Origin of the sequence: Novosphingobium sp. BW1, from assembly GCF_008107685.1 — a bacterium.
Classification (GTDB): Bacteria; Pseudomonadota; Alphaproteobacteria; order Sphingomonadales; family Sphingomonadaceae; genus Novosphingobium.
On sequence record NZ_VIRF01000063.1, the window covers coordinates 1 to 53,270 of the forward strand.

Consider the following 53,270-nt stretch of genomic DNA (forward strand, 5'->3'; position numbering starts at 1 on the left):
TCGATCGCCATCTTCTTCATCAGGCTCGCGACATGGCAGCGGCCGATCGTGATGCCCTCCTGACGAAGAAAGTCGCGCATCATCCGGCTGCCTGCGAACGGAAACTCCAGATGCAGCGCGTCGATGCAACGCATGATCGCAAGATCTTCGGACGAAACCGGCCGCGGCAGATAATAGACACTACCCCGGCTGATCCCCAGTTCCTTCGCTTGGCGCTTCACGGGCAAGGTATGCGAGCGGTCGATCATCGCCTTGCGCTCGGCAACAGACCTGCCTTGCCGAGCGCGCCTTCCAAAAAATCATTGGCCAACGTCAGCTCGCCGATCTTGGCGTGAAGCGTCTTCACGTCGACGGCCGGTTCGTCAGATGCCTTCTCCGAGCCGAACACGCCCGCCGCCCCTTCGAGCAACTGCGTGCGCCACGTCGTGATCTGGTTGGGATGCAGATCATAGTCGTGCGCCAGCTCTGCCAGCGTCTTCTCACCCTTGATCGCGGCAAGCGCCACCTTCGCCTTGAATGCCGGGCTGTGGTTGCGCCGGGGTCGTCTGCTCATTCTCTGCTCCTGTCTCGCAGCCCATCTGGCTGCTCTCAGGCAGAAAATCCAATTATCTCAGTGTGCAGATTCTCCAGGCCACCTCTCTCTGAATGCGCGATGGGCGCTCCGTCTTGCGGTCCATGATAATGGCCAGCCCTCCATGTGCCGCGTAGGCGTGCTCCCCCGACACGGCTGACCAATCACGATAGTTGGGATCGCCATCAATTTGGAGGAACACGCGGTTGTGATCCAGCTCGCCGGTTGCGAACGCGCTGACCGAGACGGGACGGGGGCCGTGGACGTCACCCATCTGGCAGCAAAGCAACTTGGCGAAGTAGCGAAACACGTTAAGGTAGGGCGCGCCGCCCTCTGCATAGCGCTCATCCTCAAAGACGGTGATCGGGTCGCTTTCAACGGCATGGTGTGCTAAGGTCAGCTTGTGCAGCCGGTCGAACTCTCTGTCCGCTGGCTGCGTGCGCGCTCCGTTGCAATCGGCGCATAGCCCGGCGGAGTGGTGAAGCGCCTTGGCCTTCGGCCCTTGCGCGTTGCGATAAGCCTGCCCGCCGCCGAACTGGCCAATTACCATCTTGTCACTGCCGAACATGGCTCGGATGGCCGATGCTTTGACCTTGTGCTCACCGGTCAGCGGCGCGGCGACCCCGCATAGGCAACAGTGCCCATCCTGATACGGCTCGAACAAGAAACCCATGCACCTGATCCTATATAGTCGTTCAGTATAGGTAGGGGCGCGCCCGCCGCAGGCAAACGCGCTAGAGCGGGAGCGATGTGGTCTTTTGGACTGAACTCCGCGTCTGGACTGAACTCCGCGTCTGGACTGAACTCCGCGTCGGAAAAGTGGCCGATCTGCCGTAGCTAAAACTGCAACTTCAAACTGAAGTTTCTGCCTGAAAGCGGCGCAGCCGGAGAAAAAGCGGTCTGCTAGCGCTTCGTATGGGCGCATCCGACAGGTAGGCCCCGGAAAAATCTGGACTGCCAGCCGCGCCAAGATTGTCGGATTGCAAGCCCAGCAGGCCACGCAGAAGCAGGGGAAGCCAGACCCCATGTTTTCCATACTCGTTCCATACGGAACGAACGGCAATCGCCTAAGTCTTTGAAAAATTGGCGCACCCGACAGGATTCGAACCTGTGGCCTCTGCCTTCGGAGGGCAGCGCTCTATCCAGCTGAGCTACGGGTGCAGTAAAGCGCCGCCTAGCAGAGCCTTGGCAGGGATGCCAGCGCCAAATCCATCCGCGTGTGCAGGAACTTCATCGTCCTGAGCCCGCGAATTGGGCGCTTGAATGCGTGACAGTTAGGAAATTGGCAAGCGCGCCGCGCCTAAACAGGCTGACTATGGACGCGACTCCGCACAAGACGGGCAAATTTGCCTTCACAGGTACCGGACCTGGCCGGTCGGGGCGCGCCCAGTTCGGAAACGGGTCGGCGAGCGCGCTGTCGATGAAATGGTCGGCCCTGCATGATGCCGCGCAAGCCATTGCCAGCATCGCGGGAACGCCTTGCCCCCCGCTTACCCAGGCCATCCGTGCATTCCCTGCGCAGGTCCGCGATGCGGAAGAGGAGCGCCGCCTCCAGGCCGAACAGGAAATCGCGGATCTCTCTGCGGTCATGGAGGCGGGACTTTCCGCGTTGCTCTCCGCCCTCGCGCGCGGGAGCCATCCCCAGGCCGCCGCCCGCGCGCTGTGGAGCGAGTTCGTGCGCACCCGCGACGGGCTCCTCCATCTGGCCCTCCGTCCACAGGGAACCGCTCGCCGAATGGCCTGAACTGTCGGCTACACGTTGCAAGTTCACATTTTGTTCTTATCATGCCGGGCATGGCCGTCACCGATTCGATTCGCCCCGATCCCGCTGCCGCTCCCGGCGCCTCCATCGTTGCCGCCGACGTCGTGCGCGGCGTCTCGCGGCTCTTTGCCCGCAACGACATCTGGTGCCTGCCCGAGATGATGCTGCGTAATGGACGGCGCGCGGACCTGATGGGCGTTGATGCGCGCGGGCAGGTCATCCTCGTCGAGATCAAGGTCAGCCGGGCCGACCTGCTCGGCGATGGCAAGTGGACCGACTATCTTGATTTCTGTGACCGGTTCTACTGGGCGCTGCCCCCCTCGCTCGACCGCGCTCCGCTGGAGACCGAGGCGTTCCTGCCCGATACCTGCGGGGTAATCGTGGCGGACAGCTACGACGCCGAGATCCTGCGGCCCGCCCCCTTGCATCAGCTGGCCGCCGCACGCCGCAAGGTGGAGGTCGAGCGCCTCGCGCGCACCGCTCTGCGGCGGCTGGTGGTGAACGCGGATCCCGAAACGCAAAAGTGGGACCGGGACAGCTGACACCCGACCCGGTTTCCTAGGGCTGGCCCCCGCCGGCCTGGCTGCCAGGCCAACGCCGCCGAGGTTCCTGCAAGGCCAGCACGCGCGTTTCAGCATCGCCTCTGTCGATCGCGATTACGTGCCGCGCCCTGAACGGCAGTTCGCTCCCGCTCCACAGTTCCTCGTTCTCGCCGATCGAACTCGGATCGTTGTCGCGAACTCTCAGATAGCCGTCCGGGCGACGCTCGCGAACAAGGACCCACATGCGCTCGAACGCGACCGGGCCCTTGGCGCTGTCGACTTGGATCCGGAAGATCAGCTTCACCAGATCACCCGGCCACAGATTCTCCCGGTCGGCCCGGGACGGGATCGCAAATGTGTCCGGGGCGCTGGCGTGATAGGCCTCTCCATCTTCAAGGCACCAACCATCGGTGTGCAGATCGGCGTCACGCATCCCTCCACTCATCGTGTTTTCTCCAGATCGAGGGCTTCCAGCCGCGCCCAGACCGCGCGCTTGCCCGCCTCATCGAGGCGAGGCCAGGCCACGATTTCCTCGATCGTACGATGGCAGCTGCGGCAGACCCGCCGGGCGGAATCGAGCGCGCAGGTGTTGCGGCAGGGGGAGGGAACCTCAGGCATGGACTCCATGCTCAGCCGATTCGGATCGGACCGGCAAGCGCAATTATCTTGCGTTTTCCACAGAACCCCCCTATCTGCCATCCCGCAACCGGCGCGCAGGAGTGATTCCTGCGCTGCAGTCCGCGAGCGGCGTGAGGTCCAGGGATAGGCAAAAAGCCGAAAAATCCCGGACCGGCCCGGACGAGCGGTTGCGATAGAACCAAGCTTCCTTCTTCACGCAGGGTCGCCCGAACGACACCTTGCCGTGCGCGCGCTTGCTTCGATGTTTCCGGCGCGCACCAAGCATGACAACTTGAAAGTGACGTGCATGTCCTATTTTAACGACCTTGGTCTGGCCGAGCCCCTGCTGCGTGCGCTCGAGGCCAAGGGCTATACCGATCCCTCGCCGATCCAGCACAAGTCGATCCCCTCGCTGCTCGAGGGCCGCGACCTGCTCGGCATCGCGCAGACCGGGACCGGAAAGACGGCGGCCTTCTCGCTGCCCTCACTGCACCGCCTCGCCGCCGATCCCAAGCCGCGCCAGAACGCGGGCTGCCGCATGCTGGTGCTCTCGCCCACGCGTGAGCTTGCCGCACAGATCGCCGACAATATGCGTGGCTATGCCAAGTTCCTCAATCTCTCGATCCAGTGCGTCTTCGGCGGTGTTCCGGCGGGCAAGCAGGCCCGCGCGCTCGAGCGCGGCTGCGATGTCCTTGTCGCGACGCCCGGCCGTCTACTCGACCTTATCGACAGCCGCGCGCTGACCCTCAAGCACGTCGAGATCTTCGTGCTCGACGAAGCTGACCAGATGATGGACCTGGGCTTCATCGTGCCGCTCAAGCGCGTGGCGGCCCTGCTCCCCAAGCAGCGCCAGAGCCTGTTCTTCTCGGCCACCATGCCCCAGGCCATTGCCGAGCTGGGCAAGCAGTTCATCAACAACCCGATCAAGGTCGAGGTCGCGCCGCAGTCAACCACGGCCGAGCGCGTCGAGCAGTACGCGACCTTCATTAACCAGGCCGAGAAGCAGGCGCTTCTCACCATCCGCCTGCGTGAGGGCCTTGCCGAAGATGCCGCCGAGAAGGCCGAGCACGGCGCGATCGACCGCGCGCTTGTCTTCACCCGCACCAAGCACGGCGCGGACCGCGTGGTACGCCACCTGACGGCCGCAGGCATTCCCGCCGCTGCGATTCACGGCAACAAGAGCCAGGCCCAGCGCACCGCCGCGCTCGGCGGCTTCCGCCAGGGCACGATCCGCGTCCTTGTCGCGACCGACATCGCCGCGCGCGGCATCGACGTCTCGGGCGTGTCCCACGTCTACAACTTCGAGATCCCCAACGTGCCCGAACAGTACGTCCACCGCATCGGCCGCACCGCGCGTGCAGGTGCCGACGGCGTAGCCGTGAGCTTCGTCGCGCCGGACGAGAAGCCCTACATTCGTGACATCGAGCGCCTGACCCGCGTCAAGCTGACCGCGCTCGGCCTTCCTGAGGATTTCGTGGTCGAGGCGCGCCGTCTGCCCGCTCCCACCCGCCGCAGTCCTGAGCCCCAGGGCCAGGGCCGCTCAGGCGGTGGCCGCGGCGGCAACAACGCCAGGGGTGGCAACGGCGGCGGCCGTTCGAGCGGCGGGAAGCCGGGCCGCGATCGCCAGAGCGGTGACGGTGATCGCCAGGATCGCCGCGAAGCTCCGCGCGGCGAGCGCAACAACGGTGCGAATGCCGGTGGTACGGGCGAAGGCGAGCGCAAGCGCCGCTTCCGTCCCCGCGGCGGCAAGAGCGTGGGCACGCACAAGAACGCGGTGCGCCGCGCAGGCTGAGCCTTCCGCGCCTTCGCACGCAGACAGAACGATCCCGGGGGCCCTGCTCTCGGGATCGTTTCGTTTCGGATCCTGTCAAAAAGAAAAAAAGGGATTCAAGGGGCCATCGCCCCTTGCCCCGGAACGGGCAACCTCACCTTTCTTGGTCAAGGCTGCGCGCGGGAGGTGAGCCAGACATTATGGGGAGCCGGAGGGCGATCGCCCTCGGATTTCTCTTCTTGTTTTTCCAAACCCGGGTCGCACTGCATTCGGCGTATCTTTTCCCACCAAGGCTTTGCAGGCGTCCAGCACGCAGGCATAAGTGGGCTAATGGGATCACCTTCCGCCCCCGGCCTCTGGGCCCTTCTCGTCTCGGCTCTGGCCATGACGGCCATCGTGGGCGGGCGCTATCTGGCGACCTCCGGCCTCTTCGCGCTCATCACCCGGCGCGCCCGGCCCGGGCTCTATGCCGGGATGGACCGCCAGATCCGCCGCGAGATCTTCTGGTCGCTGCTCTCGGCCGGGATCTACGGCGTCCCTGCCGGGATTGTCGCATGGGGCTGGCAGGCCCATGGCTGGACGCGCATCTACACCGACTTTTCCGCCCACCCTGTGTGGTGGATGCCGCTTTCGGTCTTTCTCTTCCTCTTCGCGCACGACACCTGGTTCTACTGGACCCACCGCTGGATGCACCGCCCCCGCGTGTTCCGCATCGCCCACGCGGTCCATCATGCCAGCCGCCCGCCCACGGCCTGGGCGGCGATGAGCTTCCACCCCGTCGAGGCGGTGACAGGCGCGGTGGTGATCCCCGCGCTCGTCTTCCTGATCCCGATCCACGTGGCCATGCTCGGTCTCGTGCTCACCATCATGACCGTGATGGGCATCACCAACCACATGGGCTGGGAGATCTTCCCCCAGACCCTTGTCCGCTCGCGACTCGGCCACTGGCTGATCACCGCCTCGCACCACCACCGCCACCACGAGCAGTACCGATGCAACTACGGCCTCTATTTCCGGTTCTGGGACCATTTCTGCGGGACGGACCGGGGTATATCCACGCCCTGAGCCTGATCGCCCTCGCCCCGCTCGCCATGGCGGCGACAGGAGCTGGGGACGAGGGGGCTTCGGCGCCCGCGGCCAAGGTCGTCACCAGTGCGCTCGCTGTAAAGGGTGCGGTGCCCCACGTCACCGCCCGCATTACCAACCTGCGCTCCGCCAAGGGGCAGATCCTGGCCTGCCTGACCCGCGATCCCGACACCTTTCCAGACTGCGAAAAGGACCCCGAGGCGCACCGCCTGACCGTTCCGGCAAGCAAGGACGTGGAGCTCGACTTCGGGCCGGTGGCGCAAGGCCGATATGCCGTCGCGCTGATTCACGATGAAAACGCCAACGGCAAGCTCGACAAGGCCCTCATCGTCCCGCGCGAGGGCTTCGGCTTCTCGCGCGATGCACCCGTGCGCATGGGCCCGCCCGCTTTCGACAAGGCCGCCTTCGCCACCGGCGCGGAAAACACTCGCCTGACGATCCGCATGCGGTATTTACTCTAGGCATGCTATTTTCCGCCAGGACAGGCCCATGAGGCTTGCCGCCGCGCGCCCTGCCCCCTAACGCCGAAAGGGTGGAAGGATCGCAGCAAAGCCCCCGCCCGCCTTCGGCGACGGCGCAGACCTCGCCCGACGGTCCTGATGGCCCGTTTTCCCCGTTTCGCCACCCCGTCTTCCGCTCGATCTGGATCGCCAACCTGTTCTCGAACCTGGGCGCGACGATGCAGGGCGTGGCCGCGGCCTGGCTGATGACCGACCTGACGAGCTCACACCAGCTCGTCGCGCTGGTCCAGGCCTCGACCACTGTACCGATCATGCTCTTCGGCGTGTTTGCAGGCGCGATTGCCGACAACTACGACCGCCGCGTTGTCATGCTGATCGCGCAATCGGGCATGCTGCTTGTCTCCAGCCTTCTGGCAGGACTGACTTATGCCGGGCTCATCTCCCCAATCCTGCTGCTCGCCTTCACGCTGAGCGTGGGCATCGGCACCGCGCTCAACGCGCCCGCCTGGCAGGCATCGGTGCGCCAGGTCGTCGCCCCGCGCCAGATCTCTCAGGCGATCGCGCTGAACTCGATCTCCTTCAACATCGCGCGTTCGGTAGGACCAGCGCTCGGCGGCCTCATCATCTCGATCTGGGATGTCTCGTTCGCCTTCGCGATCAACGCGGTCAGCTATATCGGTCTCATCGGCGTGCTGCTGTGGTGGCGCCCGGAACACCGCAAGATCGCACCGACCCCGATCCTGCCCGCCGTCTGGGCCGGGCTCAGCTACTGTGCGAAGACCCGCCCCTTGCGCCGGATCCTCGCTCGCAGCTTCGCACTGGGCCTTGGGCTCTCGGCCTACCAGGCGCTGCTGCCAACGGTCGTCAGCGACCAGATCGGCGGCACCGAAATCGACTTCGGGATGATGCTGGGGCTGTTCGGAATCGGCTCGATCAGCGCGGCCCCGTTCGGTACCGCGATTCGCCGCAAGCTCGGCCTTGAGGGAATTCTCCTGCTCGGCACCGCAACTTTCGTGCTCTCGCTCTCGGTCATCGCCGAGGTGCGCACGATCCCGCTCGCCCTGCCTGCCGCCTTCATCTCGGGGATGGCCTGGGTGCTGATCCTCACCACCATCAACACCGCAGTCCAGCTGCGCTCGCCCGAATCGATCCTGGGCCGCTGCCTTTCGATCTACCAGGCGGTCACCTTCGGGGGCATGGCCATCGGCGCGTGGATCTGGGGCGCGCTGGCGGACTGGAAGGGGCTGCCCTTCGCGCTCCACGCCGGATCGGTCGCGCTCCTCGCCGGGTTCCTGCTGCTGCGCGTGGTCGCCCCGCTGCCGCGTCTGGGCGAAGGCCTCGTCGGCGACGATTGAAGCCTCACCGATTAATCTCCCAATTGATCCACTGGCGCGCGCATTTAAAGATTATTTTACCACGGCAAGGCATGACAATGGACCAGTCGGAGGCTTGGGAATTCCACATGGATACGTTGCGCAGTCAGTTTTCCGAGCCCGACGTGCCTTTCGAGGAGGCGGGCGACAGCGAATCGGACACGCCTGTTGCCGTGGGCCGCGACGAGCGGCGCATGCAGGTGCGCGCTTACAATTTCTGGGCGGGTCTGCTGGGCGAACGCGCCTTTCCCCATACCGACGACCTTGACCTCGAGACAATCTTCGACTTCGGCCCCAACAGCGTCCTTCTCGATTTTGCCGAGGGGATCGAGGCCCCCATCGTCCGGTTCGTGGGCGCCACGCTGGCGCAGGAATGCGACATCGAAACGCCGATCCGCACCCTTGCGGACGTGCCCAGCCGATCGCTTCTCTCGCGCATTACCGACCACTACATGCAGATCCTCGCGAACCAGGCCCCGAGCGGGTTCGAGGCCGAATTCGTCAATCAGCGCGGCAAGACCGTGCTTTACCGCGGGATCCTGCTCCCCTTCGCACGCGACGATGCGACCATCGATGCGATCCTGGGCGTCATCAACTGGAAGGCTCTGAGCCCGGCCGAAGCGCAGGGGCGCGCCGAGCGCTTGGGCGATGCGCCCTCGCAGGCGAACGAAAGCATGCCCGCCATGCTGCGCGAAACGGCTCCGATGACCGAATGGGCCGATGGCCCGGCCGATGACGCCTTAGATATCGCCCCCGGCCTCGAACTTCTCGCGCTCGAGCTTCCGACCGCGCAGTTCGGCCTCGTCGATCCGGACGACCTGGCCGCCAGCGCTCCGACCGGCTTTGCGCCGCCCGCCCCGCGCGACCTTACCGACTGGCTGGGCGCGGCACGTGAGGAAGCGCGCCTGGCGCGCGGCTGCGAAAGCCGCTCGCGCGAGGCGCTCTACGCGGCCATCGGAAGGGCCTATGACTTCGCGCTGGCCTGCGAGGAGGCTCCGGACGCTTACGCCGAATTGCTCGCTCAGGCCGAGATCACCGTGCAGGAGCGCGCCCCGCTGCTGCCCGTGGCCAAGCTCGTCTTCGGGACCGATTACGACAAGACACGCCTCACCGAGTTTGCCACCGCCATGGCCCATGGCCAGCGCCTGGGCCTTGCCCGCGGGGGCCTCAAGGATCTGCTCGCCACGACGCCCGGAGGCCTCAAGGCCGTTATCCGCGCCGAGCGTGACCTGCGCCGCGCCGAGGCCGGGGACGCCAGCGCCCTGATCGCCCGCCACGAGGAACTCCTCGCCGCGCTGCGCCAGATGCCGCCCAAGCCCTTCGAACAGAGCGCGCAGAGCAGCGAATTTGCCGTCCTTGTCGCGCGCCGTACACCCGAAGGGCGGCTCATCCTGCTGGGCGAGATCGACGATGATGCGCGCCTGCTCGACCGCGCGGCGCGCCATCTGCTCGATTGAGCAATTCTGCCAGGGCCAGGCAGAAGAAGAGATATCCGAGGGCCATCGCCCTCAGGCTCCCCAAATTGCCTGCCTCACCTTTCGCTCGCCTCATTGGCCGAGAAAGGTGAGGTCGCCGATTCCGGGGTCAAGGGGCGAGGGCCCCTTGGTCATTATCCTTCCTTGTTCCCCACTTCCCACCGCCCATCGCGCTCGCTAGGCTCCCCACCGTTCCCGGCGCCCTTCCTGCGGGCGCTTCAGCACCGGTTAAGGCCCGAAAGGCCCTAGAGGCACCATGCCGTTGATGCGTTTCGCCGCTGCCCTGATTTGCGTTCTGGCCCTGCTCGGCTGGTCGGCCACCCCGGCCGCCGCGCAATCGATCCTGCGCGACGCCGAGACTGAGGCACTGCTCCACGACATGGCCCAGCCTCTGATCGCGGCCTCCGGGCTGGAGCCCGAGAACGTCGACATCGTTCTCGTCAACGACATGTCGGTCAACGCCTTCGTCGCGGGCGGCCAGGCGGTCTACGTCAATGCGGGCCTCATCAACGAGGCGGACACCGCCGAGGAAGTCCAGGGCGTGATCGCGCACGAACTGGGTCACGTCACCGGGGGCCACGCCGTGCTGCGCCCGGGCGCCTCGGCGGCGAGCAATATCTCGATCCTCTCGCTGCTGCTGGGCGCGGCGGCGGCCGCCGCAGGCAGCGCGGAAGCGGGCCTTGGCGTGATGATGGCCGGGCAGCAAGCCGCGATGGGCAAGTTCCTCGCCTACACCCGCTCGCAGGAAGCCTCGGCCGACGCGGCGGGCGCAGAGTATCTCTCCAAGGCCGGGATCAGCGGGCGCGGCTCGATCGAGTTCTTCAAGAAGCTGCAGAACCTCGAATTTCGCCATGGCTATCGCCCGCAGGAGGGCGACGAGTTCTTCTCCACCCACCCGCTCACCGGGGACCGCATCCAGACGCTCCAGGACACCTACCAGAAGGACCCAGCCTGGGATAAACCGGCCGATGCGGCGATGCAGAAGCGCTTCGTGCGCATGAAGGCCAAGCTGTTCGGCTACCTGGCCGAGCCACGCCTCGTGTTTCGCGAGTATCCCACAACCGTCAACACGGTGCCTGCACGCTACGCCCGCGCCTACGCCTACCACCGTGAAAACCAGTTCGAGAAGGCGAGCGCCGAAGTCGCCGCCCTGGTCGAGAGCGACCCCGACGATCCCTATTTCCTGGAAATGCAGGGGCAGATTCTGCTGGAAAGCGGGCAGCCGAAAAAGGCGCTCGAGCCCTTGCGCAGGGCCACGCAGGAAACAGGTAACCAGCCTCTCATCGCCACCCTCTTCGGCCACGCGCTGATCGCGACCGAGGACCGCGCCAACCACGACGAGGCGCGCCGCGTGCTCAAAGCCGCCGTGGTGCGCGACCGCGAGAACCCCTTTGCCTGGTACCAGCTGGGCGTCATCTACGCGCAGGACAACGACATGCCTCGCGCCTACCTCGCCAGCGCCGAACAGCAAGCGCTCTCGGGCCGCATGGCGGAGGCCCTGCGCAGCGCCCAGGCCGCCGAGGCGGGCCTGCCCGAATACTCTGCCGACTGGCTTCGTGCCCAGGATATCGAGATGCAGGCGCGCGCCGAACTGGAACGCCGCGCCGAGCGCCGCTAGGGCGCCTGCACATAACCACCGACCAACCTCGACAGACCAGACAGGACGCCAGGATACACATGGGAATGGGAACGAAGCTTGCTGCCGGGATTGCCGCCATCGCCGTGATTGGCGCAGGCGGCTGGTTCGGAGGCCGCATGGCGGTGGAACGCGTGGTCCACGACTACATCCTCGAACACCCCGAGATCTTGCCCCAGGCAATGGAAAACCTGCAGAAGCGCGAATCGCAGGCGCAGCTCGCAGGGGTGCGCCAAAGCGTGGAAACCCCCTTCCCCGGTGCGGTCCTGGGCAACCCCGATGGCACCACGACGCTGGTCGAGTTCAGCGATTTTGCGTGTGGCTACTGCCGCCAGAGCCTGCCCGACGTGCAGGCGCTGATCGCGAAGAACCCGGACCTGCGCATCATCGTGCGCGAACTGCCCGTCATCAGCCCGGCAAGCCCGGCCGCCGCGCGCATGGCGCTCGCCGCAGCCGAGCAGGGCAAGTACCCCGCGTTCCACGACGCGATGTACGCAGCCGGCCAGGTCGATGAAGCCACCATCGAGGCAGTCGCGCAGAAAGTCGGCCTCGACATGGAACGCGCGCGCCGCGTGGCCCAGAGCCCGACGGTCGAGGAGGAAATCCAGCGCAACCTCAAGATGGCAAGCCAGCTGGGCTTCACCGGCACACCGAGCTGGATTGCGGGCGACAACCTGATCGCAGGCGCGGTCGGCATCGACCAGCTGTCACGCGCGCTTGACGAGGCGCGGGCCGCACGCTCCGCACAGGACAGCTGAGCCCACTGCTTTTCAGGGGCCCCGGTTTCGGGTCGCCCCCAATCTAGGCTAGACCATGGTCATGCGTGTACTGCCCATCCAGCCGATTCCGTTCTTCGCGAACAAGGACAAGGCCTTCTGGCGCTTGCAGACCGCCGGCTGGGCCGGTGCGATGCTGCTGCGCACGATGTCGATGATCGCCAACAACCAGCCGCTGACCTCGCTGGTCCTGGTGCTGATCCAGACGATCACCGGCTTCTCGATCTCGCTCGTCCTCTCGGTAATCTACCGGGGCCTCATCGCGCGCCGCCCGATCATCACCTGGGGCCTGACCGCGGTGATCCTGACCTTCGCGGTCTCGCTCCACGCCTTCATCGACGCCTGGGTCTGGTCGCTGTGGCGCACCGACAGTGACGCCAGCTTCACCCAGCTGTTTCTTGGCGTCCTCTACATCGACGCGACATTGCTGGGCGCCTGGTCCGCACTTTACTACGCGATCAACTTCTACCTCCAGGTGGAAGAGCAGAATGACCAGCTGATCCGGCTCGAAAGCCAGGCGACGAGCGCGCAGCTGGCCATGTTGCGCTACCAGCTCAACCCGCACTTCCTGTTCAACACGCTGAACTCGATCTCGACGCTGGTGCTGCTCAAGCAGACCGAGCCGGCAAACGCGATGCTGAGTCGCCTCTCCTCGTTCCTGCGCTACACGCTCGTCAACAAGCCCTCGGCGCGGGTGACGGTGGCGCAGGAGGTCGAGACGCTGAAACTCTACCTCGACATCGAGCGCATGCGCTTCGAGGAACGGCTGCGCACCACCTTCACCATCGATCCCGCGACCGAGAAGTGCCTTCTGCCCTCGCTGCTGCTCCAGCCGCTGGTCGAAAACGCCATAAAATATGCCGTGAGCCCGCAGGAATCCGGGGCAGAGATCACCATCGCCACGCAGCTCATCGGCCCTACGCTTCGCATTACCGTCTCCGATACCGGGCCGGGCTTGCAAAGCGCCACCACCGACAACAGGTTGTCGGGCATGACCTACGATGGAGGGGAGCCGGTATCCACCGGCGTTGGCCTTTCGAACATTCGTGACAGGCTTGACCAGGCGTACGGCGAGGATCACCGTTTCGAGACGCTCGAACCGGTCGAGGGCGGCTTTGCCGTCCTTATCGAGATGCCCGCCGAACGCCGGGACGAAGCCGAGGAAGACCTGCCCGGTCGGCCCCCCCAGGCCGCCCTGGCGGGACGCTGAGCACACCTCCCGCAATTACCAAAGGGGGCGGGAACAAAGGGGGATGGCGCGCATTGCGCTTTTTTCCGGAGAAGTAAAAAGATGACAATTCGCACGATCCTTGTCGACGACGAGAAGCTGGCCATCCAGGGCCTGCAGCTGCGCCTCGAGAAATACGCCGATGTCGAGATCATCGACACGTGCTCGAACGGGCGCGAGGCGATCCGCAAGATCAAGACCGAGAAGCCCGACCTTGTCTTCCTCGACATCCAGATGCCCGGCTTCGACGGCTTCTCGGTGGTCAAGGGCGTGATGGAAATCGAACCCCCGCTCTTCGTTTTCGTGACCGCCTACCAGGAGCACGCTGTGCGCGCCTTCGAGGCCAACGCGGTGAACTACCTGATGAAACCTGTCGACGAGAGCAAGCTCGACGACACGCTGGCCCGCGTGCGTCAGCGCATCGCGGAAAAGAAGTCCGCCGAAGAGGCCGAGAAGCTGAAATCGGTACTTGCCGAAGTCGCCCCCGATGCGGTCGAGCATATTCCGGAAGACCCCGAACAGGCCGCCTCCGAGCGCTACGAGAAGCTCATCAACATCAAGGATCGCGGCCAGATCTTCCGCATTGATGTCGACACGATCGAGCATATCGAGGCGGCGGGTGACTACATGTGCATCCGCACCGCCGACAATTCGCTGATCCTGCGTGAGACGATGAAGGACCTGGAGCGCCGGCTCGACCCGCGCGTGTTCCAGCGCGTTCACCGCTCGACCATCGTCAACCTCAACCAGGTCCGCCAGGTCAAGCCGCACACCAACGGCGAATGCTTCCTCGTGCTCGATTCGGGCGCGCAGGTGAAGGTTTCGCGCAGCTACCGCGACGTGATCGCCCGCTTCGTGCACTGACGCACGAGCCATCGCCGGAGAACGAATCGAAAAGGGCCTTGCCGATCACCCTTCCCAGGGGACAGGCAGGGCCCTTCATCGCACGAGGCAACGGCCATTCAGGTGCAAGGGATGGCCGGTGTCCGGCCGGGCGTTTTCCGGACCTTACTTGGTCGCGTACTCACCGGCTTCGGCGTTGAAGTTCTTGCGGGCAAAGGCCTTGGCCGCCGACTGCGTCTCGAAGATCTCATCCTGCAGCTTGGACGAGACGATCGGGTAACCGATCGAGTTGTAGCGCGTGGTACGCACGGTCAGACGGAAATTGCCGCTCTCGTCCTTCTGGATGAGGAAAGGCTTAATGGGGCCCTGGGCCATGAAACTGCTCCTATATCGTGTACCGGCGACCCGGCGTTGCTGTTGAACGGGAGGAGCCTGCGCCCCTTTGCGGGTGCGCACGCAATCCGATCCCGGGCACGAGCGAGGTGGGCCAGAACGGCAGCCGAAAAACGCCCGTCAGACGCGAGGGGCGTCCGGGCATCGGCAGGGGTGGGCTGAACAGCGATCCGGGGGGACCTCGGGCACCTGGAGCGGGGGCTCTTGGCCGTGGGTCCTGGGTCATGCAGCCACGAGCGCCTTGTGGCCTGTGAGCTCGTGTTGGAGCCCCTATGCGCTCCTTTTGCGTATTTTGCAAATCCGCGATGCAACGCCTCCTCGACAGGCGGGCAATCGCTTGGCAAGGACACACACATGACTGAGCCGACCCTGTCCGGCCTCGCATGCGAGGCCTTCGCCATCGACACATTCGTTGCCGCCACCCTCGCCGAGGACCTGGGCGAAGGACTTCCCGGAGGCGGACGCGACGTCACCAGCGAAAGCGTGATCGATGCCGACGTGCGCTTCTCGGGCGTCATGGATTCGCGCGATGCGATCACGGTTGCAGGCCTGCCGCTCGCCGCCGCCTTCTTCCGCGCGCTCGATCCCGAAATGGAGATCGAGATTCTCGTCGAGGAAGGCACGCAGGTACAGCCGGGCGCCGACCTCATGCGCCTCACCGGCAACGCGCGCGCCATGCTGACGGCCGAGCGCAGCGCGCTCAACACCGTGCAGCATCTGTCCGGCATTGCCACGATGACCCGCGCCTACGTTGATGCGATGGAGGGCCAGGCGACCCTTCTCGACACGCGCAAGACCATCCCGGGCCTGCGGCACCTCGAGAAGTACGCGACCCGCATGGGCGGCGCGCAGAACCACCGCATGGGCCTGTGGGATGCCGCCATGATCAAGGACAACCATGTCCTTGTGGCAGGCGGGGTCGGTCCGGCCGTGGCGCGCGCGCGCGACGCGGGCGTTGTGCAGATCATCTGCGAGGTCGATCACCTCGAACAGATCGAACCGGCCATCGAGGCGGGCGCCCACCACCTCCTGCTCGACAACATGGGACCCGACATGCTGCGCGAAGCCGTGGCCCGCGTCGCCGGGCGCGTGCCCACCGAAGCCTCGGGCGGCGTCAACCTCGCCACCATCGGTGCGATCGCAGCCTCGGGCGTCACTTATGTCTCGGTCGGGCGCCTCACCCAGAGTGCGCCGGCAGCCGACATCGGGCTCGACTTCACCCCGCTCTGAAACGGGAGGAGCGCGCACGAATGTCTTCCCGGCCAACCTCGATACGCCTCTTCGGTGCCCTGATGCTGGCGCAGGGCCTCACGGCCCTCGCCACCGTGCCACTGACATATGCGCAGGAGCCCGGCAGCCTGCCGATGGTGCTGATGGCGATGTACGCCGTCGGCTACTACCTGTGCTTCTGGTACATGATCGCCCGGCGCGCCAACGCCATCGCGCTGTGGTTCTATCTTGGCCTTTCCCTGCTGGACCTGCCGATGACCATCGTCTTCTGGGAAGAGTACGCGGCCCTTGGCACGCTCCATCTGGTGCTGAGCCTTGGGAACCTCGCGCTCGAAATGGCCTCGATGGCGCTGCTGCTGTGCACCGACGCGCTCGCCTGGGTGCGCGCCAGAGGCCAGTTTCCCGATCACCGGGACATCTTCAGTTAGGATGGCGCGCGTGGGCATCTGCATCGGCCTCGCACTCCTGGCGGCGCCCCTTGGCCCCCTGCAAGCCCTCGCACAAGCCTACCAGTGCCGCATGCCGCGCCAACTGGCACCGCCAAAGCCGGTCACCCGCGATGGCCCTGCCCGCCCGCGTCCCATCGCGGGCTACACGCTGGCCGCCAGCTGGTCGCCCGACTGGTGCAAGACTCATGGCAACCCCAAGGCGATGCAGTGCGACACCCGCTTCGGTCGCTTTGGATTCATCCTCCACGGGCTCTGGCCCGAGGCCGCCCGGGGCCTCTCCCCGCAGTGGTGCGCGGCCACGCAGCTGCCCCGCCCGCAGATGCTGCACAAACACCTGTGCATGACACCCTCCCCCTCGCTGCTGGTCCGCGAATGGGCCAAGCACGGCAGCTGCATGACGAAGGACCCGGCTAAGTACTACCGCGTGAGTGCGATCCTGTGGCGCTCGGTCCACTGGCCCGACGCCGACCGCCTCTCACGCAAGGAGGACCTGACCGCCGGAGACTTTCGCAACGCCTTCCTCGCGCGCAACCGCGACTGGCCGCGCAAGGCCATCGGCATCCACCTCAGCCGCCGGGGTTGGCTGAGGGAGGTGCGCCTGTGCTACGGCGCGGACTTCCGCCCCCTCGCCTGCGATACCCGGCGCCTGGGGACACGCGACGATACCGCCATGAAGATCTGGCGTGGGCTCTGAGCCGGACCATCAGGAACGTAATTCCGAGAGCCATTGCCCTCGGGCTCCCCGAACGGTCTGGCTCACCTTGCGCCCGCCACCTTGGTTGAGAATGGGGAGGTCGCCGATTCCGGGATCAAGGGGCAATGGCCACCCGGCCCGATCAACGCCGCTTGCGAAAGAAGGTACGAAGGAGGTCCGCCGCCTCGGCCTCGCCCATGCCCGAATAGACCTCAGGACGGTGGAGACACTGGGGATGATCGAAAACCCGGGCCCCATGCTCGACAGCCCCGCCCTTGGGATCGCTGGCGGCATAGTACAGCCTGGCAATACGGGCATGGGCGATCGCGCCGGCGCACATCGCGCAAGGTTCGAGCGTCACCCACAGCTCGCATCCGGTCAGCCGGTCGTCACCAAGAATTCGCGCAGCCTCGCGAATCGCCTCGATTTCGGCGTGACTCGTGGGGTCGTGGCGGGCTCTGGGCGCGTTGCGCGCCGCGGCGATGACCTTTTTATCCTTTACCACCACGGCGCCGATGGGCACCTCCCCCGAATCGGCGGCTTCGCGCGCTTGCGCGAGGGCGAGAGCCATGTATTGGGGAAGCGGCCAGCGGGTCATGCACCCTGAGCTAGCCTGCGAAATCCGCCCATGCAACTTGACCTTTGCACAGGGAATCAGTAAGGGCGCGCCTTCCCGTACTTACGGCAACCGTTTTTTTCGAGCGAGAGTAAACATGTCCCGCATCTGCGAACTGACCGGCAAGGGCCGTCAGGTCGGCTGCAACGTCAGCCACGCCAACAACAAGACCAAGCGCGTCTTCCTGCCCAACCTCCAGAACGTCACGCTGATGTCGGAACGTCTGGACCGCAGCTTCAAGTTCCGTGTCTCAACGCACGGCCTGCGCTCGGTCGAGCACAATGGCGGCCTCGACAACTGGCTTCTCAAGACCTCGGATGGCAAGCTCAGCCCGCGCGCCCTCAAGGTGAAGCGCGAGCTCAAGAAGCAGCAGGCCGCCTGATTGCCCTCACCCCGCAAGGGGTGAACGGCCAATTCGGCTTCTCGCAAAGGCGTGCGGTTCCACCGCGCGCTTTTTGCGTGCCCTTTGCTACCTGAACCAGCGCTCAGCGGATATGTTTCGACGTATCCCTGCCGGGTAGCTGTGCGGGATCGACCGACAGCTTCCACAAAAGCGTGCGCTGCCAGTGGCGCATGAAGTTGTCGTCCGAGATCAGCCAGATCTCGACGCCGCCTTGCGCGCCCTCACGCACCGCCATTCCCTCGAAATTGTCGAGCGGCATGTCCGAGGCCAGCACCGCGACCTCCTGCGAGGTCCAGGTTTCGCCCTGCGCGATGTCATGCGGATCGGCAATCACGATGCGCCCCGCAAAGGTCAGCGGCGCTGGCCAGACCAGCCGCCGCATGAGCACCAGCACGCGCCCATCAGGCAGCGTGGCGGCATCGACCGCGGAAAAGTTGCGCGGCCCTGCAAACTGCAGCCGCCGGGCTTTCCCACCTTCGACCGGATCGCCTGCAAACAGCACCGCCTCGTGCAAGCGCCCACCCGTGCCGGGCGTCGGCGTCTCGCGCAGCACGAGAAAACGTCCGTCAAGCAGCCGCGTCATCGCCTCGGGCCCGGAATTAACGGCCCAATCGCGCATCGCGGCAGGCTGTACGCGTTGTTCTTCATGTAACTGTGCATCCGTGCGCACGATCGCGTTGACGCCCTCCATTCCGAGCCAGATCGCGCCGCTTCGCGGGTCCCGAAACGCCGATTCGACGTCGCGGTCCTGTTTCTCGTTGCTGCGCGTCGCCAGACCCACCTTGTCGTAGGCATGGCGAAACGGCGCGCCTGTGCGCATGTCGAGATGGAGCCACATGCCCCCGTCACTGATCGCCAGAAGCTGGCCATCCCCCACCGGCACCAGCGCCGAATAGCCGCCCGCACGCGCACCGGTCAGTTGCCAGGCACCCTCCAGGTGCAAGGGACCAAGATCGCGCGCCAGCCGCCCCCCATCGGGCAGGCGCTGACGCGCCAGTGCAAGGCCGTTGCCCTCGGGCTCCGGCAGCTGCGGCGAGCGCACCCAGATCGGCAGTACAAGCCCTGCCAGCAGGATCAGCGAAGCGATACGAGCGCGCACAGGACCTCGTTGGGAAGGCAAGAAAAGGCGGATATCGCCACGTTAGGGTATATTGAGCAGGAAGTAAGGAGATTTCCGAGGGCTTACGGACCTGTCCAGATCACCTTACGCCAGCCTCCCTGGTTGAGAAAGGTGAGGTCGCCGATTCTGGGGTCAAAGGGCGATGGCTCCTTGAAAAACACCTGTCTTACAAATCTATCGGACTGGCGGGATCAGTTCATCGGCCCAGTGAACAGGATGGGATCTACCCGCGCGTCCTTCCACTTGATCGACCAGTGCAGGTGCGGCCCAGTAGCGCGGCCCGAGCTGCCGATCTTGCCGATCACCTGCCCCTGGCGCACCGTATCACCCACCTTCACGTCGATCTGCGAGCAGTGCAGGAAGGCGCTATTGAGGCCATTGCCATGGTCGATCATCAGAAGGTGGCCTTCGAGCGAGAAGGGCTTGGAATCGGCCGCCAGGATCACCGTGCCATCAGCCGGTGCGACAAAGGGCGTACCGCTGGTGCCGGTCGCGATGTCAAGGCCCGAATGGTAGCTGCCCGGCTCGCCGCGATAAATGCGCTGCGAACCAAAGCGCCCGGAGATGCGCCCCTTCACCGGCCAGATGAAGTCCTGCGTCCAGCCCATAGCGCCAGTGCGCTTGGCGCGCGCGGCCACGATCTGGGCAAGTTCAGGACGACGGATCTTCATGAAGGCTTCGGACGGCCCGCCCTTGCGGCGCGCGATGTTCACCCGCTCGATGTTCCACTTGCGCGGCGAGACCGAGATGGTGCGTTCCAACACCGAACCATCGGCGAGCTTGGCAACGAGCCGGGCGCTGTCCTTGGCATCGCGGTCGAACGCGGCAAACCACTGGCCCGACCCTTCCGCCACGCCAACATCCTCACCATCGAGCGTCATGGAAACGGTACCCTTGGGCGCCACGCCACGAATCCAGCCCCCTTGCGTGACCTCGCCGGTAACGGAGAGGCCCTGCCCGCGCGCTGCATCATCGGCCGCGTAGGCCGGGCGCTCGGCGGCCAAGAAGGTGCCTGCAGTGAGAACCGCGCAGCCAAGAGCGCTCCCCAAGGCCAGCCGGCCAAGAAGGGACGTACGTGCAATCTTCATCATGGGATGGTTCCCTGGGTCAGGTGTCCGAGAGCATACGGCGCGTCGCGATCTCCGCGCTCGCGTAGGCTTCCTGCCGCTCCGCGCTCCAGTACCGCAGCTCCTCGAGCGCGATGGGCTCGCCGGTCACGGCGCAATTCACGTAGTTGCCCGGGCTTAGCATACGGTAGCTGCTGGGCCCGTAGGCGAGCTTGGCGGGACGGTCGGCAGAAGACATTAGCATGACCTTGGATCTAGCAGAGGCCCCGCCTCAAAACAAATCGCCCTGTCGCGGTTCCTCGGCCTTCGGTCGCGGGGCGGACGAGAGCTTGGGATCGGGCTTGAGGCTGGCCTTGGGTGCCAGGGCCGGAGCCGGGCCTGAAGAACCAGAAGGAACCGCGCCCTCGCCCACCGCGACCGCAAGTTCGCCATCGCGGAACTCCAGGACGAGGCCGGTCTCAGTGGCCGCCTTTTCGCGCGAGGTCAGCGCCTTGCCGTCCACGCTCTTGACCAGCGCATAGCCACGTTCGAGCGGCAGGCGCGGGTTGAGCTGGGGCAACACGCGCGCAAAGGGGGCCAACCGGTCACGGTCCTGCGCCCCGCGGCGGGTAAGGAGGCGCGGTTCGAGGCCCGTACCGGCCAGGTCCTTGCCTGCCTGCACCACCTGACGCTGCAGCAGGGGCAGCGAAAGCCGCGCGGCGACAACCCCCAGGCGCTCACGCTTGCGTCCCGCCCGGTCCTTGAGCCCCCGCCGCAGCCGGTCGGTAAGATCGTCGAGCGCCTGCGCCTTCATGGCAAGGATCGCATCGGGCCTGGGCAGGCGCTGCACGCGCGCCTCCAGCCGCTCGCGCCCCAGCGTCACCGGGCGCAGCGCGCAGCGGCGCATGCGAAAGCCCATCTCGTCGAGCTGTCCCAGCAGTTCGCGGCGCACCGGCACCGCGATTTCGGCCGCAGCCGTCGGCGTGGGCGCGCGCCGGTCGGCGGCGTAGTCACACAAGGTAGTGTCGGTCTCGTGCCCAACGGCCGAGATCACCGGGATCGAACACTCGGCCACCGCGCGCACGACCACTTCCTCGTTGAAGCTCCATAGGTCCTCGATCGAGCCGCCGCCGCGCGCGACGATAACGAGATCGGGGCGCGGCACCGGACCGCCGGGCGCGATCGCGGAAAAGCCGCGCACCGCGTTCGCGACCTGCTGGGCGGCGCCCTCGCCCTGGACCAGCACCGGCCAGACCAGGACCTCGCTCGGGAAACGGTCAGCCAGGCGGTGAAGGATGTCGCGAATGACCGCACCCGTGGGCGAAGTCACGACACCGATGGTACGCGGCAGGAAGGGCAACGCGCGCTTCCTCTCGGGCGCGAAAAGGCCTTCCGCAGCAAGCCGCGCGCGCAGCTTTTCCAGGAGCGCCAGCAGCGCGCCCTCGCCCGCGATCTCCATCGATTCGATCACGATCTGGTACTTGGAGCGCCCGGGATATGTCGTCAGCTTGCCCGCCGCGACGACCTCGATCCCGTCCTCGGGACGAAAGGCGAGGCGCTGCGCGTTGCCGCGCCACATCACCCCGTCGATCACCGCCTTGTCGTCCTTCAAGGCACAATAGAGGTGCCCGGACGCTGCGCGCTTGACGCCCGAAAGCTCCCCGCGAAGGCGTACATAGCCGAACCGATCCTCGACCGTGCGCTTCAATCGGGTCGAAATCTCGGTGATCGAAAGCGGCGCGGCGTTGTCCCCTGCGCCCTCCTTCGCTACCAGCCCCTCCAAGCGACCGTATTCGGTTTTGTCATCGTCAGTGGATCGATTGAAAGGCACGGGGTTATGAACATCCTTCTTCTGGGCTCGGGCGGGCGCGAACATGCGCTGGCATGGAAGATGGCGCAATCCCCGCTGTGCGACACGCTCTACGCTGCCCCCGGAAATCCCGGTATCGCGCAGGATGCGACCTGCGTGGAGCTGGATGCGACCGACCACGGCGCCGTGCTCGCCTTCTGCGAGGACAAGCGCATCGGGCTCGTCGTGATCGGCCCCGAGGCCCCGCTCGTCGATGGGCTTGCCGATTCGCTACGCGAGGTGGGCGTTCCGGTGTTCGGTCCCAACAAGGCCGCCGCCCAGCTTGAGGGCTCCAAGGGCTTTACCAAGGACCTGTGCGCCAAGGCCGACATTCCCACCGGCCGCTATGTACGCGTCACCAGTGAATCCGCAGGGCTTGCCGCTCTGGCCGAATTTGGCGCGCCGGTGGTGGTGAAGGCCGACGGCCTTGCCGCGGGCAAGGGCGTGACGGTCGCGATGACCGAGGCCGAAGCCGAAATGGCGGTCATGGAAATCTTCTCGGGCCGTTTTGGCGAGGCAGGCGCCGAAGCGGTGATCGAGGAATACCTCGATGGCGAGGAAGCCAGCTTCTTCGCGCTGACCGACGGCTCGACCATCGTGCCCTTCGCCAGCGCGCAGGACCACAAGCGCGTGGGTGACGGCGATATCGGCCCCAACACCGGCGGCATGGGTGCCTACAGCCCGGCCAAGGTGCTCACCCCCGAGCTCACCGCCGAGACGATGACCCGCATCATCGCGCCCACCGTACGCACGCTGGCCGACGAGGGCATGCCCTATAACGGCGTCCTGTTCCTGGGCCTCATGCTCACCAAGGACGGCCCCAAGCTGATCGAGTACAACTGCCGCTTCGGCGATCCGGAATGCCAGGTAATGATGATGCGCCTGCAGAGCGATCTCGTCGAACTGCTCCATGCCTGCGCGGAGAATCGTCTCGGCTCGGTCGCGCCGCCGCGCTTCTCCGACGAGCCCGCGCTCACCGTGGTGATGGCCGCGCACGGCTATCCCGGAACGCCCGAGAAGGGCGGCGCGATCAAGGGAATCGAAGGCAACGAGAACGACCACGTGAAGGTCTTCCACGCGGGCACGGCGATCAAGGACGATACGCTGGTGGCGAGCGGGGGCCGCGTGCTCAACGTGACCGGCATGGGTTCTTCGGTCAGCGAAGCGCAGGGGCGTGCCTACGCTGCGCTCGACGCGATCGACTTCCCGACCGGCTTTGCCCGCCGCGACATCGGCTGGCGCGAGGTGGCGCGCGAGAAGAGCGCCCACTAAGCCCATGATCAAGCACGCCGACGCCATCCTCAAGCTGTGCCTTGCGGCCGGTGCCCTCATGGGCGGGGCGGGCGTCGGCTTCTACTATGGCATCTACCTGCCCTCGCAGGACATCCGCGAGCAGAGCCAGGCGATGGCCCGGCGCCAGGAGAACGCGGTCCAGCAGACCGACGCACTGGCCCAGCAGGCCCGGCGCGAAAAGGCCGCCCAGACCGCCTTCGAGGACTGCGTGAGCCGCGCACAGCTTTCCTACAAGAACCACTGGAGCGCGGCCTGCCGGGCCCAGCACGCCGCCGACGTTGCCGAGTTCGAGGACTGCGCGGACAACTTCTTCGCCACCGAAAGCGGATGCCGCCGCAAGCATCCGATCCGGCCCGAACGCGGCTGCGCGCTCACCACCCAGCTTGCCGACCGGCTCGTCGAGGAACGCCGCGAGGCGCGCCGCGAATGCCAAGTGGATCTGGAAGAGGCTCGGCGCAGGGCATCTGCCGAAGTCTGAGTTTTGCGAGTTTTTTCCAAGGGGCCATAGCCCCTTGACCCCGGGACGGGCGACCTCGCCTCCTTCAGCCAAGTGGGCGCGCGAAAGGTGAGCCAGACAGTTCGGGGAGCCCGAGTGCGATGGCCCTCGGATGTCTCTTCTCTTGACTAATCACACCGCTGCGCGGCTGAGCCCTCCGGGCGGCTCGTCGAGCAGGAGCTTCACCATCATCGCCAGGCGCTTGGCGTCCTCGCGAGCGAGGTGCTCCTTGGGAAGCTTGGCCCGCGCGGCGTCCAGCGCGCGCACGACCTGTTCGCGCGTGTAGCCGCGCCGGCCGATGAATTCACCCAGGTACCGGATCGGGAAGGGAAGGGGTTTGCCGATGGCGTGGCACAGGACCTCGAACCAGTATTCGTCGAGGTCGGCATCGGCATAGAGGTCGCAATCCTCGGTGAAGGCGACCATCTCGGCGTAGACCTGTTCAGGCGGCAGGCCTTGGGTTTCCAGCAATTCGCGGCTGATGCCATGGAGGCTCTCGGCCTCATCGGACCAGTCCCAGTAGGTCCAGAGGGGCGAGGGCTTGATGAGCCAGGCCCGGCTGCGCCCGTCCACCCGCGCGATGGCAACCTCAATGGGAAAGGATTGCCCGTATTCGGGCAGGCAGCTTGCCTCGAAGTCGATCAGCGCCGGACAGGTCAATCGGCCAACTCCCCAGTTCCGGGCGGTCCGTCGGTCGGCACAGCATGGCGCTGCCCGACGGACCGGAACCGGAAACCTGCCCCCTGTCGGGTCAGACGCCCGCAAGCGCCTTGAGATCGGCTTCCGGACGGGCCCCCATGTGCGAAATGATCTCGGCTGCACAGACTGCCCCAAGCTTGAGGCACTTGGCAACCTCCATACCGCGCACGTGGCCGTAGAGGAAACCGGCCGCGAACAAGTCACCCGCGCCCGTCGTGTCGACGACCTTGGCGATGGGCTCGGCCGGAACCTGGGTCACCTCGCCGCCGGTTGCGGCCACCGCGCCCTTTTCGCTGCGGGTCACGACCAGCGTTCCGATCTTGGGCGCGAGCGCAGCGATCCCGGCGTCGAAATCGTCCTCGCCGGTCAGGGCGGCCAGTTCGACCTCGTTGGCAAAGAGGATGTCGATCAGACCGTCTGCGATAAGCGCGCGGAAGTCATCGCCATGACGGCTGATGACAAAGGCATCGGACAGCGTGAAGGCGACCTTCGCGCCCGCGCCGCGCGCAGCATCGATCGCCTTGCGCATGGCGGCGCGCGGCTCTTCGGGGTCCCACAGGTAGCCTTCGAGGTAGAGCACCTTGGCGCGTGCGATCATGTCGAGATCGAGCGCCTCGGCGGGCAGGTACTGGGAAGCGCCGAGGAAGGTGTTCATCGTGCGCTGGCCGTCAGGCGAGACAAAGATCAGGCAGCGCGCCGTCGGCGGGTCGCCCGCCCGCGGCGCGGTGGTGTAGGCGATGCCGCCCGAACGGATGTCGTGCGCGAAGATCTCGCCCAGCTGGTCGTCGGCAACCTGGCCGATGAAGCCGCAGCCGGCACCCAGCGCGGCAAGGCCAGCCAGCGTGTTCGCCGCCGAACCGCCCGAGATCTCGGTTGCCTGACCCATGCGCGCATAGAGCGAGGTCGCCCCCTCGGTGTCGATCAGGGTCATGCCGCCACGTACCATGCCCAGCTCTTCGATCAGCGAATCCTCGCAGGGGGCCATGACATCGACAATGGCGTTACCGATGGCAACGACGTCCAGGGTAGTCTCGCTCATGCAGCTTGTTTCCTCAGCCTAAGGGGTTGTTCGGCAGTGAACTACACGCAGCACACAGGTTTTTGCACCGCATCATGGCGCGAGTAGCCTGCCGTCTGTCGCGGTGCAACCTTCCCCGCCCCCGCGGCCCGTTGACACGGGCGCGGCGGCGGGCGATGCGCTGGAGCCATAATGACGACGATCCGCCCCGCACATTCGCGCCTTCGCCGCCGCCTTTCCACGCCCGCCCGCACGCCGCTCCCGGGGAGGGGAGCCGTGCTCCTGCTGGCCGGGGCCCTGGCGCTGGCGGGGTGTGTCTCGAGCACCGGCACCGGCGGGGGATCGCGCACCAGCCCACCGCCGCGTGCCACCAACATCCGTCCCGCAACACCGTCCGGCGCCCGTGACCCGCGTTTGCTGAACATTCCGGGCCTTGAAGGCGTGATCGGCGTGACCGAGCGTGAACTGGTGCGCCAGTTCGGCCAGCCCCGGCTCGAAGTCTGGGAAGGCGATGCGCGCAAGCTCCAGTTCACCGGGCGCGCCTGCCTGCTCGACGTCTACCTCTATCCGACCTCGAACTCGAAGGCGCCGGTCGCGACCTACGTCGATGCGCGGCGCCAGTCGGATGGGCAGGACGTGGACCGCGCGGCCTGCGTCGCGGCGCTGCGCCAGCGCTAGGTCGTGCGCACAGGGGCCTCGGCGGCTCCTGCATTAACGCGTAATTAGGGCTATTCGGCCTAGTCTCGCGCCTGCAACCAGGGCGGGGACCAGCACGACCGATGACCATGCATTTCAGCGCCATTGCCGAGAAGGCCCTTGCCGACGGGACGATCTGCGCCAAGGACGTTCTCGCGCTGCGCCGCACCGGCTGGGCAGACGGCACCATCACCGCCGAAGAAGCCGCGACGATCTTCGCGGTCAATCGCCGCCTTGCCTCGCCCGCGCCCGAATGGGCGGAGTTCTTCCGCGAGGCCATCACCCACTTCATCGTCGAGATCGAGGAACCGCGCGGTTACGTGAGCGAGGCCAATGCCCGCTGGCTGATCGACCAGATCGAGGCCGACGGCGCGGTCTGCTCGCTGACCGAACTGGAAACCCTCATCCGCGTGTTCGAGACTGCGTTGTCCACGCCCGAGACCCTGCGGGTCTGGGCGATCGAGTGCCTCGAGCGCGAAGTGCTCACGGGCGAAGGCCCCACGCGCTGCGGCGGCGAACTGGAAAAAGGCCGGGTCACGCAAGCCGAGGCCGCGCTGCTGCGCCGTGTGCTCTTCTCCAGCGGATCGGACCGTCCTGCCGGGATCGGCCGGCGCGAAGCTGAACTGCTGTTTCGCCTGAAGGATGAAACACTCGACGCCGACAATGCGCCGGAATGGAAGGCGCTGTTCGTGCAAGGGGTCGGCAACTACCTGCAGGGCTTTACCAGCCACACCCCGCTCGACACCGCACGCGCGGCCGAGCTCGAGCGGTTCATGAACGACACGAGCTCGTCGGTCGGCCGGTTCCTGGGCCGAACCGGGCGTGCGGCGCTCAATCCCAACCATCTTGGCAAGGTCTTCGGCAAGAAGCCCCCGCGCCGCGAGTTCAACGCGCTGGTGGAAGCCGCCACCGACATCACCCGCGACGAGCAGATCTGGCTCGACGAACGGATCGAAGCCAACGGCATGGTCGACGATTACGACCAGGCCCTGCTGCGTTTCCTCGCAGAAGGTGGATAAGGGCCGCAGGCCTCTCCAAATCTAGAAGAAGGACAATTCCGAGGACCATCGCCCCCGAGCTCACCGAACGGTTGAGCTCACCTTGCGCACGCCACGTTGGCGGAGAAAAGCGAGGTAGCCGGTTCCGGGGTCAAGGGGCGATCGCCCCTTGAGAAAATGTCCTGTTTTCTACTGCCTGCCTGTGACTGGACGGCTCAGACTGTAAAGCTCTCACCGCAGCCGCAGGCCCCCTTGGCGTTGGGATTGTTGAACACGAAGCCGGCGGTAAAGTCATCTTCCTGCCAGTCCATGGTCGAACCGATCAGGTAGAGCACCGAGGCGGCGTCGATGTAGAACACGCCGCCGGGGGTCTCGATCTTCTCGTCCATGGGGCTTTCCTCGGTCACGTAGTCGACCGAGTAAGCCAGCCCCGAACAGCCCCGGCGCGGGGTCGAGAGCTTGACGCCGATCGCGTCCTCGGGAGCCTGGGCCATGAGCTTGGCGACCCGCTCCTCGGCGCTGGGGGTCAGCACGACGGCGGCCGGACGCGGACGGGAGGTTGTCGTGGTGGTCATAGCTTCTTTTCCCAGAATTGAGCGGTTCCCGCATCGGGATCGAGCGCATAGGTGGCAAACCCCTGCGCGGCGTAGAGCGCCTTGGCGGGCGCGTTGCCCGAGAGCACCTCGAGCGTGACCTTGCAGGCCCCGCGCGTGCGGGCCTCAACCTCGACCGCATTCATCAGCGCGCGGCCGATACCCTTCCCGCGATGCGCTGAGAGTACCACGAGGTCATGGATATTGACCAGCGGGCGCGCGGCGAAGGTCGAAAAGCCGGTAAAGCAGTTGGCGAGCCCGACCGGCTCGGCGCCGGCGAAGGCGAGGACCGAAAAAGCCCCCGGAAAGGCATCGAGGGCGATGGCGAGCCGTTGTTGCACCGCCGGGGCAAGGCCCTCGCCGCCGCCCATCGGGTCGCGCGCATAGGCATCGAGCAGCGCGACGATGGCCTTGCCGTCCGCCTCGTAGCCATAGTTGGCAAGGCGCACGTTGAGGCCATCGACATGGCCGTGCTCGGCAAGGTCCGCCGCTTCGCTCACAGCATGCCCAGTTCGAGCTTCGCCTCGTCGGACATCTTGGCCATGTCCCACGGCGGATCCCAGACCAGGTTCACTTCGGCATCGCGCACGCCCGGAACGGCGGCGACGCGCAGTTCCACTTCGCCCGGCATCGATTCGGCGACCGGGCAGTGCGGGGTTGTCAGGGTCATGGTGACCGCCACCGAGGCCTCGGGCGAGACATCGACCGCGTAGATGAGCCCCAGATCGTAGATGTTGACCGGAATCTCGGGGTCGAAGATTTCCTTCAGCGCATCGACCACGCCGTCGTAGATCGCGCCGCCTGGTTCACCCGGATTTTCGCTCTGCGGCTTCTCGGCCAGGAACCCTTCGAGGTAGTCACGCTTGCGCTCGCCGTCGGTTTCGGCCGTGGCCTGGGGAGCCTCGGCCTCGTCAACCCGCGCGCGGCGGGGGGCGGGGGCTTCATCGACACTTTCGACGGTGAAGTTGGGCTTCTCGTCGTTGCTCATCCAAAAATTCTCCTGGTGCGCTCGATCCCTTTCAGGAGCGCCTCGATATCGCTTTCGTCGCTGTAGAGGCCGAAGCTGGCCCGGGCCGTGGCGGACACCCCAAGGTGGTCCATCAGCGGCTGCGCGCAGTGGTGCCCGGCGCGGATCGCGACGCGGCTGCCATCTGTACCTTCCTCGTCCAATATGGTGCCCAGATCGTGCGGGTGAACCCCATCGAGCGCAAAACTGACGATGCCAAGGCCATCCTCGGGCCCGAACAGGGTGACGTCGTTGCGCGCGGACAGTTCGCGGCGCAGCGTGGCGGTAAGCTCCCGCTCGTGCGCCTCGGCCCGGTCGAGGCCGACCTCGTCGAGCCAGTCAATGGCCGCAGCCATGCCAAGCGCCTCGACGATCATCGGCGTCCCCGCCTCGAAGCGCTGCGGCGCAGGGGCGTAGGTAGTCTTTTCAAAGGTCACGCGGTCGATCATCGCCCCGCCGCCGTGCCAGGGCGGCATGGCATCGAGAATGTCCTTCTTCGCCCAGAGCACGCCCACCCCGGTCGGCCCGTAGAGCTTGTGCGCCGAGAAGGCGTAGAAATCGCAGTCCAGCGCCTTCATGTCGAGCGCAAGGCGCGGGGTGGCCTGACAACCATCGACCAGAAGCTTCGCGCCGACATCGTGCGCGAGCCGGGCGGCGCGCGCCACATCGAGCACCGAGCCCAGCACGTTCGAGACATGCGCCAGCGCCACCAGCTTGTGCGCCGGGGTCAGCATGGCTTGCGCTGCATCGAGATCGATCCGGCCATCCGCCGTCAGCGGGCAGACGTCGATGGCAACGCCGGTACGTTCGGCGAGGAGCTGCCAGGGCACGATGTTCGCGTGGTGCTCAAGCACGGAGAGCAGAATGCGGTCGCCCGCCTTCAGGTTCGTCAGGCCCCAGCTCTGCGCAACGAGGTTTATCGCCTCGGTCGCGCCGCGGGTGAAGACGATCTCGTCCTCTTTACCGCCAATGAACTGCGCGGTCGTGCGCCGCGCCGCCTCGAAAGCCAGTGTCATCTCGGCCGAGCGCGCATAGACCCCGCGGTGCACGGTCGCGTAGTCGCGGCCCAGCGCATTCACGGTGGCATCGATCACCGCCTGCGGCTTCTGCGCGGTCGCGGCGGTGTCGAGGTAGTGCCAGTTCCCGGCAAGCCCGGGAAACTGGTCCTTCAAGGTCAGCGTCGCAGTGCTCATCCCAGGATGGCCTCCAGCCGAGCCTGCGCGGCCGCGTTCAGCTCGTCGCTCTCGGGCGCGCCCGAGAATGCCTCGGCGATGAAGGCCTGGAGCATCAGGCGCTTGGCGTCGGCCGGAGGAAGCCCGCGTGACATGAGGTAGAACAGCCCTTCGGCATCGAGTTCACCTACCGCGCAGCCGTGCGCGGCCTTCACGTCGTCGGCGAAGATTTCGAGTTCCGGCTTCGCGTTGGCCGTCGCCGTGCGATCCAGCAGCATCGCGCGCACCGACTGCTCGGCGTCGGTGCCGTCCGCGCCGCGCTCCACGCCGATGCAGCCCAGGTAGGTGCCCACGGCCTTTTCGGAGAGAACGGTGCGCACGATCTGCGCCGAAGTCGCGTTCTCTTCGGCATGGACCACTTTGGTCACGATCTCGAGATTCTCCGAGCCCGTCGCCAGCTGCGCGGCGCCAAAGGTGAAGTCCGCGCCTTCGCCCAGACGCACGTCGAGCGCGAAGCGGCCATAGACCGGGCCCGCCGAGAGGACGCGCAGGTCGTACTTCGCGCCCTTTTCCAGCGTGATGACAAGATGGCGCGCAACCGGAGCCTCGCCGTCCAGAACGACCTGGAGCGATGCCTCGCTGCCTGCCGCGACATGGATCTCCTCGGGTGCGATCGGCCAGAGCGTTTCCAGCGCCGCGAGATCGGAATACCGGTAGTCCTCGTCCCGGCGCGTCGGAAGAGTCAGGGTATCGCTCATGCTGCCGTCTCGTGCACCACGGCTTCGTACCCCTCGTCCTCGAGGCGCAGGGCCAGCTCGGGACCGCCCGACTTGACGATGCGGCCCGCCGAGAGAATGTGGACATAGTCCGGCTTCACGTAGTCGAGCAGGCGCTGGTAGTGGGTAATGAGAAGGACGGCCTTGTCCTTGTGGCGCATGATAGAGTTGATGCCCTCGCCGCAGATGCGCAGCGCGTCGATGTCGAGACCGGAATCGGTCTCGTCGAGGATCGCCAGCTTGGGATCGAGGACGCCCATCTGCACCATCTCGGCGCGCTTCTTCTCACCGCCCGAGAAGCCCACGTTCACGGGGCGCTTGAGCATGTCCATGTCCATCTTGAGAAGGCCGGCCTTCTCCTTGGCGAGCTTGAGGAACTCCCCGCCCGAATAAGGTTCCTCGCCACGGCCCTTGCGCTGGGCGTTGGCCGCCTCGCGCAGGAACTGGACGAAGGAGACGCCGGGAATCTCGACCGGGTACTGGAAACCGAGGAAAAGGCCTGCGGCCGCACGCTCGTGCGGTTCCAGCTCGAGCAGGTCCGCGCCGTTGAAGGTCGCCGAGCCGCCGGTCACCTTGTACCCGGGACGGCCACCCAGCGTGTAGCCCAGCGTCGACTTGCCCGCGCCGTTGGGGCCCATGATGGCGTGGATTTCGCCCGGGTTGATCTCGAGGCTGAGCCCCTTGAGGATCGGCTTGTCGGCCACCTTGGCCTGGAGGTTTTCAATCTTGAGCATGGCGTTGTTCAGTTCCGCTTGGATTCGTGTGGCGCTTGGGGGTGCAGGAGGGCTCAGCCCTTCGGGCACCGGAAGCGCTGGAATGTGAATTTCTCGTTGGTCGTCGTCAGCGTGCTGCCGTCGCTCGAAAGCTCGTAGCGGTCGCTCGAAGTCCAGGTCTGGCCCTCGCCGTCGAACGTCGCGGTGATGACGATGGCGCGTGGCCCGACATCTTCCACCTCGGTTACGGCGCCCGTCGCTTCCCAGCCCTTGAGCGCGCTGGCGCTCAGGGTCAGGGTCGCATCAGTGGGCGAGGCGCAGAAGCGGCGCTCCTCCTCCCAATGACCCTGGAAAGCCTCGGGAATGGTCGGCGCGCCAGCCTCGGCGAGGCCCGGAGCCACCACGGCGCCGAGCGCGCCCAGCAGCGGCAGGAGAAAGGCGCTTGCGCGCAGCCTCATGCCTCGGTGTCCTCCATCCGCACGCCGGCTCCGCCGCGGCGCGCGGCGCGCTTGTCGAAGGGGCGGTTGACCTCGACGCTGATTGCCTTGATCACGCTGTCGATGTCCGAGAGCACTTCGCTCTCGGCAAAGCGCAGCACGCGCACGCCGACCTGGCGCAACTTGGCGTCCTGAAGCGTAGCGACCTCGACGTTGGCGCCTTCAGGGCTCAGCAGCACCGCGATCCAGCGCGAGGGGCAGGCGAAATCGACAATCGCCGAGCCGACGATGGCCTGGCGGATGAACTTCACCCCGCCCAGCTTCGAGCACGACAGCTCGGCCCACAGCGCGGCCTGCGCCTCGCTGGGGTGGTGGCGCTGCTCGCGCGCACGTTCCTTGAGCTTTTCGTAGCGCGCGCCGGTCAGCGCGAACGTCGCACGTACATCGCCGGCGCCGCTGGCGCCGCCCTGGCTGACGCCCAGCGTCTTGCGTTCCACGGTCATTATCCGACACTCCCTTCGAGCGAAATGCCGAGCAGCTTCTGCGCCTCGACCGCAAATTCCATCGGCAATTGCTGGAGAACCTCCTTGGCAAAGCCATTGACGATGAGGCCGACCGCCTCTTCGGTATCGAGCCCGCGCTGCTGCGCGTAGAACAGCTGGTCGTCGCTGATCTTGGAGGTGGTCGCCTCGTGCTCGATCTGCGCGGTGGGATTCTTCACCTCGATATAGGGGACGGTGTGCGCGCCGCAGTCCTTGCCCAGCAGCAGCGAATCGCACTGGGTGAAGTTGCGCACGTTCTCCGCCGAAGCGCCCACGCGCACGAGCCCACGATAGGTATTGTTCGAGCGGCCCGCCGAGATGCCCTTGGAGATAATCGTCGAGCGCGAACCTGCGCCGTTGTGGATCATCTTGGTGCCCGTGTCGGCCTGCTGGTAGTTGTTGGTGACCGCTACCGAGTAGAACTCACCCACCGAGTCCTTGCCGTTGAGCACGCACGAGGGGTACTTCCAAGTCACGGCCGAACCTGTCTCGACCTGGGTCCAGGAGACCTTCGAACGGTCGCCCTGACACAGCGCGCGCTTGGTCACGAAGTTGTAGATGCCGCCCTTGCCCTCGGCGTTGCCGGGGTACCAGTTCTGCACCGTCGAATACTTGATCTCTGCATCTTCCAGCGCGACCAGTTCCACGACGGCCGCGTGCAGCTGGTTCTCGTCGCGCTGGGGCGCGGTGCAGCCTTCGAGGTACGAGACGTAGGCGCCCTTGTCGGCAACGATCAGCGTGCGCTCGAACTGGCCGGTATTTTCCGCATTGATGCGGAAATAGGTGGACAGCTCCATGGGGCACCGCACGCCTTCCGGAACGTAGACGAAGGTGCCGTCCGAGAAGACCGCGCAATTGAGCGCGGCAAAGTAGTTGTCATGCTGGGGCACGACCTTGCCTAGCCACTTCCTGACCAGCTCGGGATACTCGCGGATCGCCTCGGAGATCGAGCGGAAGATCACGCCCGCCGCTTCCAGCTCCTTGCGGAAGGTGGTGGCGACCGAAACCGAATCGAAGACCGCATCGACCGCGACCTTGCGCGCGCCCTCGACACCGGCGAGCACCTTCTGCTCTTCCAGCGGAATGCCCAGCTTCTCGTAGACGCGCAGAATTTCCGGATCGACCTCGTCGAGCGACTTGGGGCCGTCCTTGGCCTTGGGCGCGGCCCAATAATAGGCTTCCTGGTAGTCTATCGGCGGCACGTCGAGCTTCGCCCAGTCGGGCGGTGTCATTTCAAGCCAGCGACGGTAGGCCTTGAGGCGCCACTCGAGCATCCACTCGGGCTCATCCTTCTTGGCCGAGATGTACCGCACGGTCTCTTCGGACAGACCCTTGGGACCGTATTCCTGTTCGATGTCCGAGGACCAGCCGTGCTCGTAGTCGGCAACGCGCGCGGCGGCCTCGCGGGCGGCCTGATCGCGCTCGGGAGCCTCCGGCGTGAGAGGGGCGGAACCTTGTGTCATTTATGCTTCCTCGACGAACTGGGTGAGGGGCACCTGTGCCAATGCCCCGCGCAGGGCCGCATTGACCTGCGGCCAGTGGGGGCGAACCGTGCATTGCCCCTCCAGCGTGCAGTCATGCTTGCCCTCTTCGATGCAGGCGGTGAGCGCGATCGGCCCCTCCACCGCTTCGACAATGTCGGCTATTGTTATTGCGGCGGGCGGGCGCGCCAGCTTGAGACCGCCACCGGCCCCGCGCGAGGAGCGCATGAGCCCCGCCGCACTGAGCTTGCTTACCAGTTTCTGCACCGTGGGTCCGGGCAGGCCGGTTTCCTCGGCCAGTTGCCCCGCGCTGATGCGCACGCCGCCGCAATGCCGCGCCGCGGCGGACATGATAACAACAGCGTAGTCGGCCATACTGGACAAGCGCATCGCTAAAGGACTTCTCGCACCCGAGGGGTTAAACTGGATTAAATCTCTCCAATTCAACTAGCGCAGGGCGCCTTGGTTTTCAATGGGGCGCAGACCTTCGCGCCCTCTACATGAATGCAAAATACGCACAATAGGTCATAAAAAAGGGCGGCTTTCCGCCGATGCAGAAAGCCGCCTCAAGGTATAAAGAACTCGTGCGCATCCCGCTACGAGCCCTTCGGGTCGCGCACTCCATGTAGGCTGAGGCGCCGTTCAGGAATTGTAGATTTGCGACATGGGGTTGCTGGGGGGTGTCGGCTAAGAGCGCTTTTTTGCTGACAATTGTTGTTAGACGAAAGATTTGTGGCCTTCGCGCAACGCAGCTATGAGCGCGGCTGTGACTTACAAAGCCCTCCGCCCCGCCCTATTTCGATTCGACGCCGAATCGGCACATGGCATCGCGCTGCGCACGCTCGCGATGGCCCGCTTCCTGCCCGCCCCTGCGCCCAGTCCGGCGCTGACGAGCGAAGTGGCCGGCATTGCCTTTCCCAATCCGGTCGGCATGGCCGCCGGGTTCGACAAGGACGGCGAGATGCCCGACGCGCTGCTCAAGCTCGGCTTCGGGTTTGCCGAGGTCGGCTCGATCACCCCGCTGCCCCAGCCGGGCAACCCCAAGCCGCGCCTGTTCCGCCTCGAAGAGGACCGCGCGGTGATCAACCGCATGGGCTTCAACAATGGCGGTGGCCAGGCGGCCCGCAAGCGCCTTGCCGCCCGTGCCGCGCGCCCGGGCGTAATCGGAATCAACATCGGCGCGAACAAGGATTCGACCGACCGCGTCGCCGACTATGCGACGATGGCGCGCATGATGGCGCCTTACGCCACCTACCTTGCGGTCAACATCTCCAGCCCGAACACTCCGGGCCTGCGCGCGCTGCAGGACGAATCGGCACTGACCGGCCTTCTCGACGGCGTGATCGCCGCGCGCGACGAGGTCTGCCCGGTGAAGGCCCCGCCGGTCTTCCTCAAGGTCGCTCCTGACCTTGAACCCGCCGACATCGACGCGATCGCCCGCATCGCCATCGAACGCAAGCTGGGCGCGCTGATCGTCTCGAACACCACCATCTCACGCCCACCGCTGTCCTCTGGGCACGCGGGCGAAGGTGGCGGCCTGTCGGGCGCACCGCTCAAGGAACTGGCCCAGCAGCGCCTGCGGGATTTCCGCAAGGCAACCGGCGGCGCGCTGCCGCTGATCGGCGTGGGCGGCATCGCCACCGCCGAGGACGCCTGGGCCCGGATCCGCGCGGGCGCCAGCCTGGTCCAGCTCTACAGTGCGATGGTCTACGAGGGCCCGTATATCGCGAGGCATATCTGCAAGGGACTGGAAAGGCTGATGAAGCGCGATGGCTTCAACTCCATTGCCGAGGCGGTCGGAAGCGAATAGCCTTGCGCGCAATGCTTCGAAATTCCCTCGCCGTCCTGCGCACGCCCTTCGCCCTTTCCGCCTCGCTTGCCCTTCTTATGGGCATCGCTGGCTGCACCGCCACCGCGCCTGCCGAGATGCAGACGCTGCCTCCGGCCGCACAGAATCGCGACGCAACCGGGATCGGGGTGGTCAGCGCGGCTGACCCGCGCGCGGCCGCCGCGGGCGTCGAGATCCTCAAACGCGGCGGCAGTGCGACGGATGCGGCCATAGCGACGATGCTCGCGCTCAACGTCGTCGAGCCCCAGAATTCCGGTATCGGCGGCGGCCTGTTCTGGGTCCGCCATGGCGCAGCTGATGGCTCGCTTGCCACCATCGACGGCCGCGAAACCGCGCCCGGCTCGGCGGACGAGAGCTGGTTCCTCGATGCCAACGGCGAACGCCGCCCGGGCCGCGAGATCTACCAGGGCGCGCTCAGCTCGGGCGTGCCAGGTGCGCTCGCCGCCATGGCCAAGGCCCACGCGCAGTGGGGCACGCTGCCCTGGGCCGATCTCTTTGCACCGGCGATCGCGCTCGCCCGCGACGGGTTTGTGGTGACCGACCGCCTCCACAACGGCCTTGAACTCTACAGCCGCCACGTGACCGGCTGGGCCAAAGAGACCTATTTTCCGGGAGGTGATGCGGTGGCCATCGGCTCCACGCTGAGGACCCCCGCGCTCGCCAAGACGCTTGAACGCCTCGCCGCCGAGGGACCTGCGCCCTTCTACAAGGGCGATATTGCGCAGAACATCGTCACCGCGCTCACCTCCGCCGAGCCCGTCTCCTCGCCGATCACCACCGCTGACCTCGCCGGATACGAAGCGAAGGAACGCCCCTCGGTTTGCGACGATTACCGGGGCTACAAGGTCTGCTCAATGGGCCCACCGTCTTCGGGTGGCCTGACCGTGCTGATGATCCTGAAGCAACTCGAACGCTTCGACATGAAGGCGCTGGGCAAGGACAATCCGGTGTCCTGGCATCTCCTCGCCGAATCCGAGCGCCTCGCCTACGCCGACCGCAACCTCTACATGGCCGACCCCGACTTTGTCGGCGTCCCGGTCAAGGGCCTGCTCGACCCGGCCTACCTCGCCCGCCGCTCGGCTCGGATCGATCCCGCGCACACCATGCAGGTGATCGAGCCCGGCACGCCCGAAGGCGCGCCCGAGCGCCAGCGCGTCCCCTTCCGCGACGATCCGGGGACGAGCGACCTTGCCGTCGTCGACAAGGAGGGCAACGTCGCGCAGGTCACCACCACCATCAACGGCTACTTCGGTTCGGGCATCGCCGCCTCGGGCTTCCTCCTCAACAACGAACTGCCCGATTTCGACCCCGTGCCAAGCCAGGACGGATACCTCGTCGCCAACCGCGTGGAAGGCGGCAAGCGACCCCGCAGTTCGATGTCGCCGACCATCGTCTATGCGCCCGACGGCTCGGTGCGCCTGGCCATTGGAGCGGCGGGCGGTGCCACAATCATCTGCCAGATTGCCAAGGCCATCATTGGCGTGATCGACTGGGACCTCTCCGCGCAGGACGCCATCGCGATGGGTCTCGTCTACGCGCCGGGCTCGAAGACAGCGACACTCGAACAGGGGACCGAGCTTGAAGCCATGCTCCCCGCGCTCCAGGCACTGGGCGAGAACGTCAAGATCGCCCCCCTCGGTCTCAAGGCCAACGCGGTCGAGAAGGTCAATGGCCGGTGGCTGGGCGCGGCCGATCCGCGCAGCGAAGGCGTCGGCATGGACACGCTGGGCAACGTCACCGTGATCAAGCGCCGCAAGAACAGCCTCAACGGCGCGCACGAGTAAGAAGAGAAAAATGATTCAAGGGGCCATCGCCCCTTGACCCCAGAATGAGCGACCTCACCTCCCGCTGCTCAGGCCACGCGCGTAAGGTGAGACCAAAAGTTTGGGAAGCCCGAGGGCAATGGCCCTCGGGAATCCTTCTTCTACCCCTTTAAACGGCGGCCCGTGCTCGCCTTGCGACCTTTCTGACAATCCCCCTGCCCGCTTGCCGCAACCGATTGCGCGGCCTAAGCGTTCGAACCGAGAAGCACGCCCCGCGTCGTTCGCACGCGCGGGCGCGGTACAAGGCAGAGAGGATTTCCGAGCCCATGGATCTTGTCGAATTCGACAGGTGCGCCAACGTCGTATCGCTGTTCCTGGCCCGCGCCGATGCGCTGGGCGAGGCGCCCATGCTCTGGGCCAAGCGCGAGGGCGAATGGAGCTCGATCAGCTGGGCCGAGGCCGCGCGGCGGGTCTGCCTGCTCGCCGAAGGGCTGCGGGCGCGCGGGCTCCGCGATGGTGACCGGGTCCTGATCGTCTCGGAGAACCGGCCCGAGTGGTGCCTCGCCGATCTTGCGATCATGGCCGCGGGCTGCGTGACGGTGCCCACCTACACCACCAACACCACCCGCGATCACACGCATATTCTTGAAAATTCAGGGGCCTGCGCGGCCATCGTGTCGAGCGCAAAGCTCGCCAAGCCGCTGCTTTCCGCCATCGTCCAGACCGACTTATGCCGCCATGTCGTCGGCATGGAGGCACTCCCCAGCCTGCAGGGCGGCAACTTCGGGACCTCCTTGTGGGACGACATGCTGACTGGCGATACGCAGGCCGCGCGCGCGGCGGTGGAGGCGCGTCTCGTCTCCATCGGGCGCGACAGCCTCGCCTGCATCATCTACACCAGCGGCACGGGCGGGGCACCGCGCGGGGTCCGCCAGCATCACGGCATGCTGCTCACCAACATCGCGGGCACCACGCAGGTCATACTCGACGACTTCCACCTCGATCGGCCCGAGGTGTTCCTCTCATTCCTGCCCCTCAGCCACGCCTATGAGCACACCGCAGGAGAGATCTTCCCGATCGGCCTCGGCGGCCAGATCTACTACGCCGAAGGGCTGGAAAAGCTCGCCGCCAACATCGAGGAGGTCAGCCCCACGATCATGGTCGTCGTGCCGCGCCTGTTCGAGGTTCTGCGCACCAAGATCATAAAGCAGATCGAGAAGCAGGGCGGCGCGGCCAAGTGGATGATGGACCAGGCCATCGCGGTCGCCATGCGCAAGGCCGCCGGCAAACGGCGCCTGACCGACTACCCGCTCGACGCACTGCTGGAACGCACGCTGCGCCCCAAGATCCGCGCCAGGTTCGGCGGGCGCATGAAGGCGCTCGTCTCGGGCGGCGCGCCGCTCAACCCCGAGATCGGCATATTCTTCGAGGCGATGGGCCTTACCCTCCTGCAAGGCTACGGCCAGACCGAAAGCGGTCCCGTCATCTCGGTCAACCGCCCGCGCGCGGGTATCAAGATGGACACCGTGGGCCCGCCGATGCGCGGCGCCGAAGTGCAGATCGCCGAGGATGGCGAGATCCTGGTGCGCGGCGAACTGGTCATGCACGGCTACTGGCAGAACGCGGCCGCGAGCGAAGCCGCGCTTCAAAACGGCTGGCTCCACACCGGCGACATCGGCCACATCGACGACAAGGGGCGCATCTGCATCACCGACCGCAAGAAGGACATGATCGTCAACGACAAGGGCGACAATGTCTCGCCCCAGCGGATCGAATCGATGCTCACGCTCCAGAACGAGATCGCGCAGGCCATGGTCGCGGGCGACCGGCGCCCTTACGTGGTAGGCCTAATCGTGCCCGATGCCGACTGGGCGCGCGAATGGGCGCAGGAGAACGGCGAGGAGGGCGATCTGGCCACCCTTCAGGCCCTGCCAGCCTTCCGCGCGGCCATCCGCGAAGCCATCGATCGGGTCAACCGGGAGATGTCGGTGATCGAGAAGGTGCGCCAGTTCGCCTTTGCCGACGGGCCCTTCGCGATCGAGAACGAAGAACTGACCCCCAGCCTCAAGATTCGCCGTCACAAGCTCAAGGAACGCTACGGCGCGCGACTGGACGCCCTCTACCGCAGCTGACAGTATGGGCGCTCACGGCCGCCGCTGCGGCCCATAACGGAGTGCCCATGCCGCGCCTGCCAGTGAATAGACCGCCTGCCCTGCTTTTCCTTTTCGGGGTATTCCTGGCACTTGCCTCTTGCTTCTCCGTCCTGCCTGTGCGCGCGCAGGAGAGTGGGCAGAGCCTGACCGTCGCAACGCGCGAAGCCCCGCCGTTCGTGATGAAGGACGAAAATGGCACCTGGTCGGGCCTTGCCATCGACATGTGGCGCGAAATCGCCGAGGAACGGGGCTACGACTATGCCTTTGTCGAGAGTGACCTTGCCGGCATGGTCGCAGGAGTGGCCGATGGGCGTTATGACGCCAGCGTGGGCGCGCTCACGGTTACGGCCGCGCGCGAGGAGCAGGTCGACTTCACCCACCCCTTCTACGCCACCGGCTTCGGTATTGCCGTGCCCAGGGCGCCGCCTGCCTGGCTCTCGCTGCTGCGCAACTTCTTCACGCTGCAGTTCCTCCAGGCGATCCTGGCGCTGTGCGCGCTGCTTTTGGTAGTGGGGTTCCTGTTCTGGCTGGTCGAGCGGCGCCACAACTCGGAGGAATTCGCGCAAGGCCCGCGCGGCCTGTTTGCCGGTTTCTGGTTTTCCGCCGTGACGATGACCACGGTGGGCTATGGCGACAAGGCGCCCAAGACGGCCGCGGGCAAAGCCATCGCGCTGGTGTGGATGTTCGCCGCGATCCTGATTATTTCGACCTTTACCGGCATGATCGCCTCCTCGCTGACGAGCGGGCGCCTGACCGGCGCGATCGGCGGGCCCGAAGACCTTGCCGTGGCCTCGGTCGGCTCGATCCGCGCGTCTGCAAGCGATGAATGGCTCTCCAGCGAGGGCATCGCCTTTACCGGCTATCCCAATATCGAGAGCGGTCTTGCGGCCCTGCGCGAGGGCCGGATCGAGGCGTTCGTCTACGACGAACCGCTGCTGCGCTACCGTGTGCGCAACGACACCACGAATACGTTGCGCGTCCTCCCCGGCACGTTCGGACGACAGGACTATGCCATCGCCACCGGCCCGGACAGCGCCTTGCGCGAGCCGGTCGACATCTCGTTGCTCCAAATCGTGGAAGGGGCGAAATGGCGAAATGACCTCACCCGGATGCTGGGCAAGGTGAAGTAGCGCGCGGTCGACATCGGCCACGAAAAAGGGGCGCTCTTCCGGTCCGGAAAAGAGCGCCCCTTTTTCATTTCAGGCCCTGACGACCCGGTCTTACTTGCGGCCCGAAGTCACAAACCAGGACAGGAAGACGCCCTTCGATTCCTCGCCGAACTTGCTCGCCGACATGTCTGGGCCCAGGACGGCGTCCTGGAAGCCGACCTTCACGTCCTCGAACCCGGCCGCCGTCATCAGCGCGCCGTAGTCAGCCGACGTGGCCTCCTGCCAGGCAGGCTCGTTGTTGTAATCACGCTCCACGCCCGCGATCACCTGGCTCCACAGATCGAGCGTCTCGTACTTGACGGGCACTTCGAGGTGGACCGCGATGCCCCCCTTGCGCAGCAGCCGGTGGCTTTCCTTGAGGATGTTCTGGATCGCCTCGGGCGAGGTCTCGTGCATGACCGCCGCGGTGAAGAGGAGATCGAAGCTCTCATCCTCGAAGCGGGTCTTCTCGGCATCATCCTGCACGAAGTGGATCGCCGCGCCCAGGTGCGCGGCGCGGGCGTGCGCGTAGCGCAGCACCGAGGCGCCGACGTCGACCGCATAGGCCTCGGCCTTGGGGTAAGCTTCGGCGACGGGAATCACGCTCGAGCCCACGCCGCAGCCCAGTTCGACCAGCTTCTCGGGCTGGAAATCGGGATAGCACGAGGCCAGATGCGCCGCGACGGCCTTGCCTCGACCGTCGTTGAGGAAACCGCCGTTGCGGCCCAGCATGTAGACCGCACCGCCGCGGTCCATCAGTGCGCCCTGGCGCACGCCGTCGGTGTCCGAACCGTAGCCGCCGGGCATGAGGTGAACGTGGGCGTCTTCCAGGTAATCGGGGACCTGGAAGTCCTCAGCCAGGGTCAGCGAGCCGATCTCGGCGGCCTCGGAGGCCTTGGCATCAAGCTCACCGGCCTGACGATCGACGCAGTTCCACACCGAATCCCAGAGCAGTTCCTGCGTCGTGCGGCGCATGTTCGACCAGCCCAGGAACGCAGGCTCCTTGTGCAGCTTGTCAAAGACCTCTTCCGCGCGCGCGTTGTGGCTGAGGCCCGGATCGAGCTCCTCGGCGATCTGGCGCTCATGCGGCTCGACTTCGGTGTAGAGCCAGTACTGCAGGTCGCGCACGAAGAGCTGTTCGGTGGTCTCGTCGTGGTTGGCACTGGCAAGCATCGGATGCGACATGGTTCAGGCTCCCTGGTTCGAAGTGTTCTTGGCCGCGCGGCGCATAGCCGCCTCGCGGATCGGGCGGAATACCTTGCCGATCAGGCGCTGGCGCAGAGCGCCGCGCGCCTTGGCGGCATCCTCGTCGGGAACATAGGCCTCGACCGCGCCCGCGTCGAGCGTGCCGGCCTTGGCCAGCAGGCGCTCGAGCGTGTCGATGCGCTCGCGCGCCATGGCCAGTTCGCTGGCCAGCGCGGTGATCATTGCGAAGGTCTGGTCATCGCCTTCGTCCAGGCCGGGCATGTCCCGGCGACCGGCGGTCTGGGGTTTCGCCATGTGCGGCTTGTTGGTCACGCGTTACACCTCTTGTTCCAGTCCGGTTGCTTCAGATACCGGATCTCTCGGGAGTACAAGATGCCATAACCGTCTTCGGGTGCAGGCCCGCTTTCGATTTGTCCGAACGGCGACAACCTGCGCCGGATTTTCCGGTCGCAGGTTGCGGTCTGGGCCTTGCGCTATGCGGTAGAGGGGCCCGGTGCAGGGAAAGCGGTGCGACCCGAGGGCCCTGCGGTAAAGGGAAGGTGCGTCAGGCGGCTTCGAGCTCGATCCACTCGGGGTAGAAGCCGGGTTCGCGCGCGGACCAGCCCGGCGCCGTCGCGGCGGCCTCGCTGATCGAGTGCAGCAGGGTCTTGCGCCAGTCAGGCCGGATCTGTGGGAGCGCAGCCGCGCCGCAGAAGGCCCCGGGAAGCCAGGGCCGAGCCCAAGCGCCCAGCAGGCGTTCGTAGAGGAAGCGGAAGGCGGAGAAGCTGGCCAGCCCGCCTTGCGCCAGATCGTAGGCGGCCATGCGCACTAGCTTGCCCATGAAGGGATCGAGATCGGCAAAGCCGTATTCGTCCGGGCGCTGCCCACGCAGGGCCTGCAGGTCACGGTAACTCTCGTACTGACCTCGGATCGAGGCCATTTCCCCGGCATTGCGGCCCCAGAGCTTAAAAGCGTCCTGGCGCCCCAAGCCAACATCAAGACTGCGCCGGATATAGCGCTGTTCCGAAGGAGTGAAGCTCGCGAATTCCCGAAGCTCGCTGATTGTGAGACTTGCCGTGCCTGCGTATTCCATGTGCCGTGTCCGTTGCTTGTTATGTGTCGTTGTTCAGCTTTCGCCTTTCCCGTGATGAACACACTTTAAGCCCCGCGAGCTTACCCGCACGTTAATCATGCAATCGTTTGAACACCTCACTGACCGAAAGTATTAGGCAATAAAATCGTTAACTATCAGATCATGCCGGAAAGCGGGCTTGAGGGGTCTGCATAGCGCCGCTTCTGCATGCGTCCGCTAAGATATGCGTGGCGTCCAGCTTCCACCGCGAGGCGCATCGCCCTCGCCATCCTTACCGGATCCTTCGCCTCGGCAATGGCGGTATTCATGAGCACGCCGTCGCAGCCCAGCTCCATCGCGACCGCCGCTTCCGACGCGGTGCCCACGCCCGCATCGACCAGCACCGGCACCTTGGCGCCCTCGACGATGAGGCGAACGGTGACCTGGTTCTGGATGCCAAGGCCCGAACCGATCGGCGCGCCCAGCGGCATAACCGCCACCGCGCCCGCCTCTTCGAGCTGCTTGGCCGCAATCGGGTCATCAACGCAGTAGACCATCGGCAGGAAGCCTTCCTTGGCGAGGATCTCAGTGGCCTTCAGCGTCTCACGCATGTCGGGATAGAGCGTGCGCGCCTCGCCCAGCACCTCGAGCTTGACGAGGTCCCAGCCGCCCGCCTCGCGCGCCAGGCGCAGTGTGCGGATCGCATCCTCGGCCGTGAAGCAGCCTGCGGTGTTGGGCAGGTAGGTGATCTTCTTCGGGTCGATGTAGTCGGTCAGCATCGGCGCCTTGGGGTCCGACACGTTGACGCGGCGCACCGCGACCGTAACGATCTCGGCGCCCGACGCCTCGACCGCGGCCGCGTTCTGCTCGAAGTCCTTGTACTTGCCCGTGCCCACGATCAGGCGCGAGGTGAAGGTGCGCCCCGCGACCGTCCAGGTGTCAGCATCGGTCGCGGGAGTGGTGGGGGCAGAGGAAGTATCGGTCACAGGTCGCATCCTTTCAAGAGGCGGGAAGCGCGAGGAAATCTCGGAAGAAAGAAGTGGGAAATGGCGGCCCCATCGGCGCAATGGCCGAACGGGACGCCGGGCGCGTCAACCGCCGCCCACGAAGTGGACGATCTCGAGCGTGTCGCCCTCCCCCAGAGTGACGTCGGCCAGCGTCGAGCGCGGCGCGATCTCGGCGTTGCGCTCGACCGCGACCTTGGCGGGATCGAGTCCGATTTCGGCGACAAGGTCGGCAATCGTCGAGCCGGCCGCAATCCGGTGCGGCTCCCCGTTGACGGTGAGCGAGATGAGGGCGTTCGGCGTATCGTTCTGGGCCATGTGGGTGCAGATAGCGCGCCCTGCGCCGAGCGCAAGGTTTCCCGCCGCCAAGCAAAAACGCGCACGGCGCTTTTCACCGCCCTGCGCGCCCGACACGACGCGGAACATCGCCCGCGCGGCGACCCGCCGCGACCAAGCGCGGGTCAGTGAGCCGCGTGGCCGCGCAAGTTGAAGAGATGCGCGCCCGCAACCAGGGTCACGCCGCAGATCGTGAGCAGCGCCTCGGACAGGCCGTGCCCCACGAACAGCGCCAGCGCCATCAGCACGATGCCCGCGCCACCGATCACTAGCGGCATCATCCGGCCGTGGCGAATGACGCCGACCCCCAGCGAGACGCCGCCGAACACGACGGCAAGCGCCAGACCGACCTCATGGATGGCGGGGGACAGCAGCAATTCGCCGCCCAGCCCCAGCACGCCCACCAGCACGATGCCTGCCACGCAGTGCACCGCGCAAAGCCCGCTGAGCAGGATTCCGGCCCGGTCGAGCCGTCCACGAATCGAAGAAGGGTTGCTGCGCATCGCCCGGCAAATATGTAACGTTGTAACATTAATCAAGAGCGGGACCGAAATTTGCCGCGAACCGAGCCCTTACCGCGCCCGGAGGCTGCGGGCTCTTGCGTAACCTGCGGCAAGGGCTCAGGAAGAGTCCCCATGAAGAACATGGACGGCCGCCCTCTCATCGGAACTCACGACGACATCGGCGCGATGGTGCGCTGGCTGTTCACCGTCGCCGTGTTGGTCGTGCTCATCGTAGCCATCGGTGGGATTACGCGCCTCACCGAATCCGGGCTTTCGATCACGCAGTGGAAGCCGGTGACCGGCGCCCTGCCCCCGCTGACCGACGCGCAGTGGCAGGCCGAGTTCGCCGAGTACCGGCAGATCCCGCAGTACCTCGATGTCAACGGCCCGGCGGGCATGAGGCTTGCCGACTACAAGTTCATCTACTTCTGGGAATGGGCGCACCGGCTGATCGCGCGCATCATCGGGCTGGTCTTTGCGCTGCCGCTGATCTGGTTCTGGGTGCGCCGCACGATCCCGCTTGGCTACAAGCCGCGCCTGCTCGCGCTCTTGGCGCTGGGCGGCCTTCAGGGCGCGGTGGGCTGGTGGATGGTCTCCTCCGGGCTCTCTCCCGATGCACTCGACCGGGTGAGCCACTTCCGCTTGGCCGCCCACCTCCTGACCGCGCTCCTGACATTGGGCGGGCTCGTGTGGACCGCACTCGACCTCCGGCAACTCGAACAGGGCACGCCGCGCTCCTCGCTTGGGCGCTTCACCTTCGTGGCGCTGGCCGCGCTGGCGCTCCAGCTGTTCTATGGCGCGCTTGTCGCGGGTATGCGCGCGGGCTACGTGGCGGGCGCGGGCTGGTTCCACCTCGACGCCTGGCCCCTTATGCAGGGCCATCTCTTCCCTGAGGGCGTCGATGCGTCGGGCGGGCTTCTCCTTGCGCTCTTCAACGATCCCTTCCTCGTCCACTTCCTCCACCGCTGGTGGGCCTGGGTGGTCGTGGCGATCCTGATCGTCATGGGGCGGCGCCTGCGCGCGATCCGCCAGCGCCCGGCCTCGGTGGCGATCCACATGGCCTTCGGCCTGCAGATCCTGCTCGGCATTGCAACAATCTGGTCGGGCGTGAACTTGTGGCTGGCGGTCGCCCACCAGGTCTGCGCCGCGCTCTTGGTGATGAGCGTGGTCTGGGGCGCACATGCGCTGGGCCGCCGCGATCCGGTCAACCTGCTGAGCGCGGCCTGATATGGCGGATGCGCCCCTTTCAGGCGCCCTTGTCTGGTGTCCCTGCCCCGATGAAGCCGCCGCACTCGCGGCCGCGCGCACGCTGGTCGAAGAGAAGCTCGCCGGTTGCGGCAACGTGATCCCTGGGGTCACCAGCGTGTTCGAATGGGAGGGCCAGATCGACACCGCGCGCGAAGTCGGTCTGCTTCTCAAGACCCGCGCCGACCTGCTCGACGCCGCCGTCGCGCGCCTTGGCGAGATCCACCCTTACGACACGCCCGCCGTGCTGGGCTGGGTCTGCGACACGGGCGCACCGGCCACACTGGGCTGGCTGGGCGCGCTCTGACACCCCGGCTTGCCAGCCCGCCTGACGGACGCACAGGTCAACCTGCCAGCCCGCTCAGTCCGGGCTGAGGCGCAAGCTGCCGGGTGAAGCGAACGATGCGTTCGCGCAGCCCGCCCTGGGCCAGATCACCGCAGCCGCGCAAGGCACAGGCGAGACCTTCGGGCTCAACGCCATCATCGTCACCGCACAGCGTCGCGCCGAAACCCAGCAGGACGCGGCCATCGCGATCAACGCGGCCAGCGGCAACCAGCTGGTCCAGAGCGGCATCGCCGACGCGACGACAATGGCAACAACGCCTTTGACACCCGCAACGTCGCCAAGTCCTTGGTCAAAGGTGTGGAGATGGGCTTCCAGTGGCTGGCGGGCGCCACCACGCTCGTCCATGGCGGTGCGCAGTACCTCGACTCTACCTGCGACAGTTTCCAATACCACCAGATCGACCTTTCCGACGAACGCGACCCGCCCTACGTCCTCGCCCTTAGCAAGGGCTGCGGCGACACCCAGGTTTCCGACCCGGTGCACTCGTTCGACACCGGCGGCGCGCGCGCAGCGCGCTCGTCGCACCCGGAGGCGGCGCTTCCTCTCACCCGATGGCCTGTCCTTCGAGATCTCGGCCAAGGTCGCGCCCCTCGACAAACATGCTCTGTAGCGCTGGCAAGGCGTGCCGGTGAAGATCAGCTGCATTCGTCCGATCACCAGGCGCTGGCGCGCTTCTTCACCGATGTGCTGGACTTTCGCGTCTCGGACTGGCTGGGCGATTTCAAGTGCTTCCAGCGCTGCAACGCGCGCGCGCCCGACCATGGCCAAGCCTGCCGAAACCCGCGCAAACCTGAGCCTGCCCGGACAGATCCCTTCTGCGAAGCGATCCGAGCAACGGTCATACGACGCCATGCGGTATCATATTACCTCTTCGCAAAGCCGCATCCTGCTTGACTTGGCGCCCGAATTCGACGAATTGGCGCCACTTCCCGCGTAAGGGACGGATTCGCGCCAGCGCCAATCCACCGGACGCGCGCACGAAACACAAGGGATAGACCAGCCATGAAGGCGCTCACAAAGGTCACCCGGTCGATCAAGCCGGCCGAGGTGGAAAAGAAGTGGCATCTGATCGATGCCGAAGGTCTGGTGGTTGGCCGTCTGGCTGTCATCATCGCCGACCTCCTGCGCGGCAAGCACAAGCCGAGCTTCACCCCGCACGTCGATTGCGGCGACCACGTCGTCGTGATCAACGCCGAGAAGGTCCGCTTCACCGGCAACAAGCTCAAGCAGCAGACCTACTACAAGCACACCGGCTACGCTGGCGGCCTCAAGGAAGTTACCGCGGACAAGGTCCTCGCCGGTCGCTTTCCCGAGCGCGTGCTTGAAAAGGCCGTGGAACGCATGATTCCCCGTGGTCCGCTGGGCCGCGACCAGATGCGCGCCCTGCACGTCTACGCCGGCACCGAGCACCCGCACGGTGGTACGCAGCCCGAAGCCCTCGACGTTGCTTCGATGAACCGTAAGAACAAGGTGGGTGCCTAATGTCCGACACTGATACCGTCCAGAGCCTGTCCGACCTCAAGGACCTCGGCACCGAAGTCGCGACCGAAGAAGCCGCAGCTGAAGAGCAGGGCTTCACCCCTGTCGTCTCGAACGTTCCCCTGCGCGAGCAGGAACTCGACGCCCAGGGCCGCGCCTACGCCACCGGCCGCCGCAAGGACGCCGTTGCCCGTGTGTGGATCAAGCCCGGCACCGGCAAGATCACCATCAACGGCCGTGACCAGGAAGTCTACTTCGCACGTCCGACCCTGCGTCTGGTCATTGCCCAGCCGTTCCAGATCACCGCGCGCGAAGACCAGTACGACGTCGTCGCCACCGTCAAGGGCGGCGGTCTCTCGGGTCAGGCCGGCGCTGTGAAGCACGGCATTTCGCAGGCTCTCTCGAAGTACGAGCCGGTCCTGCGCGCCACGGTCAAAGCCGCCGGCTTCCTCACCCGCGACAGCCGCGTGGTTGAGCGTAAGAAGTACGGCCGCGCCAAGGCCCGTCGTTCGTTCCAGTTCTCGAAGCGCTAAGTTTCGAACGGACCGACGCACCGGTTTACGAAAAGAGGGTCGCGGGCAACCGCGGCCCTCTTTTCATGCCTGCATTCCGCAGGTGTGCCTTCGCGGCGGGGCTTGCATGTCCCCGGTATCTGGCCAATCCTGCCGGGAATGCACCGCACCAACCTTCGCGACCTTACCGCGCTCACACTCCTCTGGCTGGCGGGCCTTCTGGCCTCGGGCTGGAGCCCTTTTGAGCGCTCGACCTGGCTGATGGAGGTGGCACCCGTCCTGATCGCGCTGCCCGTCCTCTGGGCTACCCGCAGCCGCCTCCCCCTGACCCGCCTTGCCATGGCGCTGATTGGCCTCCATGGCCTCATCCTCATGCTGGGGGGCGCCTATACCTACGCGCGCACGCCGCTGGGCTTTACCTTGCAGGACCTGCTGGGCCTCGCGCGCAATCCCTACGATAGGATCGGCCACTTCGCGCAAGGCTTCGTACCCGCAATCGTGCTGCGCGAGGTGCTGCTGCGCCGGGGCGGCCTTGCGCCCGGATGGCTTTCCAGGGTGCTGGTCACGGCCTGCTGCCTGGCGGTGAGCGCAGTCTACGAGCTGATCGAGTTCGGCGCGGCCATGGCGCTGGGTCAGGGTGCCGAGGCCTTCCTGGGCACCCAGGGCGATCCCTGGGACACCCAGTGGGACATGCTCATGTGCCTTGTAGGGGCGGTTTGTGCGTTGGCCCTCCTCATCCCCTGGCACGACCGCCAGATCGCCCGGATCGAGGGCTGAGCCCCAAAAAAAGGCCCTGCTCCATGAACTCGGCCACGACATTGGACATGTCGAACGAGGCCCCGCCCTGCACAGGCGGGTATTCGGCCAGGGTCTTGAGGTGCGTGTTCATCAAGACGCCCATCGGCTGCATCAACCACGAGACCTTCGGAAGCAGGTGCCGGTAGGCATCGACCGAATCGAAGCTCTCGAAAGGATCCATGCGGATGTTGACGTCGGGCATACCGGCCACGGCCGCAAGGCTGGTGAACATGTCCTGGTGCGCCTGAATGCCATTCAGCACCTGTCCCTGCGGGACCATGCGCGGATAGCGCAACATCGAAATCACGCGCACACCACCCTCGTAGGCAGTCATCTTCTCACCGCGGAAGGGCGTGGTTGCCCCGTGTGGCCAGGGATCGTGCTCCGGACCGTTGTCGGTTGAATACCAGATCAGCGTATCATCGAGGATGCCCTGCTGCTCGAGCCAGTCGAGCACCATGCCTACGGCGTGATCGTGCTGCATCATGCCCGAGCCGTGAAGGTCCGCCTCGGACGTGTATTTTCCCGCCGCATAGCGCCACTCATCGTCGAGAAGCGTGTAGACATGCATGCGTGAGGTGTTCATCCACACGAAGAAGGGCTCGTTTGCCGCCTTCGCCTTTTTCCATGAAGGCAAGTGCGGTCGGGATCATCTCGGCGGAATCGAAGTTCTCCATCCGCTTACGCGTCAGCGGGCCGGTGTCCTCGATGATCTGCTTGCCCACCTTGCCGAAACGTTCTGCCAGCCGATATCATCGTCCCAGATCACGAGGATGTTCGGCTTGCGGCCCGAGGCGGCCTGCGCCAGCGCCCTTTGGGTGCCGATCGGCGAGCCGAGCGCAGGCAGCGCGGCAGCCACGCGGTCGGACACGAGTCGCATAAGGAAGCCCCCTACCTCACAGGACACCAATCTGGCCCGGTCCGGTACCGAGCCGGCATAGGGTTTTCCCTCGGTTGCGGGGTGGCAGACCCTGCCGAAGTCACGGAAGTCGGGAACACAAACGGGTTCCTTCGTGAGCCAGCCATCTTGCCGTGCGCGGTATAGTGCATGGCCTTGTACCTCTTTTAGAAAGGTACCTTGCATCACACACTAGCTGTCTATATACAGTCGTCACCGACAGGAGATGATTCGATGTCCGAAATCGAAGTCCAGCTTAAGAAGGGGGTGCTCGGCCTTTGCGTGCTTGCCCTGCTTTCGCGCCGCAACAGCTATGCCTACGAGATCGCCAGCCGCATGGCCGACGCGGTCGATATGGGCGAAGGGACGATCTACCCGCTGATGCGCCGCATGCAGAAGGACGGCCTGGTCTCGACCTATCTCGAGGAATCGCCATCCGGCCCGCCGCGCAAGTACTATTCCATCACCGAAGCTGGCCAGACGCGCCTCGTCGCCCAGGTCAGCGAATGGCGCGGTTTCACCGCCGCCGTCGATGAACTGATCACCGGCGATGCGCCCGTCGCCACCGCACCGGAAACCACCGGAGAACCCGCGAACGTGCAGGAAGGGGAATCCAGCCATGACGCGTCTTGAATTCATCCGTCGCCTCGAAGCCGGGCTCAAGGGCCTGCCGCGCGAGGACGTCGACGACATCCTCTCCGACTACGCTGAGCACTTCGAGGCCGGCATGGCCGAAGGCCGCGGCGAGGCGGAGATTGCCGCCGCTCTGGGCGATCCGGCGCGCCTGGCCCGCGAACTGCGCTTCGAATTCGGCCAGCGCAACTGGAACGAGGCGCGCTCACCGTCCTCGGCCTGGGCCGCAATCATTGCCTTCGTTGGCCTCGCCTCGCTCGACATCCTGCTGCTGCTGCCGATCATCGTGACGGTGCTGGGCGTACTCATCGCCCTGTTCGTAGCCGTCATCGCAGTGTTCATCGCTGGTGGCCTTGTCCTCATCGCCGGCCCGTTCACGGGCTTCCCGGGAGGCTGGGCTGTCGCCCTGCTCGCTGGTCTCGGTATCCTGAGCGGATCGGTCGCGGCCGCGGCCATCCTCATCCTCGTCAGCATCTGGGTCATCAACGCCCTGATGTGGTTCGGCCGCCTGCACTTCCGGGTGCTCGAGCCTGCCATTCACCCCGACAAGTAACCGTGCACGCAGGAGATATAACATGTTCCGCAAACTGCTCATTGTCTTCGCCAGTGCCGCGATCCTATCGCTCGTTGCTTTCGCCGGGGCCTGGATTGTCGGGGGCGAGGACGCCCGCCGCGAGTTTGCCCAGGAAGGGGGCTGGCACTTTGGCGGCGAGGACGAGGACCTGGGGCCGACCAAGACCCGCGAGTTCGCCATCGAAAGCGGATCGCAGATTGCCATGGAAGTGCCCGTCGATCTCAGCTTCACCCGCGGCAAGACCGCAAGCATGACCGTCAAGGGGCCCGAGAAGCTGCTGGAGCGCCTCGTCTGGGAAGATGGCCGCCTCAAGCTCGACGGCAACCGCAGCCACTGGGGCAACGGCCTCAAGGTCGTCATCACCGCGCCCGAGATCGAGGGCCTCGATCTCGACGCACCGGGCGATGTCACGCTGGTCGGCCTCGACCAGGACCAGTTCACGCTGAAGGCCAACGGCGCGCTCGACCTCGAAGCCGACGGCAAGGTCCGCACGATGGCCGTCACTACCAATGGCGCGGGCAACATCGACCTCGCCAAGCTCTACGGCGATGACGTCAAGGTTGAGGTCAATGGCGCGGGCGACGTCACCCTTGGCCCCAAGCGCCTCGCCGAAATCGAGATCAACGGCGTGGGCCACGTGACCCTGGTACGCAAGCCCGAGATCCTGCGCAGCAACATCAACGGCCTGGGCTCGGTCGACCACGACTACGCGCAGGCGGACATGTAAGATGACGAAGGAAATCGATTTTCAAGGAGCCATCCGCCCTTGACCCAAAAATCGGCAACCTCACCTTTATCACGCGCCGTTGCGCGCGCGAGGTAAGGCAGCCGGTTCGGGTGGCCCTCGGATAGATCTCTTCTAACCAACCTCAAACGAAAAGAGCCGCAGGAGACTGCGGCTCTTTCTGCTTCTGCCTGTTCCGGTCAGCTCACTGGCGGGTCGACTTCGGGCACCTTGCCGACAGGCGCCACCGGTTCTTCGGGATCGCGCGGGGGCAGCGCGTTCTCAGGCACGTCGCAGATCATCATGTCGCGACTTGCCACATCTTCCAGGTTGCGCGCGGTGACGCGGATGTCCTCGCCCTCGATCACGATCTCGTTAAAGCTGGGCGGGGTCGAGCGAATGCGCTGCGAAAGTGTGCCCGCGCCGATCATCCGCAGCGGACCCGCCTTCGTGTCCGCGACGAGATCGAAGGGATCGTGGATGTGCCCGGAAAGGATCGCGGCAACCTTGCGCCCGGCCAGCGCTTCCATCGTCCGGGTGCCGTTGATGGTCAGCAGCTTGTTGTCACGCTCGCGCCGCTCGGTCAGCGGGTGATGCGCGGCGACAAGAATGCGCGTGCCTTCGGGCTGTGCGTCGATCGCGGCAAGCGCTTCCTCCAGCGCCTTCTTCGTCACCCAGCCGTTCGACCAGGGAAAGCGCTGCCACTGCGCGCGCGTCGTTGTCTTGAGCGGGATCACGGCAAGACGCGGCAGGCCGAGTTCGGCCTCGACCAGATGCTCGATCCGGTTGAAGCGGCGGTAGGGATCGAAGAAGCGCTGGTAGAGATTGGCGTAAGGGATATCGTGATTGCCCACCTCGACCGTCACCGGGATGTCGAGCGCCTGAATCCAGGCGCAGGCGGCGTCGAACTCGCGGTGCCGCGCGCGCATGGTGAGGTCGCCCGTGATGGCAAGTGCATCGGGCTTTTCGCGCTCGATGCAACGCTCGACCCAGGCGAGGGCGCTGCGGTCCTCGAGCCCAAAGTGGATATCGCTCAGATGAAACAGCTTGAGCGGGCGGTCATTCATGCACTTCACCTGCGTTGGGTCTGCGTTTCGGGCCATGTCGCCCCAGCGCGAAGGAACTCGCCTTCACGCCCTATACCTCGCGGGTGGCAATAAGATCGACCTCGCAGGGTGCAAGCTCG

The 53,270-nt window shown here is 65.8% G+C and carries 63 protein-coding genes, 1 tRNA gene and 1 pseudogene (1 of these 65 running past the window's edge); 31 read left to right on the top strand and 34 right to left on the bottom strand.

Features of this window, described 5'->3' with window-relative positions; genetic code table 11:
- From FMM79_RS07535 to FMM79_RS07545, 3 genes and pseudogenes are all read right to left on the bottom strand, one after another.
- Nucleotides 1-553, bottom strand: a pseudogene (locus FMM79_RS07535) (IS3 family transposase); the annotation flags it as partial.
- Between the two features lie 52 nt (nt 554-605).
- A complete protein-coding gene (locus tag FMM79_RS07540) occupies nt 606-1,244 on the bottom strand; it encodes a hypothetical protein (RefSeq protein ID WP_148626910.1) in 639 nt (212 codons plus the stop codon).
- A gap of 411 nt (nt 1,245-1,655) precedes the next feature.
- A tRNA-Arg gene (locus FMM79_RS07545) sits at nt 1,656-1,732 on the bottom strand.
- Nucleotides 1,733-1,886: 154 nt separating this feature from the next.
- Here FMM79_RS07545 and FMM79_RS07550 point away from each other — a divergent pair.
- Both FMM79_RS07550 and FMM79_RS07555 read left to right on the top strand, forming a co-directional pair.
- Complete coding sequence (locus FMM79_RS07550) at nt 1,887-2,315, top strand: hypothetical protein (protein WP_240339045.1); 429 nt, start codon at nt 1,887-1,889, stop codon at nt 2,313-2,315.
- Between the two features lie 50 nt (nt 2,316-2,365).
- The gene (locus FMM79_RS07555) at nt 2,366-2,875 is read left to right on the top strand and encodes an MmcB family DNA repair protein (RefSeq protein WP_148626911.1); all 510 of its coding nucleotides are present in this window, start codon (nt 2,366-2,368) and stop codon (nt 2,873-2,875) included.
- A gap of 16 nt (nt 2,876-2,891) precedes the next feature.
- On the opposite strand, the gene FMM79_RS07560 is transcribed toward FMM79_RS07555, so the two are convergent.
- Together FMM79_RS07560 and FMM79_RS07565 are read right to left on the bottom strand one after the other, a co-directional pair.
- On the bottom strand, nt 2,892-3,308 hold the full coding sequence (locus FMM79_RS07560; protein WP_148626912.1) for a DUF2314 domain-containing protein: 417 nt from the start codon (nt 3,306-3,308) through the stop codon (nt 2,892-2,894).
- 8 nt (nt 3,309-3,316) lie between these two features.
- Nucleotides 3,317-3,493 (bottom strand): DUF1289 domain-containing protein, encoded by a 177-nt coding sequence (locus FMM79_RS07565; RefSeq protein ID WP_148626913.1) that lies wholly within the window; start codon nt 3,491-3,493, stop codon nt 3,317-3,319.
- A 307-nt stretch (nt 3,494-3,800) separates the two neighbouring features.
- On the opposite strand from FMM79_RS07565, the gene FMM79_RS07570 reads away from it, so the two are divergent.
- The 9 genes from FMM79_RS07570 (at nt 3,801) to FMM79_RS07610 (ending at nt 14,163) form a co-directional block, all read left to right on the top strand.
- Nucleotides 3,801-5,285, top strand: coding sequence for a DEAD/DEAH box helicase (locus FMM79_RS07570; RefSeq protein ID WP_148626914.1), 1,485 nt, complete (start codon nt 3,801-3,803; stop codon nt 5,283-5,285).
- 309 nt (nt 5,286-5,594) lie between these two features.
- Nucleotides 5,595-6,329, top strand: a complete 735-nt coding sequence (locus tag FMM79_RS07575; RefSeq protein WP_240339046.1) for a sterol desaturase family protein — start codon at nt 5,595-5,597, stop codon at nt 6,327-6,329.
- A 26-nt stretch (nt 6,330-6,355) separates the two neighbouring features.
- On the top strand, nt 6,356-6,811 hold the full coding sequence (locus FMM79_RS07580) for a DUF2141 domain-containing protein (RefSeq protein ID WP_148626915.1): 456 nt from the start codon (nt 6,356-6,358) through the stop codon (nt 6,809-6,811).
- A gap of 35 nt (nt 6,812-6,846) precedes the next feature.
- Nucleotides 6,847-8,166, top strand: a complete 1,320-nt coding sequence (locus FMM79_RS07585) for an MFS transporter (RefSeq protein WP_256376784.1) — start codon at nt 6,847-6,849, stop codon at nt 8,164-8,166.
- Nucleotides 8,167-8,273: 107 nt separating this feature from the next.
- On the top strand, nt 8,274-9,641 hold the full coding sequence (locus tag FMM79_RS07590; protein ID WP_148626917.1) for a hypothetical protein: 1,368 nt from the start codon (nt 8,274-8,276) through the stop codon (nt 9,639-9,641).
- Nucleotides 9,642-9,915: 274 nt separating this feature from the next.
- Nucleotides 9,916-11,277 carry a M48 family metalloprotease gene (locus FMM79_RS07595; protein WP_148626918.1) on the top strand — a complete coding sequence of 454 codons (1,362 nt, stop codon included), beginning with the start codon at nt 9,916-9,918 and terminating at the stop codon, nt 11,275-11,277.
- A 65-nt stretch (nt 11,278-11,342) separates the two neighbouring features.
- On the top strand, nt 11,343-12,053 hold the full coding sequence (locus FMM79_RS07600; protein ID WP_240339047.1) for a DsbA family protein: 711 nt from the start codon (nt 11,343-11,345) through the stop codon (nt 12,051-12,053).
- 61 nt (nt 12,054-12,114) lie between these two features.
- Nucleotides 12,115-13,281, top strand: coding sequence for a sensor histidine kinase (locus FMM79_RS07605; RefSeq protein ID WP_148626920.1), 1,167 nt, complete (start codon nt 12,115-12,117; stop codon nt 13,279-13,281).
- A gap of 81 nt (nt 13,282-13,362) precedes the next feature.
- Entirely contained in the window at nt 13,363-14,163 is an 801-nt protein-coding gene (locus FMM79_RS07610) for a LytTR family DNA-binding domain-containing protein (protein ID WP_148626921.1), read from the top strand.
- Between the two features lie 144 nt (nt 14,164-14,307).
- On the opposite strand, the gene FMM79_RS07615 is transcribed toward FMM79_RS07610, so the two are convergent.
- A complete protein-coding gene (locus FMM79_RS07615; protein WP_039389778.1) occupies nt 14,308-14,517 on the bottom strand; it encodes a hypothetical protein in 210 nt (69 codons plus the stop codon).
- Nucleotides 14,518-14,889: 372 nt separating this feature from the next.
- On the opposite strand from FMM79_RS07615, the gene nadC reads away from it, so the two are divergent.
- Genes nadC through FMM79_RS07630 form a run of 3 tightly spaced genes read left to right on the top strand, consistent with a single transcriptional unit; the run spans nt 14,890 to nt 16,908 of the window.
- On the top strand, nt 14,890-15,765 hold the full coding sequence (nadC, locus tag FMM79_RS07620) for a carboxylating nicotinate-nucleotide diphosphorylase (protein WP_148626922.1): 876 nt from the start codon (nt 14,890-14,892) through the stop codon (nt 15,763-15,765).
- 20 nt (nt 15,766-15,785) lie between these two features.
- Entirely contained in the window at nt 15,786-16,193 is a 408-nt protein-coding gene (locus FMM79_RS07625; RefSeq protein ID WP_148626923.1) for a hypothetical protein, read from the top strand.
- A 10-nt stretch (nt 16,194-16,203) separates the two neighbouring features.
- On the top strand, nt 16,204-16,908 hold the full coding sequence (locus tag FMM79_RS07630) for a ribonuclease T (RefSeq protein WP_371710879.1): 705 nt from the start codon (nt 16,204-16,206) through the stop codon (nt 16,906-16,908).
- 142 nt (nt 16,909-17,050) lie between these two features.
- On the opposite strand, the gene FMM79_RS07635 is transcribed toward FMM79_RS07630, so the two are convergent.
- Nucleotides 17,051-17,506, bottom strand: a complete 456-nt coding sequence (locus FMM79_RS07635; RefSeq protein ID WP_148626925.1) for a nucleoside deaminase — start codon at nt 17,504-17,506, stop codon at nt 17,051-17,053.
- A gap of 115 nt (nt 17,507-17,621) precedes the next feature.
- Here FMM79_RS07635 and rpmB point away from each other — a divergent pair, with 115 nt between their 5' ends.
- Entirely contained in the window at nt 17,622-17,906 is a 285-nt protein-coding gene (gene rpmB / locus FMM79_RS07640) for a 50S ribosomal protein L28 (RefSeq protein WP_039389789.1), read from the top strand.
- Nucleotides 17,907-18,009: 103 nt separating this feature from the next.
- Here rpmB and FMM79_RS07645 read toward each other — a convergent pair whose 3' ends face one another.
- The 4 genes from FMM79_RS07645 to xseA all read right to left on the bottom strand — a co-directional run bounded on the left by FMM79_RS07645 (nt 18,010) and on the right by xseA (nt 21,969).
- Complete coding sequence (locus tag FMM79_RS07645) at nt 18,010-19,026, bottom strand: esterase-like activity of phytase family protein (RefSeq protein WP_162528462.1); 1,017 nt, start codon at nt 19,024-19,026, stop codon at nt 18,010-18,012.
- A 212-nt stretch (nt 19,027-19,238) separates the two neighbouring features.
- The gene (locus FMM79_RS07650) at nt 19,239-20,135 is read right to left on the bottom strand and encodes a M23 family metallopeptidase (RefSeq protein WP_148627121.1); all 897 of its coding nucleotides are present in this window, start codon (nt 20,133-20,135) and stop codon (nt 19,239-19,241) included.
- 19 nt (nt 20,136-20,154) lie between these two features.
- Nucleotides 20,155-20,358, bottom strand: coding sequence for a DUF2093 domain-containing protein (locus tag FMM79_RS07655; RefSeq protein ID WP_039389797.1), 204 nt, complete (start codon nt 20,356-20,358; stop codon nt 20,155-20,157).
- Nucleotides 20,359-20,385: 27 nt separating this feature from the next.
- Nucleotides 20,386-21,969 carry an exodeoxyribonuclease VII large subunit gene (gene xseA, locus FMM79_RS07660; protein WP_148626927.1) on the bottom strand — a complete coding sequence of 528 codons (1,584 nt, stop codon included), beginning with the start codon at nt 21,967-21,969 and terminating at the stop codon, nt 20,386-20,388.
- Between xseA and purD the strand changes: the two genes are divergently transcribed.
- Entirely contained in the window at nt 21,931-23,214 is a 1,284-nt protein-coding gene (purD, locus tag FMM79_RS07665; RefSeq protein ID WP_148626928.1) for a phosphoribosylamine--glycine ligase, read from the top strand. The two genes, xseA and purD, sit on opposite strands and share 39 nt — an antisense overlap.
- A gap of 4 nt (nt 23,215-23,218) precedes the next feature.
- Nucleotides 23,219-23,713, top strand: coding sequence for a hypothetical protein (locus FMM79_RS07670; protein ID WP_148626929.1), 495 nt, complete (start codon nt 23,219-23,221; stop codon nt 23,711-23,713).
- 150 nt (nt 23,714-23,863) lie between these two features.
- Here the strand turns inward: FMM79_RS07670 and FMM79_RS07675 are convergent, their stop codons facing one another.
- On the bottom strand, nt 23,864-24,391 hold the full coding sequence (locus tag FMM79_RS07675) for a hypothetical protein (RefSeq protein WP_148626930.1): 528 nt from the start codon (nt 24,389-24,391) through the stop codon (nt 23,864-23,866).
- Between the two features lie 91 nt (nt 24,392-24,482).
- A complete protein-coding gene (locus FMM79_RS07680; RefSeq protein WP_148626931.1) occupies nt 24,483-25,469 on the bottom strand; it encodes an adenosine kinase in 987 nt (328 codons plus the stop codon).
- A gap of 171 nt (nt 25,470-25,640) precedes the next feature.
- Between FMM79_RS07680 and FMM79_RS07685 the strand changes: the two genes are divergently transcribed.
- Nucleotides 25,641-26,126: a hypothetical protein gene (locus FMM79_RS07685; RefSeq protein ID WP_240339048.1), complete on the top strand. Its 486-nt coding sequence runs from the start codon at nt 25,641-25,643 to the stop codon at nt 26,124-26,126.
- A 101-nt stretch (nt 26,127-26,227) separates the two neighbouring features.
- Entirely contained in the window at nt 26,228-27,163 is a 936-nt protein-coding gene (locus tag FMM79_RS07690) for a hypothetical protein (protein WP_148626932.1), read from the top strand.
- A gap of 194 nt (nt 27,164-27,357) precedes the next feature.
- Here the strand turns inward: FMM79_RS07690 and FMM79_RS07695 are convergent, their stop codons facing one another.
- Genes FMM79_RS07695 through FMM79_RS07740 form a run of 10 tightly spaced genes read right to left on the bottom strand, consistent with a single transcriptional unit; the run spans nt 27,358 to nt 34,252 of the window.
- Nucleotides 27,358-27,717 (bottom strand): iron-sulfur cluster assembly accessory protein, encoded by a 360-nt coding sequence (locus FMM79_RS07695; RefSeq protein ID WP_148626933.1) that lies wholly within the window; start codon nt 27,715-27,717, stop codon nt 27,358-27,360.
- The gene (locus FMM79_RS07700; RefSeq protein WP_240339049.1) at nt 27,714-28,235 is read right to left on the bottom strand and encodes a GNAT family N-acetyltransferase; all 522 of its coding nucleotides are present in this window, start codon (nt 28,233-28,235) and stop codon (nt 27,714-27,716) included. Before FMM79_RS07700 ends, FMM79_RS07695 begins: the two co-directional genes overlap by 4 nt.
- Nucleotides 28,232-28,723 (bottom strand): SUF system Fe-S cluster assembly protein, encoded by a 492-nt coding sequence (locus tag FMM79_RS07705; protein WP_148626934.1) that lies wholly within the window; start codon nt 28,721-28,723, stop codon nt 28,232-28,234. Before FMM79_RS07705 ends, FMM79_RS07700 begins: the two co-directional genes overlap by 4 nt.
- On the bottom strand, nt 28,720-29,934 hold the full coding sequence (locus tag FMM79_RS07710) for an aminotransferase class V-fold PLP-dependent enzyme (protein ID WP_148626935.1): 1,215 nt from the start codon (nt 29,932-29,934) through the stop codon (nt 28,720-28,722). Before FMM79_RS07710 ends, FMM79_RS07705 begins: the two co-directional genes overlap by 4 nt.
- Complete coding sequence (locus tag FMM79_RS07715; RefSeq protein ID WP_148626936.1) at nt 29,931-30,671, bottom strand: SufD family Fe-S cluster assembly protein; 741 nt, start codon at nt 30,669-30,671, stop codon at nt 29,931-29,933. The genes FMM79_RS07710 and FMM79_RS07715 overlap by 4 nt, the downstream gene beginning before the upstream one ends.
- Nucleotides 30,668-31,423 (bottom strand): Fe-S cluster assembly ATPase SufC, encoded by a 756-nt coding sequence (gene sufC / locus FMM79_RS07720; protein ID WP_148626937.1) that lies wholly within the window; start codon nt 31,421-31,423, stop codon nt 30,668-30,670. Before sufC ends, FMM79_RS07715 begins: the two co-directional genes overlap by 4 nt.
- Nucleotides 31,424-31,476: 53 nt before the next feature.
- Nucleotides 31,477-31,860: a hypothetical protein gene (locus FMM79_RS07725; RefSeq protein ID WP_148626938.1), complete on the bottom strand. Its 384-nt coding sequence runs from the start codon at nt 31,858-31,860 to the stop codon at nt 31,477-31,479.
- Complete coding sequence (locus FMM79_RS07730) at nt 31,857-32,342, bottom strand: endonuclease domain-containing protein (protein WP_148626939.1); 486 nt, start codon at nt 32,340-32,342, stop codon at nt 31,857-31,859. Before FMM79_RS07730 ends, FMM79_RS07725 begins: the two co-directional genes overlap by 4 nt.
- A complete protein-coding gene (sufB, locus tag FMM79_RS07735) occupies nt 32,342-33,844 on the bottom strand; it encodes a Fe-S cluster assembly protein SufB (protein WP_148626940.1) in 1,503 nt (500 codons plus the stop codon). The genes FMM79_RS07730 and sufB overlap by 1 nt, the downstream gene beginning before the upstream one ends.
- Nucleotides 33,845-34,252: an SUF system Fe-S cluster assembly regulator gene (locus FMM79_RS07740; protein WP_039389832.1), complete on the bottom strand. Its 408-nt coding sequence runs from the start codon at nt 34,250-34,252 to the stop codon at nt 33,845-33,847.
- A gap of 364 nt (nt 34,253-34,616) precedes the next feature.
- On the opposite strand from FMM79_RS07740, the gene FMM79_RS07745 reads away from it, so the two are divergent.
- From FMM79_RS07745 to FMM79_RS07760, 4 genes are all read left to right on the top strand, one after another.
- Nucleotides 34,617-35,672, top strand: a complete 1,056-nt coding sequence (locus tag FMM79_RS07745; protein ID WP_148626941.1) for a quinone-dependent dihydroorotate dehydrogenase — start codon at nt 34,617-34,619, stop codon at nt 35,670-35,672.
- A gap of 11 nt (nt 35,673-35,683) precedes the next feature.
- Nucleotides 35,684-37,495, top strand: coding sequence for a gamma-glutamyltransferase (ggt, locus tag FMM79_RS07750; protein WP_371710880.1), 1,812 nt, complete (start codon nt 35,684-35,686; stop codon nt 37,493-37,495).
- 305 nt (nt 37,496-37,800) lie between these two features.
- Nucleotides 37,801-39,606 (top strand): long-chain fatty acid--CoA ligase, encoded by a 1,806-nt coding sequence (locus FMM79_RS07755; RefSeq protein WP_148626942.1) that lies wholly within the window; start codon nt 37,801-37,803, stop codon nt 39,604-39,606.
- A gap of 47 nt (nt 39,607-39,653) precedes the next feature.
- Nucleotides 39,654-40,757, top strand: a complete 1,104-nt coding sequence (locus FMM79_RS07760) for a transporter substrate-binding domain-containing protein (protein ID WP_148626943.1) — start codon at nt 39,654-39,656, stop codon at nt 40,755-40,757.
- Between the two features lie 90 nt (nt 40,758-40,847).
- Here the strand turns inward: FMM79_RS07760 and FMM79_RS07765 are convergent, their stop codons facing one another.
- The 6 genes from FMM79_RS07765 to FMM79_RS07790 all read right to left on the bottom strand — a co-directional run bounded on the left by FMM79_RS07765 (nt 40,848) and on the right by FMM79_RS07790 (nt 44,875).
- Nucleotides 40,848-41,960, bottom strand: a complete 1,113-nt coding sequence (locus FMM79_RS07765) for a class I SAM-dependent methyltransferase (RefSeq protein ID WP_148626944.1) — start codon at nt 41,958-41,960, stop codon at nt 40,848-40,850.
- Nucleotides 41,961-41,963: 3 nt separating this feature from the next.
- The gene (locus tag FMM79_RS07770) at nt 41,964-42,293 is read right to left on the bottom strand and encodes a hypothetical protein (RefSeq protein WP_148626945.1); all 330 of its coding nucleotides are present in this window, start codon (nt 42,291-42,293) and stop codon (nt 41,964-41,966) included.
- Between the two features lie 232 nt (nt 42,294-42,525).
- Nucleotides 42,526-43,053: a hypothetical protein gene (locus FMM79_RS07775; protein WP_148626946.1), complete on the bottom strand. Its 528-nt coding sequence runs from the start codon at nt 43,051-43,053 to the stop codon at nt 42,526-42,528.
- Nucleotides 43,054-43,208: 155 nt separating this feature from the next.
- Nucleotides 43,209-44,018, bottom strand: a complete 810-nt coding sequence (locus FMM79_RS07780; protein WP_256376786.1) for a bifunctional sulfur carrier protein/thiazole synthase protein — start codon at nt 44,016-44,018, stop codon at nt 43,209-43,211.
- 105 nt (nt 44,019-44,123) lie between these two features.
- Entirely contained in the window at nt 44,124-44,462 is a 339-nt protein-coding gene (gene thiS, locus FMM79_RS07785; RefSeq protein WP_371710881.1) for a sulfur carrier protein ThiS, read from the bottom strand.
- A 35-nt stretch (nt 44,463-44,497) separates the two neighbouring features.
- The gene (locus tag FMM79_RS07790) at nt 44,498-44,875 is read right to left on the bottom strand and encodes a MerC domain-containing protein (protein ID WP_148626949.1); all 378 of its coding nucleotides are present in this window, start codon (nt 44,873-44,875) and stop codon (nt 44,498-44,500) included.
- A 132-nt stretch (nt 44,876-45,007) separates the two neighbouring features.
- Between FMM79_RS07790 and FMM79_RS07795 the strand changes: the two genes are divergently transcribed.
- Nucleotides 45,008-46,102 carry a COX15/CtaA family protein gene (locus FMM79_RS07795; protein WP_148626950.1) on the top strand — a complete coding sequence of 365 codons (1,095 nt, stop codon included), beginning with the start codon at nt 45,008-45,010 and terminating at the stop codon, nt 46,100-46,102.
- A gap of 1 nt (nt 46,103) precedes the next feature.
- The gene (gene cutA, locus FMM79_RS07800) at nt 46,104-46,427 is read left to right on the top strand and encodes a divalent-cation tolerance protein CutA (RefSeq protein ID WP_148626951.1); all 324 of its coding nucleotides are present in this window, start codon (nt 46,104-46,106) and stop codon (nt 46,425-46,427) included.
- A gap of 54 nt (nt 46,428-46,481) precedes the next feature.
- On the opposite strand, the gene FMM79_RS22220 is transcribed toward cutA, so the two are convergent.
- Nucleotides 46,482-47,228, bottom strand: coding sequence for a hypothetical protein (locus FMM79_RS22220; protein ID WP_162528463.1), 747 nt, complete (start codon nt 47,226-47,228; stop codon nt 46,482-46,484).
- Nucleotides 47,229-47,468: 240 nt separating this feature from the next.
- Here FMM79_RS22220 and rplM point away from each other — a divergent pair, with 240 nt between their 5' ends.
- The 3 genes from rplM (at nt 47,469) to FMM79_RS07825 (ending at nt 49,234) form a co-directional block, all read left to right on the top strand.
- Nucleotides 47,469-47,948 (top strand): 50S ribosomal protein L13, encoded by a 480-nt coding sequence (gene rplM, locus FMM79_RS07815; RefSeq protein WP_039389852.1) that lies wholly within the window; start codon nt 47,469-47,471, stop codon nt 47,946-47,948.
- Nucleotides 47,948-48,478, top strand: coding sequence for a 30S ribosomal protein S9 (gene rpsI, locus FMM79_RS07820; RefSeq protein WP_148626953.1), 531 nt, complete (start codon nt 47,948-47,950; stop codon nt 48,476-48,478). Before rplM ends, rpsI begins: the two co-directional genes overlap by 1 nt.
- 138 nt (nt 48,479-48,616) lie before the next feature.
- Entirely contained in the window at nt 48,617-49,234 is a 618-nt protein-coding gene (locus FMM79_RS07825) for a DUF2238 domain-containing protein (RefSeq protein WP_148626954.1), read from the top strand.
- Here FMM79_RS07825 and FMM79_RS07830 read toward each other — a convergent pair.
- Nucleotides 49,191-49,892: a sulfatase-like hydrolase/transferase gene (locus FMM79_RS07830; RefSeq protein WP_240339050.1), complete on the bottom strand. Its 702-nt coding sequence runs from the start codon at nt 49,890-49,892 to the stop codon at nt 49,191-49,193. The two genes, FMM79_RS07825 and FMM79_RS07830, sit on opposite strands and share 44 nt — an antisense overlap.
- Before the next feature lie 51 nt (nt 49,893-49,943).
- Nucleotides 49,944-50,135: a hypothetical protein gene (locus FMM79_RS07835; RefSeq protein ID WP_148626955.1), complete on the bottom strand. Its 192-nt coding sequence runs from the start codon at nt 50,133-50,135 to the stop codon at nt 49,944-49,946.
- Nucleotides 50,136-50,387: 252 nt separating this feature from the next.
- Here FMM79_RS07835 and FMM79_RS07840 point away from each other — a divergent pair, with 252 nt between their 5' ends.
- Genes FMM79_RS07840 through FMM79_RS07850 form a run of 3 tightly spaced genes read left to right on the top strand, consistent with a single transcriptional unit; the run spans nt 50,388 to nt 52,087 of the window.
- Nucleotides 50,388-50,786 (top strand): PadR family transcriptional regulator, encoded by a 399-nt coding sequence (locus tag FMM79_RS07840; protein ID WP_148626956.1) that lies wholly within the window; start codon nt 50,388-50,390, stop codon nt 50,784-50,786.
- Nucleotides 50,773-51,339, top strand: a complete 567-nt coding sequence (locus FMM79_RS07845) for a DUF1700 domain-containing protein (RefSeq protein WP_148626957.1) — start codon at nt 50,773-50,775, stop codon at nt 51,337-51,339. The genes FMM79_RS07840 and FMM79_RS07845 overlap by 14 nt, the downstream gene beginning before the upstream one ends.
- A 22-nt stretch (nt 51,340-51,361) precedes the next feature.
- Nucleotides 51,362-52,087: a GIN domain-containing protein gene (locus tag FMM79_RS07850; protein WP_148626958.1), complete on the top strand. Its 726-nt coding sequence runs from the start codon at nt 51,362-51,364 to the stop codon at nt 52,085-52,087.
- A gap of 197 nt (nt 52,088-52,284) precedes the next feature.
- Here the strand turns inward: FMM79_RS07850 and FMM79_RS07855 are convergent, their stop codons facing one another.
- Together FMM79_RS07855 and FMM79_RS07860 are read right to left on the bottom strand one after the other, a co-directional pair.
- Nucleotides 52,285-53,151 carry a metallophosphoesterase gene (locus FMM79_RS07855; RefSeq protein WP_148626959.1) on the bottom strand — a complete coding sequence of 289 codons (867 nt, stop codon included), beginning with the start codon at nt 53,149-53,151 and terminating at the stop codon, nt 52,285-52,287.
- A gap of 70 nt (nt 53,152-53,221) precedes the next feature.
- Nucleotides 53,222-53,270, bottom strand: partial view of a diacylglycerol kinase family protein gene (locus tag FMM79_RS07860; protein WP_148626960.1) — the end only. The gene runs 863 nt beyond the window's last position; the window shows 49 of its 912 coding nt (coding positions 864-912); its start codon lies beyond the right edge, outside the window — the gene reads right to left on this strand; it ends in the stop codon at nt 53,222-53,224.

Coding starts and splice junctions, on each gene's coding strand:
- FMM79_RS07540 (WP_148626910.1), bottom strand. CDS start 1,244: ATGGGTTTCTTGTTCGAGCCGTATCAGGATGGGCACTGTTGCCTATGC.
- FMM79_RS07550 (WP_240339045.1), top strand. CDS start 1,887: ATGGACGCGACTCCGCACAAGACGGGCAAATTTGCCTTCACAGGTACC.
- FMM79_RS07555 (WP_148626911.1), top strand. CDS start 2,366: ATGGCCGTCACCGATTCGATTCGCCCCGATCCCGCTGCCGCTCCCGGC.
- FMM79_RS07560 (WP_148626912.1), bottom strand. CDS start 3,308: ATGCGTGACGCCGATCTGCACACCGATGGTTGGTGCCTTGAAGATGGA.
- FMM79_RS07565 (WP_148626913.1), bottom strand. CDS start 3,493: ATGCCTGAGGTTCCCTCCCCCTGCCGCAACACCTGCGCGCTCGATTCC.
- FMM79_RS07570 (WP_148626914.1), top strand. CDS start 3,801: ATGTCCTATTTTAACGACCTTGGTCTGGCCGAGCCCCTGCTGCGTGCG.
- FMM79_RS07575 (WP_240339046.1), top strand. CDS start 5,595: ATGGGATCACCTTCCGCCCCCGGCCTCTGGGCCCTTCTCGTCTCGGCT.
- FMM79_RS07580 (WP_148626915.1), top strand. CDS start 6,356: ATGGCGGCGACAGGAGCTGGGGACGAGGGGGCTTCGGCGCCCGCGGCC.
- FMM79_RS07590 (WP_148626917.1), top strand. CDS start 8,274: ATGGATACGTTGCGCAGTCAGTTTTCCGAGCCCGACGTGCCTTTCGAG.
- FMM79_RS07595 (WP_148626918.1), top strand. CDS start 9,916: ATGCCGTTGATGCGTTTCGCCGCTGCCCTGATTTGCGTTCTGGCCCTG.
- FMM79_RS07600 (WP_240339047.1), top strand. CDS start 11,343: ATGGGAACGAAGCTTGCTGCCGGGATTGCCGCCATCGCCGTGATTGGC.
- FMM79_RS07605 (WP_148626920.1), top strand. CDS start 12,115: ATGCGTGTACTGCCCATCCAGCCGATTCCGTTCTTCGCGAACAAGGAC.
- FMM79_RS07610 (WP_148626921.1), top strand. CDS start 13,363: ATGACAATTCGCACGATCCTTGTCGACGACGAGAAGCTGGCCATCCAG.
- FMM79_RS07615 (WP_039389778.1), bottom strand. CDS start 14,517: ATGGCCCAGGGCCCCATTAAGCCTTTCCTCATCCAGAAGGACGAGAGC.
- nadC (WP_148626922.1), top strand. CDS start 14,890: ATGACTGAGCCGACCCTGTCCGGCCTCGCATGCGAGGCCTTCGCCATC.
- FMM79_RS07625 (WP_148626923.1), top strand. CDS start 15,786: ATGTCTTCCCGGCCAACCTCGATACGCCTCTTCGGTGCCCTGATGCTG.
- FMM79_RS07635 (WP_148626925.1), bottom strand. CDS start 17,506: ATGACCCGCTGGCCGCTTCCCCAATACATGGCTCTCGCCCTCGCGCAA.
- rpmB (WP_039389789.1), top strand. CDS start 17,622: ATGTCCCGCATCTGCGAACTGACCGGCAAGGGCCGTCAGGTCGGCTGC.
- FMM79_RS07650 (WP_148627121.1), bottom strand. CDS start 20,135: ATGAAGATTGCACGTACGTCCCTTCTTGGCCGGCTGGCCTTGGGGAGC.
- FMM79_RS07655 (WP_039389797.1), bottom strand. CDS start 20,358: ATGCTAATGTCTTCTGCCGACCGTCCCGCCAAGCTCGCCTACGGGCCC.
- purD (WP_148626928.1), top strand. CDS start 21,931: ATGAACATCCTTCTTCTGGGCTCGGGCGGGCGCGAACATGCGCTGGCA.
- xseA (WP_148626927.1), bottom strand. CDS start 21,969: ATGTTCGCGCCCGCCCGAGCCCAGAAGAAGGATGTTCATAACCCCGTG.
- FMM79_RS07670 (WP_148626929.1), top strand. CDS start 23,219: ATGATCAAGCACGCCGACGCCATCCTCAAGCTGTGCCTTGCGGCCGGT.
- FMM79_RS07680 (WP_148626931.1), bottom strand. CDS start 25,469: ATGAGCGAGACTACCCTGGACGTCGTTGCCATCGGTAACGCCATTGTC.
- FMM79_RS07685 (WP_240339048.1), top strand. CDS start 25,641: ATGACGACGATCCGCCCCGCACATTCGCGCCTTCGCCGCCGCCTTTCC.
- FMM79_RS07690 (WP_148626932.1), top strand. CDS start 26,228: ATGACCATGCATTTCAGCGCCATTGCCGAGAAGGCCCTTGCCGACGGG.
- FMM79_RS07695 (WP_148626933.1), bottom strand. CDS start 27,717: ATGACCACCACGACAACCTCCCGTCCGCGTCCGGCCGCCGTCGTGCTG.
- FMM79_RS07705 (WP_148626934.1), bottom strand. CDS start 28,723: ATGAGCAACGACGAGAAGCCCAACTTCACCGTCGAAAGTGTCGATGAA.
- FMM79_RS07710 (WP_148626935.1), bottom strand. CDS start 29,934: ATGAGCACTGCGACGCTGACCTTGAAGGACCAGTTTCCCGGGCTTGCC.
- FMM79_RS07715 (WP_148626936.1), bottom strand. CDS start 30,671: ATGAGCGATACCCTGACTCTTCCGACGCGCCGGGACGAGGACTACCGG.
- sufC (WP_148626937.1), bottom strand. CDS start 31,423: ATGCTCAAGATTGAAAACCTCCAGGCCAAGGTGGCCGACAAGCCGATC.
- FMM79_RS07725 (WP_148626938.1), bottom strand. CDS start 31,860: ATGAGGCTGCGCGCAAGCGCCTTTCTCCTGCCGCTGCTGGGCGCGCTC.
- FMM79_RS07730 (WP_148626939.1), bottom strand. CDS start 32,342: ATGACCGTGGAACGCAAGACGCTGGGCGTCAGCCAGGGCGGCGCCAGC.
- sufB (WP_148626940.1), bottom strand. CDS start 33,844: ATGACACAAGGTTCCGCCCCTCTCACGCCGGAGGCTCCCGAGCGCGAT.
- FMM79_RS07740 (WP_039389832.1), bottom strand. CDS start 34,252: ATGCGCTTGTCCAGTATGGCCGACTACGCTGTTGTTATCATGTCCGCC.
- FMM79_RS07745 (WP_148626941.1), top strand. CDS start 34,617: ATGAGCGCGGCTGTGACTTACAAAGCCCTCCGCCCCGCCCTATTTCGA.
- ggt (WP_371710880.1), top strand. CDS start 35,684: ATGCTTCGAAATTCCCTCGCCGTCCTGCGCACGCCCTTCGCCCTTTCC.
- FMM79_RS07755 (WP_148626942.1), top strand. CDS start 37,801: ATGGATCTTGTCGAATTCGACAGGTGCGCCAACGTCGTATCGCTGTTC.
- FMM79_RS07760 (WP_148626943.1), top strand. CDS start 39,654: ATGCCGCGCCTGCCAGTGAATAGACCGCCTGCCCTGCTTTTCCTTTTC.
- FMM79_RS07765 (WP_148626944.1), bottom strand. CDS start 41,960: ATGTCGCATCCGATGCTTGCCAGTGCCAACCACGACGAGACCACCGAA.
- FMM79_RS07775 (WP_148626946.1), bottom strand. CDS start 43,053: ATGGAATACGCAGGCACGGCAAGTCTCACAATCAGCGAGCTTCGGGAA.
- thiS (WP_371710881.1), bottom strand. CDS start 44,462: ATGTTCCGCGTCGTGTCGGGCGCGCAGGGCGGTGAAAAGCGCCGTGCG.
- FMM79_RS07790 (WP_148626949.1), bottom strand. CDS start 44,875: ATGCGCAGCAACCCTTCTTCGATTCGTGGACGGCTCGACCGGGCCGGA.
- FMM79_RS07795 (WP_148626950.1), top strand. CDS start 45,008: ATGAAGAACATGGACGGCCGCCCTCTCATCGGAACTCACGACGACATC.
- cutA (WP_148626951.1), top strand. CDS start 46,104: ATGGCGGATGCGCCCCTTTCAGGCGCCCTTGTCTGGTGTCCCTGCCCC.
- FMM79_RS22220 (WP_162528463.1), bottom strand. CDS start 47,228: ATGGTCGGGCGCGCGCGCGTTGCAGCGCTGGAAGCACTTGAAATCGCC.
- rplM (WP_039389852.1), top strand. CDS start 47,469: ATGAAGGCGCTCACAAAGGTCACCCGGTCGATCAAGCCGGCCGAGGTG.
- rpsI (WP_148626953.1), top strand. CDS start 47,948: ATGTCCGACACTGATACCGTCCAGAGCCTGTCCGACCTCAAGGACCTC.
- FMM79_RS07825 (WP_148626954.1), top strand. CDS start 48,617: ATGCACCGCACCAACCTTCGCGACCTTACCGCGCTCACACTCCTCTGG.
- FMM79_RS07835 (WP_148626955.1), bottom strand. CDS start 50,135: ATGCGACTCGTGTCCGACCGCGTGGCTGCCGCGCTGCCTGCGCTCGGC.
- FMM79_RS07840 (WP_148626956.1), top strand. CDS start 50,388: ATGTCCGAAATCGAAGTCCAGCTTAAGAAGGGGGTGCTCGGCCTTTGC.
- FMM79_RS07845 (WP_148626957.1), top strand. CDS start 50,773: ATGACGCGTCTTGAATTCATCCGTCGCCTCGAAGCCGGGCTCAAGGGC.
- FMM79_RS07850 (WP_148626958.1), top strand. CDS start 51,362: ATGTTCCGCAAACTGCTCATTGTCTTCGCCAGTGCCGCGATCCTATCG.
- FMM79_RS07855 (WP_148626959.1), bottom strand. CDS start 53,151: ATGAATGACCGCCCGCTCAAGCTGTTTCATCTGAGCGATATCCACTTT.